Genomic DNA, 56,867 nt, shown 5'->3' on the forward strand with positions numbered 1-56,867 from the left:
AGCATACAGAGACCAGCAGTCATTTTCTATATTTTGACCTGATACCTGCCCCTCTTTGAATATGTCACATCTTAATTTAAATAATCTAAGAACTTCCTTATTTGCAATGTCAGACTTAAGAATCTTTTCAAAGAAAGCTTTTCGCTTCTCCCCGTTACTACCCTCTTTAATTACTGAGTGAATAATTGCCTCAAATGCCAGCCACATCAATATAAAGCGCTCGCTAGGAAAGGTTTGTGCAAATGATTTATCTAGAAGTATTGCCGCATCCTCTGGGATTTCTATTAGCTCTGCTTGTTCAATAGCTGGATTGTCAAACATATTCAACTCCTGATTATCAAACTGCGACGCATATCCTTCATCAGAAAAGGTTTCGGACGCTGATGTACTCTCAGAAAAATATCTGGTAATAATCAACTCTCGTGCAATTGGGACTCCAAATACCAAGCGAAGCGCGTTGGCAACAACAACTGTTTGTGCTTGACTGTTATGCCTAACATCTGAAGTGGTATAACAAAATGTAAGTTTTAAGTGATTACTTCCAGCAGGTATCGGAACTTTATGCATAGAAGAAACACACTGCCCTGATTGCTGATAGTGTGTAGACCATCTCATCCGGCATGTTTCTTCATTCTGAGGGATGATTAGTGAAACGTCGATGTGATTGAAATTATTTTTCAATAGGAAACTTCTAACTCTCGGCAAGTCAACTTGTTGTAGGGAAGAGCTCCATATGGTTTCTCTAAAGTATTTGAAACCATAAGGTCCGAACTCTTTAATTATTCTGTCTCTCAATTGGTCCATAGTGAAAAATCGTTAATTTTTAAACTCATCAGATAGCCAAGTATACCAATCCCGGCTCAGCGGGTTTTGTTTTATCCACCATTCTCCGTCATAATTACGGTTTATGCTGATAGCTCCACTCGCATTAAAAGCATCCCTCTCAATCTACGAAAGAACACAATGACAATTGCATTAGAAACCTTAACCCAACGCTTAAGTTACATTGTTGGTGAAAACATGGCGCATCAGCTTAAGAATGATGGCTTAGCTTTAGACGCAGACGTAGTTGCACTAGCAGTAAAAGATGTAATGGAAGACACCCCATCACGTTTAACTGATGCAGAAAAACGCAGTACAGTGGAACAAGTGCAAAAAGAGAGCCAAGAAAAACAAATGGCAGCACAGGCTGAGCAATCTGCAAAGAACCAAGCTGAAGGCGCGGCTTATTTGGCTGAAAACGCTAAAAAAGAAGGTGTAATCACTACCAATAGCGGCTTGCAGTATAAGTCACTAGTGGCTGGCGCTGGTGAAAAACCAAGCAAAAGTAACAAAGTAAGAGTGCATTACAGAGGCACATTGATTGATGGTACTGTGTTTGATAGCTCTTACGACCGTGGCGAGCCTATCGTTTTCCCGGTGACTGGCGTGATTGCTGGTTGGGTTGAAGGTTTGCAGTTAATGAACGTGGGCAGTAAGTTTGAATTAACCATTCCATCAAATTTAGCTTATGGCGCAAACGGCAGCGGCCCAGCGATTGGCCCAGATGCTACCTTGATTTTTGAAGTTGAGTTACTAGCGATTGAATAATCGCTAGTACAACTAGGGTGGATAACTTAGTTTATCTACCCTTTTTTAGCGCCATGCATAATTGCTTGGCATTAAAACTCATCACCGCTTCAATCTTTTACAGTCTCCTCATGCAATTACATCACCAAACCTTGGGCGATCAATCTTTAGGCAAAGCCCAACCACTCATTTTACTGCACGGTTTATTTGGCTCTGGCGATAACTGGGGCACGATTGCCAAGCATTTTTCGCAACACTACCAAGTGATTAGCGTGGATTTACGCAACCATGGCAGATCACCCCATAGTGATTCGCAAACCTATCCCGAGATGGCAGATGATCTGCTGGAGTTGTGTGACGCGCTCGGCTTAGACCGTATCCATTTAGTCGGGCATTCACTAGGCGGAAAAGTGGCGATGCAATTTGCTACACAATACCCTGATAAGCTAGAAAAGTTGATCGTGGTGGACATGGCAATACGGGCTTATCCTGATGCATATACGCATATGATTGATGCGATGATGGCTGTTGACCTCAGCACCATGCAAAGCCGCAGTGACGTAGACAAAGCATTGCTTAACAAGATTCCGCACCCGATGGTGCGCCAATTTTTACTGATGAATTTAATCAAGTCAGACGTCAATCACGCAGAAAGTGATTTAAATAAAACGGCCCTTAGGTGGCGCATTAACCTAGCCGCGCTCAGAGCCAACTACCCCCACCTGATACAAGCCGTGTGTGAACATACGCGCTATGAAAAACCTAGCCTATTTATCCGCGGTGAACGCAGTGATTACGTGCAGGATGCCGATATTAAGCACATCAACACCCATTTCACCAACGCACAATTTGCAAGCTTAGCAGCAAACCACTGGGTACACGCAGAGCAGCCACAGGCATTTATTGAAGTAGTAGCTAACTTTCTTGGCAGTGGGCAATAACATCATCTTAAGCCGCAGTTGTCCGATAAGCGTAACCAACACTGATGTCGTTTTAATAGCGCACTTATCAATACGCTTAGAAATATCAAGTTAAGTATCTGCCAGCACCTACAGAATACAAAAATATTGTCGTAAAAGATTAAATAGAGCGCAAGCGGCTTACATAATAAGCACTATTATGCAAAAATCAGTGCTGTAATATCAATACAAACACTCATCGTCTTATAAAACCAAAGAAATAACAAAAAATGAACCGCAACCACACTATTGCATTGATACTTTGCTGCTTATCGATTACGACACAAAGCCATGCGACGAACGGCATTAATTTAATTGGCTATGGGGCAGAATCAACGCTGATGGGTGGTGCGGATACCGCTGTAGCACGCGACACCAGTGCGTTAAACACCAATCCTGCAGGTTTGGCGCAAATCAAAGGCAAGATGTTTGATGCGTATGGCTCATTGCTACGCACTACTGACTTATCTCATCAAGACGCACGCAATGACCAACATGCTGATAATCGTTACGTCATGCTTGCCGGTGGCGGTTATGCACAACAATTGGAGAATTCACCCTGTACAGCGGGCATTGGGTTCTTCACGCAAGGCGGTGCAGGCGCAGTGTTTAAACATATCAACACGCCATTTGGTACTGATGACGAAATGAGCTCACTGTTTGGCATTGCAAAAATAACACCGGGTATTGGCTGCCAAGTGACAGATAACCTTTCAATCGGCGGCTCTATTAGTATGATTTACGCGAGTATTGAGCAAAAATTCTTTTACCATACGCCGCCTACCTCTAACTTTGCAGGCTTTAAAAATGAGGGCGCAGATACACTACGCTTTGGCTTTAAACTAGGCGCCCAATATAAGTTAAACGAGCAATGGACGCTAGGCGCAAGCTATACAGAAAAAACTGAATTACCGCTCACAGGCGGCACCGCTAAATTTAACTATGGCGCGGCTGGCGTGGTTAAATATGACAATCTCAGCATTAAGGGATTTGCGCTACCGCGTGAAGTAGCGATTGGCGCTGCCTTTAAGCCTAACCCAGATTTATTACTTTCAGCCAAAATCAATTGGCTTAACTGGGCAGATGCTATTAACGATGTAACCACCACATGGAGTGACACCACTAGCGCGTTTGCACCCGCCTCAGTCGTGAATGTCAGCCAGCAAGATTGGCGCAACCAAATAGTATATGCGCTAGGTGCTGCCTATACTTACGATGACAAAACCACTTTATATGCAGGTTACAACTATGGCAAAAATCCAGTGCCAAGAAATAACTCCAGTGCGTTGCTTGCCGCAATTTTAGAAGAGCACGTTACGCTGGGCTTTGCCCGTAAGCTAGATGAAACATGGAAAATCACGAGTGGTATCGAGTTTTTATTACCTAAAAAAGTGACTTACGACAGCGCAATATTTGGCAACAATACTGAAGTACGTAACGAGGGATTCTTTCTGCATTTAATGCTGAGCAAGCAGTGGTAAAGCTTTCTATGCGATAAAGATACATGCCTCGCTTTGCCCGAGGCAATTCACAAGTCGCATCCAAAAGCTCCACCCTGTTGCTACATTGTTATTAGGGCATCAACTTCATCATGAGACAGACGGCTTCTGTCTCATTAATGATTGCCCCATTTAACATGGCTTGGTCCTTATCCTGTTACCTAGTGCTGATCGGTATCAAGTATTTTTGTGTCAAAGCCAAACACATTACCTGCCCATATCCACATCACCAAAGCTAACACCCCAAAAGGCATGTAGCCCATATAGCCTAAAAGCGGCATTTCTGAAAAGATGTGAATCACATTTACGTAAGGGATATCGTATACCCAGTAGTTCGGATTGGTAATCGGCATTTGTGGATGTGCGCTTCCGTAGTTCCAGCATTCCCAAACAAAACCGTTCAGCATTGTTGCAAGCGCAACCAGCAGTGCAGAGGTCCAGTTGCCTTTCGCCATATCTGCAAATGGTGTCCAAATATTAAGCTTGATGAGTAAACCTGAAAATACCATCAATACACCAATCCACAGCACCCAGAATAGAGGATAAGGCCAAAACACCATCAGGAATAACAACGCATAGCCTGCATACAATAATACATTACCATTGATGGCAACTTTGGGGCCTTGGGAGTACCTGCTAACCAAGCTAGGACAAGTATTTAACAGCATATACCATTGAAAAATAGCAGGCCAAACAGTCGTGTACGCTAGCAAAAATATCACCACCACTGCCTCATGGGACAACGAAGGAATACTCTCTGTTTGCGGGTAATACCAATTACCTAACGCAAAATAATTGTAATACTCAAACATACGCCAACCAACTAAAGAAACCAAGGCGCTGATAACGAGTGTTTTGGGTTTTGATGATAACAAAGACTGGCCATTGTTATAGCGATAAACAACACCGTCTAGTGTAAAAATAAAGCTCCACCAAAGCGGCGTAAATGCATAATAAACTAGGCTGCCAAATACAGTCACTCGTGTCCACATCAGCCACCAGAAAAACAGCGTAGACGCCAAACCTAGCCAAAACCAAACAGGTAAAGGTAAGGGTTTATTAGGTGCCGCAGGCTCTACCTTTTTAAATCCAAATAGCGTAGGGGAAATATACAACGCCAGTACAACCAGTTCTACAAAGGCCAACGCACAAAATACAATCAAATTAAAACCTGGCGCTTCTGCTACAAATTGCGGAGGAAACACACCAAAACCAGGTGGCAAATGCGTATCGGGGTAAGCAAACCAACTCGCAATTAGGGGGACTAGCAAAGCTAGCATGATGGGGATTATTAGTTTTTTCTTCATTTGCAATCTCATTGTTAATAAAAAGTATCGCTACACTTATCTACAATCTGAATTTACAAATCTGCTTACAAATAATCTGGACGCGTTTATTTTGATACATCCATTCAACTGTCATTTTTTGAGCATATTGAGGTGAAATGTTGCATCGCGCCTCACTGCTGAACAGAATATTAAGCTCGCTTGCATGCGTATAAATTCAAACCAAGCAAACATTATCAGTCAACAAAGTTAGAAACAATCACCCATATAGAACAGATGGTTAAGCACAGAAACTAACCTAATCTTTAATACCCACTCTACCTCACCACAGCTTTTCTGCCATATTTTGCGATTTGATTCTATCAATCCACCACTTCAAACCAGCACCGGCATCGCCACTGCGCCAAGCCATGTAGATAGACTCTGGTTGGCGTGGCTCTTCCACTTGCTTTTCTACCAGCAATCCTTTTGCTATAGCATCACGCGCTAACGGTTCAGGTAAAAAACCAAAACCAAGCCCCGCTAACTGAAACTCATATTTTGTGCGCATATTAGCCACTGCTAAGGTTTCCTGACCAAACAGCAACCCCACGGTACGTGGCGGCATTTTCCGTACCGAGTCACTCACCGTGATAGCCCGATGCTGATACAGCTCAGCCTTACCTAAGGGTTTATTCAGGTGAGCTAATGCATGATTAGGCGCAACAGCAAACACAAAATTGATGGTATCAATCACCTCTGCATGATAGCCGCCACCCGATGGCCCTTCGCCTGCAGCACCTATCAGTAAATCAACGCGCCTATCCATCAGCGCCTCCCAACAGCCAGACAGCGCTTCTTGTGCAAACCGCAGCCTGGTCAGGTTCGCAACTTTATAAAACTCAGCAATATCTTCAACTAATGCCGTGGGGGAAAACACTGAATCCATGCCGATGGATAGCTCAGTTTCCCAGCCTGAGGCCACACGCCGCACCCTATGCTCAAGGTCCTCTGCTGCTTTCAGCAAATAGCGCCCTTCTTTTAATAACTCTTTACCCGCGCTGGTTAAACTGACTTTAGGGCCCTGACGCTCAAACACCTGCACGCCTAAGTCTTGCTCCAGCTTACTGACCGTGTACGAGATGGTGGACGGGACCTTGTGTAATTCGTTACCCGCAGCAGCAAACGATCCGCCACGGTCAATCGCATCAAGAATTAATAAAGAATCTAGGCTTATTCTGAACATTCGATTTTTTCGATGATAGGTTGATATTTTTTCCGTTTTTCATAGTGAAATTAACGGTTCATAATGCTTCTCACATTAACCGGCAATCATTTAGCAGAGAATGTGATGTTTTAAATTATCGCATATAGACAAATGATACCAAAGCATAAAGGAGACTGATGATGTTACAGGTTCTTAAAAATAGCCAACGCGGGGCAGCTGACCATGGCTGGTTGCAATCAAATCACTCGTTCTCATTTGGCCATTACTACAACCCAGAGCAAATGGGGTTTGGACCTTTGTTAGTCATTAATGAAGACCGCGTACAACCAGCCCGCGGCTTTGGCACACACAGCCATGAAGACATGGAAATTATTAGCTACGTATTAAGCGGTGCGCTAGAACACAAAGACAGCATGGGCAATGGTTCTGTGATTCGTTATGGCGACGTACAAAGAATGAGCGCAGGTACTGGCGTGAGCCACAGTGAGTTTAATCACTCAAGCACTGAGCGTGTGCATTTTTTGCAAATCTGGATTAACCCTAACGTAACCGGCATTACACCTAGCTATGAGGAAAAACATTTTGATGCAGCGTCAAAAGCAAACCAACTGCGCTTGATTGCCTCACAAGACGGAAAAGATGGCTCCGTACTGATTCACCAAGACGCCAGCATCTATGCCGCGATATTGAACGGGGAGACTACATTAACCCATCAACTAGCACCCAACAGAACAGGCTATGTGCATTTGATTAGAGGTCAAGTTGAGGTTAACGGTACCAAGCTGACCACAGGCGATGCCTTAAAAATTCAACAGGAATCATCGATTGAGTTCAGCAATGCCGCAGATGCCGAACTCCTGATGTTCGACCTACCTTACTAACTTTTTATTTATTTTTAATTACTTTATATTTTTTAGGAGCAATACCATGACACAAGAAACCATTTTAATCGTAGGCGCAGCAGGCAATAACGGCGTAGCGGCAATTGAAGCATTAGTGAACAAAAATGATCGCAATATCAAAGTAGTGGCTGGCGTAAGAAGCGCAAGCAAAGCCGCACAGCTTAAAGAAAAATTTCCAACGATCGAAACCGCTATTTTTGATTTAGACGAACCAGCCACTTTGAAAGCCGCGTTTGAGGGGGTGACAAAAGTTTATATCATTCCAGGTAACGTTGAGAACAGAGCACAGCATGCTAAAAATACGGTAGATGCAGCAGTAGCAGCAGGCACAGTGAATCAAATCGTATTGCTATCGGTAGTAGGCGCAGAGTGGGAAGCAATTTTGTTTGCTAAACAGTTCCGCGAGGCTGAGAAGTATTTAGAAGCATCAGGTTTACCATGGACGCATTTACGCACTATCTGGTTCCAAGATAACTTTTTTGGCTGGGCCGATGGCGTAAAAAGTGGCAAATTATACTTTGGTATCAGAGAAGGCAAACTTGCACCACTCAATGTGCAAGACATTGGCGAGGCGGCAGCCGTGATACTCACGACAGCAGGCCACACTAACAAAGCTTACAACCTGACTGGGCCAGAGCTGTTATCGGGCAGCGACATTGCAGCAGCATTCTCACGTGTGACTGGCCACAGCGTTGATTATGTATCACCAGATGAAGACACGACTTATGCATCATTAACTGGTTCAGGCTGGCCAGAATGGCAAGCGAGAGGTGTGCTTGAGCTGTTTGAGGTGTTTGCCTCAAACCAAGCAGCGGTAGTCACTACTGATGGTGAAACTTTATTAGGCCGCCCATTAACCCGATTTGAAGACTACATTACTGCCAACAAAGCCGCTTTTATTTAAATCGCATTACCGGCTAAACATACTCCCAAGCAAAGGCTTGGGAGCCTTAATCAAATACATACATAAAAGAGAATAATGATGATTTTAGAAAGAATCTACACTTGGAGAAACTCCATTTTCAGCGCAAATACTGAGCAAGAAGCTAATAAAACAGACTTACAGCAATCTGATTTAGATGCAAAATTCAGAGAAGAGCAATCATGGCTGGGGATAGGATGAAAACTCTAAGCTGGCTTGGCGGCAACCCCATCGCGAAGCCAGTTTACTACTAGTCAAAACGGTAAGAAGCCATCACCACATCAAACACAGTATCAGTAAAAATACGCTCTCCCACACTATCAGTTGCCGCACCCGCCACCACCATTAAAGGAATTAAGTGATCTTCGCGCGGATGTACCAAGCGCGCAAACGGTGCCTGCTCCCAATCCACTAATGCCTGATTACGCTGCTGCGGGCTGGAATTAGCAATCGCCTCATATAAATACTGCTCAAACTGCACTGAAGGCTCAAACGATGCTGGCCGGCCAAACCCACGCATATTATGATAAGTCAGCCCACTGCCAACAATCAGCACACCCTCTTCCCTCAATGGCGCAAGCGCCTCACCCAGCTTGATGTGCTCAAGTGGATCATAAGTAGTTTTCATAGAGAGCATCACCACAGGAATATCTGCATGGGGATACATCAGCATCAATGGCACAAAAACACCGTGGTCAAAACCGCGTTGCGCGTCTTCCAGCACATTAACGCCACTTAACGCCAATAACTCACCCACACGCTTAGCCAAAGCAGGGTTACCCGCTGCAGGATACTGCACATGATAAGTATGCTCCGGAAACCCGAAATAGTCATACACCATGGGCGGCTGCTGTGCGGTAGATACCGTAAACTGTGGCTCCTCCCAGTGGCCTGTGATTACCAAAATAGCTTTGGGCTTTGCCGGCAAGCTGGCGGGCAGCTTGGCTAGCTCAGCCTCTGTAGCTGCAAAGCGCTGACGCATATCTTCTATATACGGCCAAGGCCCGCCGCCGTGAGAAATAAAAACAACAGGGAGTTTAATGTTTTGCTTCATGAGCACTAAGCTACACCTAATTACTTAGGTTTTAAACCATTCGACAATAAATTTACAAATCATTTACAAGTTATTTACAATTAGCAAGATTTGAGTTTATACTAATGCCTATAAATTAAAGCCTTAGCATAAATAGCAGGCAAAAAAAGACCCCAACCAAGGGGATGAAATCGGGGTCCAAAAAATGCCTCATCGTCTAAGGCTTCCGCTCAGGGAGGATTGGAGCGGAAAGGTAACTTGCGTTACCTGTAAGCTCTGACTAAGCCTTTCTAAAATAAGTTCCACACACTTTTATTTTTATATCACTCTTATTTACAGCCAGCCAACCAGCGCACAAACAAAGGGCACCACTCGCAATCCGCTATGCGCTAAAACAACACCAACACATGCATCTAAGGCACACATAAGTTGTCGCCACATATGAAATATTCGTATTAAGTAGTCATGCTAAAATATCGGCTATGAATAGCCAACCGCACACCACCATGCAAGATCCTCTTTTAGCCGGCCTGAACAATAAACAGCTAGAAGCAGTCACCTTACCTCAACAGTCCGCACTGATTTTAGCTGGTGCCGGCAGTGGTAAAACTCGCGTACTCACTGCGCGCATTGCATGGCTGATACAAACAGAACAGGTCTCCCCTACCGGTTTGCTAGCCGTGACCTTTACCAATAAAGCGGCAAAAGAAATGCTCACCCGCATCACCGCATCATTGCCTATCAACACCCGCGGTATGTGGGTTGGTACTTTCCACGGCCTGTGCAATCGCTTATTGCGCGCACATCACCGTGAGGCTGGGTTGCCAGCCAGTTTCCAAATTCTGGATATTGCAGACCAGCTTTCCATGATTAAGCGCTTGATGAAGCTAATGAATGTGGATGATGAGAAGTTCCCACCCAAGCAAGTGCAAAACTACATTAACGGTTGCAAGGATGAGGGGCTGCGCGCACATGCGGTTGACGCCTACGACCCGCATTCACAAAAGCTACGCGAAATCTTTGAAGAGTATGATAAACAATGCCAGCGTGATGGCGTGGCGGACTTTGCCGAGCTGCTATTGCGCTGTTACGAGTTACTAGAGCGTGATGCCAATATCCGCCTGCATTACCAAAGCCGTTTCAGATACATACTGGTAGATGAGTTTCAGGATACCAACCGCCTGCAATACCAATGGCTAAAACTCTTGGCGGGCAAGGATAACTGCATGTTTGCCGTGGGCGACGACGACCAATCCATTTATGGGTTCCGTGGTGCCCGCGTCGGCAATATGCGTGACTTTGAAACCGACTTTAATGTACAAAGCGTAGTGAAACTGGAAGAAAACTACCGCTCGCACAGCAACATACTAGATGCCGCCAATGCCATTATTTCGCACAATAAAAACCGCTTAGGTAAAAACCTATGGACCAGCGCGGGCGCTGGTGAGCCAGTGCGTGTGTACCAAGCCTACAACGATAATGATGAAGCCCAATTTATTGTTGATGAAATTAAAATGCTGCATGCAGAAGGCACAGAGCTGGGCGAAATGGCTATGCTCTACCGCTCCAATGCACAATCACGCGTCTTAGAGCATGCATTATTCTCGGCCAACCTGCCGTATCGCGTATATGGCGGCCTGCGCTTCTTTGAGCGCGCCGAGATTAAACACGCACTCGCCTATATGCGCCTGATTGCCAACGCCAACGACGACACCGCATTATTACGCGTGATTAACTTCCCCGCGCGCGGCATCGGCGCACGCAGTTTAGAACAACTGCAAGAAGCAGCACGCACCCAGAACTGCAGCTTATGGCAAGCTGCAATTAACAAAGTAGGTAATGGCAAAGCTGGCGGCAAGGGCATAGATGGCTTTGTCGCATTAATCAGGCAAATGGTGGATGAGGCTTATGGCATCAGCTTGGCAGAGCTCGCTGAGCTTGCTACGACACTCTCCGGCCTAAAAGCGCACTATCAGAATGAAAAAGAAGGCGAAGACCGCATCGCCAACTTGGAGGAATTAGTCACCGCAGCGGTAGCGTTTACCAACCAAGATTTTGGTAACCACAGCAACGCGGATGGCGAAACCGAACAAGACTTACTCACACAATTCTTAAGCCATGCCAGCTTAGAAGCAGGGGAACACCAAGCCGACGTAGGGCGTGAAGCCCTGCAACTGATGACCGTACACGCCTCTAAAGGCTTGGAATTTAAAGTAGTGTTTATTAGCGGCCTAGAAGAAGGACTATGCCCACACGAGCAGAGCACTTACGAAGCCAATGGCCTAGAAGAAGAGCGTCGCTTAATGTACGTAGCGGTAACACGTGCCAGACAACGTCTATACCTCAGCCACGCGCAAAGCCGTATGCTACATGGGCAAGTACGCTACGGCATCCCGTCACGCTTTTTAGATGAAATCCCAGATGAACTGCTCAAACACTTAAATAGCAAACCGGTAGCTAAATCAGGCTACGGCAGAGATTACAACGAACTGCCCGCAATCATGAGCAAACAGCAAAGCAGCACGCAAAAAAGCGCCATGCCATGGAAAGTAGGCCAGCAAGTGGCGCACAATAAATTTGGCAATGGCGTGGTAGTGAGCTACGAAGGCAACGCTAACGATATGCGCGTGCAAGTGAATTTTGGACGGGAAGGCCTAAAATGGCTAGCGTTAGAGTTTGCAAAATTGACGGCTATCTAAGTCTGTTCAGCCTAGCGTGAATCTTAACGATTTTTGCTAGGCAGACTGCTCATTCAATTAATTTGTAATATTGAAGCTAGATTATTTAAAGGCTAATTTAGTTAACTTGATATTAGCTTACTTGGTCAGACTGGCTAGATTGACTGGCGTTATCTATGCCAAAAATATCAGCGTAGCTGGTGTATAAACTAGTCATCATCACTGGAATAATAGCGACAAACACCACAGAAAAAATCACGTGTACGCTCACCACCAACCACATAGCAGCCATTAAGACCGCCATAAACATCAAACCATAAAGCAGAAATGGCAGCATATTCTTTAAGCACGCAACAAAGCTTAGCTTCATTGCATCTACCGCTTTTAATTGGTTAAGCCCGGCCAACACTGGTGCAAACCAGTAACCCATCAATACCGGCATCAGTAAACACATAGCGATAAATAATGGCAAGATCACCGTGCTCGCTTGCTCAGGGCTTAAATCTTTGCCTTGCGCAATTAGCTCAACCGCGCTTCTATCCAGCATCAGTACCACTAACACCGCAATCACCAGCAAACTCATCATATAAAAACCACCCACCGCTACCAGCTGTGAAGTGTTTTGCTTGAAACCCTGAAACAGATGGTTAATTTCTAAATCCTGATTACGTGTCAGTGCCTGACAGCCCCACATCATGCCTGCTGCAAATACCGGCGCCAACAAAGTGCTAACCACAGAACCTAAAATTGGCACCATAGAAATAGGAATCATAATCGCCAAGTAAATCAGCAGCAAAATCACCCACATCACAGGGTTTGCTCTAAACAGGCTAATGCCGTTTACAATCCAAAGCCATGCATTTGCCGCCGGCACTTGTTTAACTGCTGGAGATTGCGTGTTTAGATCTTCTGCCATGATGCCTTCACCTCTAGTTTCAAATCAGCCTACTCTAATGACTATTTTATGCTAACGCACAACAGATTAATCCAGTTTGATTAATCCTAATTTTGATTAAGATTGTGCAGTTCTTAACTTCAGTATATTTTTAAAATGATTTGGATCCTTTGCATGCGTTAACTCACCCGCCTGCGGATAAATCTGGTCATACAAACGCGACAGCCAGAAACGCAATGCCGCAATACGTAACAAGCCATACCATGCCGCATGCTCTGCCTGCTCAAACGGACGCACCGCTTGGTAAGCCTGCAATAACGCTTCCACTTTAGCGGCATCTAACTGGCCGTCCGCCTGCACGCACCAGTCATTAGCGACTATCGCTAGGTCATACGCCAGTACATCATGGCATGCATAATAGAAGTCAATCAAACCACCAACTTTATCACCATCAAACAATACATTATCGCGGAACAAATCCGCATGGATAATACCTTTAGGTAAGGCTGAAGTATCCAGCCCAGCTTGGAACGACAGTGTTTCAGTGAGCAACTGTTGGTCATCTGCCGACAAATGCGCCATCACCTTTTGTGCAGTTTGATTACGCCAGTCTGCGCCACGCGGATTTTGATGCGCCTGCCCTGAATACTGTGAAATAAACGACTGCCCTGCCTGATGCATTTGCGCCAGCACTCGACCAACCTCAGCGCAATGCACGCTAGTAGGGGCTGTAATATCCTGACCATTCAAGCAGCTGATTAATACGGCAGGTTTGCCATTCAGCATGTGTAAATTCACACCAGCTTTGTTACTAATCGGGTCAGGACAAGGCACGCCGTGCGTGGATAAATGATGCATCAAATCAATGAAGTAAGGTAGCTCATCAATCGTATTGTGCTCAAATAGAGTCAGCACATATTTATTTTGTGTGGTGGTTACAAAATAATTGGTATTGGTAATGCCTGAGGAGATACCTTTTAACTCAACCAGCTCACCGATGGAGTAATCTTGAAGCCATGCTTGTAGTTGTTGGTTGTTAACTGAGGTAAAAACAGACATAGGTATAATTTAAAAAACTGGAAATAATTAAAGGCGAGGCATTATATCAAGCATGTAGATGAAAACACGGATTGCATCCACATGCCTGCTTTGGTCAATTTGGTGAATTAAAATCTAAAGATAGTCCACTTAGGAATAGACAGTGGCGGATTAGGGCCTACGTTTACCCACGCGCCGTCTTGGTCTTCCCTATGTAGGTAGTAAGGTACGCCATGCTTAGGGGTCACCTTCATCATGTACAGCTGGCCACCAACACGGTATTCCTCAATGGTTTCACCATTCTTTTTAACGATTGTAACTTCCGGCTCATCCGGCACATCTTCTGAGCTGATGCTAGGCGGTGGAATATCTTCCAACGGCTGTAGGTTGGATGGCAGCTCTCTCGCTTGCAATAGCGTGGGCGCTAGCATTGCTGCGAGTAATAAAGCACTTAGATTTTTGTAATTTTTACGCATCATCATTACCACCCTTTACGGCATCAACATCATCAACTAAATAAGTGCCCATTCTACCAAAAACCATCCGGTATAAGGCCATATGATTACAAATAAAGCTGGATGCGCTCTTCTTCTGCAGAAAGCTTGAAACCGCGTGTTTCGTAATGTTTAAAAATAGCCTGCACAATCTCTTCTGGGTCATCAATCATCTGGATTAAATCCAAATCACTGGTTGAAATCATGTCTTCGTTCACCAACGTGGTTTTCACCCAATCCACCAGCCCGCGCCAAAATGGCTCGCAGACTAAGATAATAGGGATTCTGAGCGTTTTACCGGTTTGTACTAAGGTAATCGCTTCCATCAGTTCATCCAAGGTGCCAAACCCACCAGGCATCACCACATAAGCGCTGGCATATTTTACAAACATGACTTTACGCATAAAAAAGTGTTTAAAGTTCTGGCTAATATCCTGATAGGGATTTGCATTTTGCTCATGCGGCAGCTCAATATTTAAGCCGATACTTGGCGACTTGCCTGCAAATGCGCCTTTATTAGCGGCCTCCATAATGCCGGGGCCGCCGCCAGATATCACAGCAAAACCAGCATCAGAAAGCCGCCTTGCAATATCCACTGTCAATTCATAATACGGGCTATCTGGCTTGGTGCGCGCACTACCAAAGATAGATACCGCAGGGGTGATTTCTTTGAGTCGCTCAGTCGCATCCACAAACTCAGACATAATCTTAAACGCATGCCAAGACTCAAGGCCGGTATGGTGCATCCCCTGTACGTCAGGGTCGGTAATTTTTGGAATTTTTTTAACTATGGTCATGACGATTAATCCTTGGTGAATGAAATACCAAAATTTACACAAGCTAAATTAAGCGCCTGCGCATAAACAATTTTTAAGCATGTCATATATGTTTTATTATGTAGGCGATTAAAGACCGTTGGCAACAACCTAATGCAATTATTTGCCTAAAGCTGGGCGATTTAATGCAATGCACGCTCGCAATTTTTGGATTTTTATATGAAAACTTTATTATTGGTGGATGGCTCATCTTATTTGTATCGCGCATTTCACGCCATGCCCGACCTGCGCAACTCAGCGAACGAGCCGGTAGGTGCCATCCAGGGCGTACTCAATATGCTGCGCCGCCTACATAAAGACTACCCTGCCGAATACAGCGCCTGCGTATTTGATGCCAAAGGCAAAACCTTCCGTGATGACATTTATCCGGAATACAAAGCTAACCGTGCCAGCATGCCTGATGATTTACGCGCGCAAATTGAGCCGTTATTTGAAACCATACGTGCAATGGGCTGGCCACTCATCATTGAAGACGGCGTAGAAGCGGACGACGTGATTGGCGCACTGGCCAAACAAGCAGAGCGCCAAGGTATTAAAACCATTATTTCCACGGGCGATAAAGACATTTCACAGCTGGTGAACGAGCACATTACTGTAGTCAACACCATGCGCGATGCTTTCCGCAAAACAGATGACGTGCTAGATGTAGCTGGTGTGGAAAACAAATTTGGCATCCCACCCAGTTTAATCATTGATTACCTGGTGCTGATTGGCGACACCTCAGACAACGTACCGGGCGTAGAAAAAGTCGGTCCCAAAACCGCAGTGAAATGGCTGAAAGAATACGGCACCTTGGACAACATTGTCGCCAATGCAGACAATATTAAAGGCGTGGTAGGCGAGAACTTACGCAAAGCCCTGCCCTGGCTGCCTACCGCACGCGAGCTGATTACCATCCGCTGTGATGTGGGCATCCGTGACCACTTTGATGAGCTAGTACAGCAAACGCCAGACAAAGCAAAACTAGCTGCATTATTTGACCACTTTGAATTTAGAAGCTGGAAACGTGAACTGGACAATATGCCAGACGCAACACCTCAGCCTAGCGCCGAGCCTAGCCCAGCCGGTATGTCAGGTGATTTATTCGGCGCACCAGCAGCCGTGTCGCAAACCAATACCGAGGCTAAAACAGAGCCAAAGGCAGAACCACAAGCTACTCGGCATCATTACACTCCTAACACCAGCCGCCAGTACGAAACCATACTCAGCGAGGCCGCGTTAGACGCGTGGCTCGCCAAGCTTAACCAAGCTGAGCTCATCTGCTTTGATACAGAAACTACCTCACTGGACCCGCTCACTGCCCAAATTGTCGGCATGTCGTTTAGCGTAGCTGCGGGCACTGGCGCCTACTTGCCACTCACGCATGATTACTTTGATGCCCCCACCCAGCTGCCGCTGGCAGAGGTTTTAGCCAAGTTTAAGCCTTTACTGGAAAACCCAGCCATTAAAAAAGTAGGGCAAAATTTAAAATACGACAAACACGTATTAGCTAACCACGGCATTGCGCTTAACGGCATTGCACACGACACGTTGCTGCAATCTTACGTGCTGGAAAGCCACCGCGGTCACGGCATGGATGAACTCAGTGCCCGTCATTTAGGTATTGAGCCCATCAGTTTTGAGCAAGTAGCCGGCAAAGGCGCCAAGCAAGTCGGCTTTAATCAGGTCACGATAGAAGTTGCCGCTGAATACGCCGCTGAGGATGCTGACATTACCCTGCAACTGCATGAGGCACTATCACCGCAGGTGCTGCAGGACGACAAACTCAACTTCATTTATAGCCAAGTGGAAATGCCCTCAATGGAATGCTTATTTACCATTGAACGCAACGGCGTGCTGATTGATGCTAACATGCTTAATCGCCAAAGCAACGAAATCGGCATGAAGCTGATGGAGTTGGAAACACAAGCCTTTGAGCTAGCAGGACAGCCATTTAACCTAGGCTCGCCTAAACAACTGCAGGAAATCTTATTTGGCAAACTCGGCATCAAACCGATTAAAAAGACCCCTTCTGGCGCCCCCTCCACTGATGAGGACGTACTGCAGGAACTTGCGCTAGATTACCCATTGCCGAAAGTGTTGCTGGAATACCGCGGTTTAGCCAAGTTAAAGTCCACCTATACCGATAAACTGCCTAAAATGATTAACGCGCACACCGGGCGCGTGCACACCAACTACAACCAAGCGGTGGCGATTACAGGCCGTTTAGCCAGCAGCGACCCTAATTTACAAAATATCCCGGTACGCACTGCGGAAGGCCGCCGCATCCGCGAAGCCTTTATCGCACCGCCAGGCAGCCATATCGTTTCTGCCGATTATTCACAAATTGAGCTGCGCATCATGGCGCACTTATCTAAAGACACAGGTATGCTACAAGCCTTTGCCAATAATGAAGACATCCACCGTGCCACAGCGGCCGAAATTTTTGGTGTAGAACGCAGCGCCGTAGACAACGAACAGCGCCGTTATGCCAAAGTGATTAACTTTGGCCTGATTTATGGCATGAGCGCATTTGGCTTGGCGCAAAACCTCAACATTGAGCGCAGTGCTGCCCAAAGTTATATAGAGCGCTACTTTGCGCGCTACCCAGGTGTGCGCCAGTATATGCAAGACACCCGTGAACTCGCCAAAGAAAAAGGCTATGTAGAAACTTACTTCGGCCGCAGGTTATGGGTACCAGAAATCAATAGCGCCAACGGCATGCGCAGAGCAGGTGCCGAACGTGCCGCCATCAACGCGCCGATGCAGGGCACCGCGGCAGATTTAATCAAACTCGCGATGATTGCGGTAGATAAATGGCTTAAAGATGAAAAACTAAGCACTAAACTTATCATGCAAGTACACGATGAATTGGTATTAGAAGTGCCAGATAGCGAGCTCGCATTGGTTAAACAGAAACTGCCGGAGCTCATGCAAAATGTAGCCAAACTGGATGTACCATTGCTGGCTGAGGTCGGCGTAGGCAACAACTGGGAAAGCGCTCATTAATCCTTAACTTTGACTCATAGTGGTTCACAGGCGTATTTAAACAATCATGCAAAAAGATAATCAGTCCATCGGCATCTATATCATCGGTGATGAAATCCTTTCCGGAAAACGTCAGGATGCACACCTGAGTTTTGTCATACAGGCGTTAAAATCACGCGGTTTGCAACTGGCATGGGCACATTATCTGGGAGATATTCCCGCACAGATTACCAGCCTGCTGCAAACCAGTATGCAGCATGGCGATATCGTATTCAGCTTTGGCGGCATTGGCGCCACGCCAGATGACTACACGCGCCAGTGTGCGGCGGATGCTGCCGGGGTAGCGCTTACCCGTCACCCGGGAGCTGTAGCCGAAATTGAAGCGCAATATGGAGAAAGCGCCTACCCGAAAAGAGTGTTGATGGCAGATTTGCCAGCAGGGGCAGCACTGATCCCCAACCCCGTGAATCGCGTGGCGGGCTTTGCCATCAAAGAGCATTACTTTGTGCCGGGCTTTCCACAAATGGCACACCCTATGGTGGAGTGGGTACTGGACACCCATTACCGCCACCTATTTCACCAGCAAGATTACACCGAGCTATCGATTCTGGTAATGGATGCCGGCGAAAGCCAGCTCATTGATTTAATGAATCATATCGTACAAAAATACCCAGAAATTAAGCTGTTCAGCCTGCCTAAGCTAGATAACCGCCGCACCACAGAGGTGGGGGTAAAAGGCCCCACGGCGGCGGCAAGCGCAGCATTGGAAGAAATCAAACTAGCCGTTACCGCCCTGCATTTCCCGTGGGCAGAACACTAAGGCTTACTGAGCACTAAGGCTGATTGATACCACCATGAAATGTAGAGACCATTGTGGCGCATGTTGCATCGCGCCTTCTATTAACAGCCCAATTCCTGGCATGCCCAATGGCAAGCCTGCTGGGATACGTTGCGTTCAGCTCAACGAGCAAAACATGTGCAAGATTTTTGGCCAGCCGGAACGACCCGCATTTTGTGGTGGCTTACAGCCTAGCGCAGAAATGTGTGGTGACACGCGTGAACAGGCGATTACATGGCTGACACACCTAGAGCAAATCACTGCTCCGGCGCTCCCCCAACAATAACACCGCAACAAAACTCACGGCGGCGGCAATGGAAACATAAGCCCCCACCCAAGTCAGCCCGCCAGTTGTCACCAGCACTTGTGAAATATAAGGCGCCATTGACGCACCTAAAATACCGCCAAGCTGATAGGCCAAACCCGCGCCGGTATAACGCACCGCCACTGGAAACTGCTCAGGCAGGTATGCCCCCATTGGCGCAAACGTTGCACCCATCAAAAACAGCGCTAAAGATAAAAATAGAGTTACCTGTACTACGGAGCCGCTTTCGAGCAAAGGGCTTAACGCAAAGCCTGCCAGCACTGCCAGTGCACTGCTAAATAACAGCACAGGCTTGCGCCCGCAGGTATCACTCAACTTTGCCGAGATAGGTGTAGCAAGGGTCATCAACAAAATAGCAATGCACAACATGCCTAAAAAGTCGCTGCGCGTAATGCCCAAATTAGCTGTGCCATAACTCAAGCAAAACACCGTGGCGGTATAAAATAAGTTATAGCACACTACCATTGCCAGTGCGCCTAGCAGCACCGGACGCAAATATTTGTTTAATAAAGGCTTAATTGGCATCGCATGGGTTTTATTCTGCTGTAACACGGCAGTAAAAGCGGGCGTTTCTGCCAATTTAAATCGCACATATAAACCCACCCCCACCAGCAGAGCACTGGCAATAAAAGGTAAGCGCCAGCCCCAAGCCTTAAACTGTGCGTCTGTTAACCATACCGACAAAGCAAGATAGCTCAGAGTAGCCATTAAGAAGCCAACCGATGGCCCCAATTGCGGAAACATGCCGAACCAAGCGCGCTTGCCTGCCGGCGCATGTTCGGTCGCCAGTAATGCCGCACCGCCCCATTCACCACCTAAACCCAAGCCCTGACCAAAACGTAATATACACAATGCAATTGGTGCCCAAATTCCAAGCACCTCATACCCAGGCAGCAGCCCAATCAGCAAAGTAGAAACTCCCATCAACAACAAGGAAGCCGCCAGCGTTGCTTTACGCCCGACTTTATCGCCAAAATGACCAAACACAATGGCGCCAACCGGTCTGGCAATAAAAGCAATGCCGAAAGTTAGAAATGCATTAAGGGACTGTGTAGCAGGGTCGCTGGTAGGAAAGAACACCTGCCCAATCACTAAAGCCGCCGCCATGGCGTAAATATAAAAATCGTAAAATTCAATCGCAGTACCAATAAAGCTGGCAAAGGCAATGTGCGTGGTTGATGGTTTCTGCATAATCAGACTCAATAACAAACTATTGCCAATTGTATGCTGAAAATTGTTTTCTCAAAGTCAGATTGCGTATAAAATAGGCAACTTTCGCGTTCGAGAAATACACTAGTGCAAATCGGCAATCACATCTTAAAAAACAACCTAGTTGTCGCACCCATGGCGGGCGTGACGGACAGGCCTTTCCGCCAACTTTGCAAGAAGATGGGTGCTGGCTTGGCTGTATCTGAGATGGTGACCTCGAACTCGCTACTGTACGGCAGTGAAAAAACAAAACGTCGTGCCAACCACGAAGGTGAAGTTAACCCGATTTCTGTACAAATTGCTGGTGCAGATCCGCAAATGATGGCCGAGGCCGCTAAGCACAATGTGGATAATGGCGCGCAAATCATCGACATCAACATGGGCTGCCCGGCTAAAAAAATCTGTAACGTAATGGCTGGCTCTGCATTACTGAAAGACGAGCCATTAGTCGCACAAATTCTGCGCGCAGTAGTTGCCGCAGTCGATGTTCCAGTTACCCTGAAAATACGTACAGGCTGGGATAAACAAAACCGCAATGCAATTCAAATTGCCAAAATGGCGGAAGACTTAGGCGTACAAGCACTGGCCATGCATGGCCGCACCCGCGCATGTGCTTATATGGGTGACGCAGAGTACGACACCATTGCCGCAGTGAAACAAGCAATTAAGATTCCGCTCATTGCTAACGGCGACATCACCACGCCAGAAAAAGCAAAGTTTGTATTAGATTACACCGGTGCCGATGCAGTGATGATAGGCCGTGCCGCACAAGGCCGCCCATGGATATTCCGCGAAATTGAGCATTACCTCACGACCGGCACGCATATGCTACCGCCTACTGTAGACGAAATCCATGCCGTGATGCTAGAGCATCTGCATGATTTATATGAGTTTTATGGCGACCTGACTGGCATGCGCATGGCGCGTAAGCACATTTCATGGTACACCAAAGGTTTAGCTGGTTCTGCACAGTTCCGCCACAGCATGAACACCTTGCAAACCATTGAATTACAACTACAAGCAATTAACGACTTTTTTGTTGAACTAAAAACAAAAAATGAGCGCTTGGTTTACATTGATAATGACGCTGATGATACCAATCCAGATGCGTCTTCAGCATTAGCAGCCTAGGAACTTCTATGTCAGAAAATTGTAAGCTCAGCCAAGCAGTGCAAGAGTCTTTAGATGATTACTTTATGCATCTAGAGGGTGAGCCGCCACATGCCGTTTACGATATGGTATTGGGCTGCGTAGAAAAACCACTGCTTAGCTACATCATGCATAAAGTGGGTGGCAATCAAAGCAAAGCGGCAGAGATACTAGACATCAATCGCAACACCCTGCGTAAAAAACTTCAGCAGTACAAGATCGAATAAAACAAACAAGCAAGCAACACGTATTGTTTTATCCAATCTTGCATTCTAGGCAATTCAGTTGGGCAGCAGTTTAACAAGCCAAACTTGATTGTCAGGAAACAACCGGCGGCAGAAATTTAACGTGTATTAGCAATTAGCGAATACAGCTTATCATTTGTATTATGGAATAATTTTATGGCAACTACTAAACGTGCGCTCATTAGCGTTTCTGATAAAACCGGCATTATTGATTTTGCAAAAGGCTTGCAAGCTTTAGGCATTGAAATTTTATCGACTGGCGGCACCGCTAAACTATTCCGTGACAACGACATTCCTGTCGTTGAAGTAAGTGATTACACTGGCTTCCCTGAAATGTTAGACGGCCGCGTAAAAACGCTGCATCCAAAAGTACATGGCGGTATTTTAGGTCGCCGTGATTTGCCAGAACACGTATCAGCCATGCAAGCGCAAGACATCCCTAACATTGACATGGTAGTGGTGAACTTATATCCGTTTGAAGCGACAGTAGCTAACCCAAACTGCACGCTAGAAGATGCGATTGAAAACATCGATATCGGCGGCCCGGCGATGGTACGCTCAGCGGCAAAAAACTGGAAAGACGTTGCCGTTGTAACGGATGCTAGCCAATATGCCGATGTACTGCGAGAGCTACAAAGCACAGGCGGCGCAACCAGCCAAGCCACAAAATTTGCATTATCAGTAGCCGCGTTCAACCGCATCAGCAACTACGATGGTGCAATCAGCGATTATCTTTCTAGCTTTAATGCTGACGGATCACGCAACCCTTACCCAGCACAGGTCAATAGCCGCTTTGTGAAACTGCAAGACTTACGCTATGGCGAAAACCCACACCAAAGCGCAGCATTCTACCGCGACACCAACCCAGCACCGGGCTCTTTGGTAACGGCAGTACAACTACAAGGTAAAGAATTAAGCTACAACAATATTGCCGATGCTGATGCTGCGTGGGAAGCAGTAAAGAGCTTTGATTCAACCGCCTGCGTAATTGTTAAGCACGCAAACCCATGTGGCGTAGCGCTAGGTAAAGATGCGTTAGAAGCGTATAGCAAAGCATTCCAAACTGACCCAACCTCAGCATTTGGCGGCATTATTGCTTTCAACACCACGCTAGATAAAGCGGCGGCTGAAGCAGTAAGCAAGCAATTTGTAGAAGTATTAATCGCCCCTGACTACACAGCCGAAGCATTGGCGATATTCAGTGCAAAAGCCAATGTACGCGTACTGAAGATTGCCTTGCCAGAAGGCGGCAATACAGCATGGGAACAAGGCCGTAATTCACACGACACTAAACGCATTGGTTCTGGCTTACTGATTCAAACTGCGGATAACCACGAAATCAGCGTGAATGATTTAAAAATCGTCAGCAAAAAACAACCAACACCAGAGCAATTGCAAGACATGCTATTTGCATGGCGCGTTGCAAAATACGTTAAATCTAACGCAATTGTATTCTGCGGTAACAGCATGACACTAGGCGTAGGCGCAGGCCAAATGAGCCGTGTGGACAGCACCAAAATTGCGGCGATTAAGGCACAAAATGCTGGCCTCACCTTGAAAAACTCAGTGGTAGCCTCTGATGCGTTCTTCCCGTTCCGTGATGGCATTGATGTACTGGCAGAAGCTGGTGCGGCCTGCGTAATTCATCCGGGTGGCAGCATGCGCGATGAAGAAGTGATTGCCGCTGCCGACGAGCATGGTTTGGTGATGGTCGTGACGGGTATTCGCCACTTTAGGCACTAAACAATTATTAAAATAATAAGTTTGTTCTTCTTTTTGCCACAGCCTGTTTCACAACTGGTTGTGGCGAAAGATTTTTAAGGGTTTCAAATACATGAAAATTTTAGTCATCGGTGGTGGTGGTCGTGAACATGCCCTCGCCTGGAAAGTTACTCACAACAAAGAGGTAAGCCGTGTTTATGTAGCGCCAGGCAATGCAGGCACCGCATTAAACCCGGACATGGTCAATGTACCAATTACTGCAGTTGATGATTTAGTTAAATTCGCGCAAGACGAACAAATTTACCTCACCATTGTTGGCCCAGAAGCCCCCCTCTCTCAAGGCGTTGTTGATGCATTCCGCGCCGCTGGTTTAAAGATTTTTGGCCCGACCAAAGCCGCTGCACAATTAGAATCCTCTAAAGACTACGCCAAAGCTTTTATGATGCGTCACAGCATCCCCACAGCAGCCTACGGCACATTTACTGACGCCAAGCTTGCGCATGACTACGTGAAGCAACAAGGTGCCCCTATCGTGATTAAGGCTGATGGACTAGCCGCGGGCAAGGGTGTGGTCGTTGCCATGAATGAAGACGAAGCCCATGCCGCGATTGACGCCATGCTAGAAGACAACAAGCTAGGCGCCGCAGGTGCACGTGTGGTGATTGAAGAGTTCTTAGAAGGCGAAGAAGCCAGCTTTATGGTGATGGTAGATGGTAAGAATATTTTAGCGCTTGCTACCAGCCAAGACCACAAACGCCTGCTAGACGCAGACCAAGGACCTAACACTGGCGGTATGGGTGCTTACTCACCCGCACCGGTAGTCACCCCAGCCATCCATGCCAAAGTAATGCGTGAGATTATCAAGCCTACCGTGGAAGGCATGGCGAAAGACGGCATTCCGTACACAGGTTTCTTATACGCAGGTTTAATGATCAGCCCCAATGGCGATGTGAAGACTTTAGAGTTTAACTGCCGCATGGGCGACCCAGAAACCCAGCCTATCATGATGCGCTTAAAGAGCGATTTAGTTGGTTTAATGGAGCATGCAGTGAACGGCACCTTAGACCGTGCTGAAGCTGAGTGGGACAGACGTGTAGCGCTAGGCGTGGTCATGGCATCTGCTAACTACCCAGAAACACCAAGGTTAGGCGATGAAATTACCGGCCTGACCAATCAATTGGCAGATACGCATATATTCCACGCCGGCACTGCACAAAAAGATGGCAAAGTGGTGACTAGCGGCGGTCGCGTACTATGTGTGACTGCCCTAGGCGAGACCGTAAAGTATGCACAACAACAAGCCTATCAAGCCATGAAAGAAATTAAGTTTGATGGCGCACAATTCCGCACCGATATCGGCTATCGTGCCATCAAGAGTTAGGGTCTAAGCTTACATCATGAACACTCAAGACGTTTTTAGCTACTTACAAAACCTGCAAGCCAAGATTGTAGAAGCCATTGAATTAGTGGATGGTAAAAACTTTCTGCAAGATAGCTGGCAACGTCCTGAAGGCGGTGGCGGCACCTCTTGCCTGCTTGAAGAAGGCAACGTATTTGAGCGTGCTGGTGTAGGTTTTTCTCACGTATTAGGCACCAAACTACCACCGGCCGCCAGTGTGGCACATCCCGAGGCAGCAGGCCGCCCTTGGGAAGCAATGGGGGTCTCTTTGGTTTTTCACCCACGCAATCCCTATGTGCCTACCGTACATATGAACGTACGCTTTTTTGTAGCCAAAGCACAAAATGCCAGTGAGCAGGATATCTGGTGGTTTGGCGGCGGGATGGATTTAACTCCTTACTATGGCTTTAGTGAAGACGCTGAGCATTTTCACCGTACCAACAAAACCGTATTAGATGCGTTTGATACCAGCTATTACCCTAAATTCAAAAAAGAATGTGACGACTACTTCTTCTTAAAACACCGTCAGGAACCTCGTGGTATCGGCGGCATTTTTTATGATGACTTTAGCGAGCTTGGTTTTGAGCGTAGCTTTGATTTCCATCGCGCAGTAGGCGATGCGTTTTTACAAGCCTACTTGCCGATCGTGCAGCGCCGTAAAGACACACCTTACGGCGAACGCGAACGTGATTTCCAGGCTTATCGCCGCGGACGCTACGTAGAGTTCAACCTCATTTATGACCGTGGCACAATTTTCGGCCTGCAATCAAACGGCCGCACTGAATCCATTCTGCTTTCCATGCCGCCGATTGTAAAATGGCGCTATGACTGGAAACCAGAAAGCGGCAGCCCAGAAGCTAAACTCTACACTGACTTTCTTATTGCGAAAGACTGGCTCTCCCTTAACCAGTAGGCATTTATGAACATCTCAACCCCAGTCAATATCTCTACTCAGGCACGCACGCTAGCGAAAGATTTACTTAACTTTATTGACCTTAGCCCTAGCCCTTGGCACGCGGTTGAGCAGATTGAACAGCAGCTCCTAAGTACAGGGTTTACCAAACTGGACGAAACCCAAGCTTGGCAACTAAGCACTGGTAAGCGCTATTTTGTCGTGCGTGGTGGTGCATCCATCATTGCTTTCACGCTCGGTAGCAAGCCACTGCCCGATACCGGCTTTCGCATGGTGGGCGCGCATACAGACTCCCCTAGCCTAAGACTCAAACCTAAAGCCGCTTATGAAACTGACGGCCTATTGCGTATAGGCGTAGAAGTCTACGGCGGGCCAATTCTAGCAACGTTTACCGACCGTGATTTAAGCATTGCCGGGCGTGTCACCGTACGCACCGAAACTGGCCACGCCATCAAACTACTCAAGTTTGATGATGCACTGATGCGCCTACCCAACTTGGCGATTCATATGAACCGCGAAGTCAATGAAAAAGGCCTGAAACTCAACAAACAAACTGAGCTGCCACTATTGTTTGGTGAAAGTGCCGCAGGCGTTGAAGCTGAACAGCAGTTTTTAGCATACATTGCTGCAGCCCTTAACATTGCACCACAAGACATACTGACGTTTGAATTTAATGTGTTTGATACGCAAAAAGGCAGTTTCTGGGGCGCAAGCCAAGAGTTCATCACCAATAGCCAGCTGGATAACCTTGCCTCCTGCCACGCAGCGGTTACCGCCCTGCTTAATGCTAGCAATCAAGAATCCAGCAACATTTGTGCGCTATTTGATCATGAAGAAGTTGGCAGTGAAAGCGCTACTGGCGCAAGCGGCAGCTTCTTATCTGATGTGATCAACCGCATCACCGCCAACATAGGCTTGAGCGAAGAAGAGCGCTTACGTGCTTTGGCACAAAGCTTTTTTGTCAGCGCAGATATGGCACATGCATATCACCCTAATCATGCGGGCGCTTATGAGCCTTGCCACCATGTCATGGTCAACCAAGGCCCGGTGATTAAAACCAACGCCAATCAGCGCTATGCAACGAATGCAGACACTGCCGCGCGCTTCATCTCGCTATGCGAACGTGCAAAAGTGCCATTTCAACAGTACTCGCACCGCACTGACCTAGGCTGCGGCAGTACCATTGGGCCGATTCTTGCTTCTGGTTTAGGGGTTGCCAGTGTGGATGTTGGTTCGCCGATGTGGGCCATGCACAGCATTAGGGAAAGCGCCGGCGTCCTTGATCACCATTACATGATTGAGGCGCTGAGTACGTTGTTTAATAGCTAGTTAATCGCTAGCGATGATTGACCATCACTTGTTTAATGTTTAGCATCCATTAACAGTGCGCGACCGATTCATCGTCATCGGTTATGCATAAAGTAATACACTAAAAGGATACCCGTTATGCTCAAGCAGCTACTAAGAACTAAAATAATCAGCGCTCACGCAGATAGCGAGCTTAAAAAATGTTTATCAGCATTTGATTTAGCGCTCTTAGGTATCGGCTGCGCCATCGGCACAGGTATCTTTGTATTAACTGGCATCGCGGCTGCCACGCAGTCTGGTCCCGCCGTTGTACTCTCGTTTATCATTGCCGGCGTTGCATCAGGGTTTGCCGCACTCGCCTACGCCGAACTAGCTGCCTCAGTTGGCGGATCAGGTAGCGCTTATGGCTATAGCTATGTGGCATTTGGCGAATTTATCGCATGGATTATGGGCTGGATTCTACTGCTAGAATACGGCGTTGGTGCCGCGGCCGTTGCCAATGGCTGGGCTGGCTACTTTATCAACACCCTCACCAACTTCAATGTGCATCTGCCTGAGGCTATAACCAAGGCACCAGTCATGGGCGGAATTATCAACCTGCCTGCTTTTGCTATTATCTGGATACTCACCATTCTGTTAATGATAGGCGTAAAAGAAAGCGCTCGCTTTAACAACATTATCGTGATTATCAAGTTATCAACCATTGCCATCTTTATTGCGTTAGCTTCTGCCCATCTCAATACCGAGAACTGGCAGCCATTTATGCCGTTCGGTTGGTTTAGCACCTTGGAAGACGGTAGAAACATAGGCGTATTAGCTGGTGCTTCCCTCGTGTTTTTCGCTTACTTTGGCTTTGATGCAGTGTCTACCGCCGCTGAGGAAGCAAAAAACCCGCAACGCGATTTACCTATCGGCCTACTCAGCTCACTCGTATTCTGCACTATCGTGTATATCGTGGTATCAGGCTTACTCACAGGTATCGTACCTTACACAGAACTAAACGTAGCATCTCCAGTTGCCTATGCGTTAACTAGAATTGGTCATACCTGGTCATCTACTTTAGTAGCGACCGGCGTACTTGCAGGCCTAATTACTGTGCTATTAGTACTACTTTACGGCTTAACACGCATCCTATTCTCTATGAGCCGTGACGGACTCATTTCTCCTATATTTTCCAAGGTAAATCCGGATCGCAAAACACCCACTAGAATCATTCTTATGTGCGGTTTTGTCGTGTCGCTAGTGGCAGGGTTTATTCCACTAGGTCAGCTCGCAGAAACAGTGAACATAGGCACGCTGGCAAGCTTTGTCATGGTATGCGTGGGTGTGGTGGTACTGCGTATTCGCCAACCTAATTTGCACCGCCCATTCAAAAACCCATGGAACCCACTGATTCCGGTGTTGGGCATCATCTCCTGCGGCGCATTAATGTCATTCCTGCCAGCAAGCACTTGGATTAGATTTGGCACCTGGATATTAGTAGGTATCGTGTTTTACTTTGTTTACTCTATGCATCACAGTAAATTGAACTTACTGCATAAACATAAAGTGTAGCCTTCAACGTAAAATACTTACTCACAGGTAATAAAAAAAGCCAGCTTTTTGAGCTGGCTTTTTTTATGTGACAAGCGATTAAATTTTATTCAAAAGCTCGAGCAAGTAATTAGAGTGACAACACCCATTCAACGATTGTTTTGATGTCAGCTTCTTTAACTTGTGCACCCATTGGTGGCATTGGCATTGGGCCCCAAACACCGCTACCGCCTTTTTTAACTTTTTCAACTAGCTTTGCTTCTGCAGTTTTGTCACCCTTGTATTTAGCCGCAACATCTTTGTAAGCTGGGCCTAATACTTTTTTATCTACTGAGTGACATGCTAGACAGCCACTTTTTTGTGCTAAAGCTTCAGCAGCTTTTGCATCTACCGCAGCACCTGCTTGCGCAGTAAGCAACATAGAACCAGCAGTAGCGATTGTTAATAATAAAGCTTTCATGCTATCTCCTTGAATTAACGCTTAATAATAGTAGTTATAAATTTTACAACTCGCATATCATACTCATAATTTGACTTATGACAAGTGAGTTAAATCAAATCTATCTCAACCAATTAAAATATATATAATCTTAAGCAATTAAAATAAATTTGCAGTACCTAGGGTACACTCAACGTACCGACAATCAGGCAGGTTGACAGCGCCGTAAAATAAAAAAACAAAGCGAATTACAATGCTTCCACGCTATATTCAACCGACATAGTATGCGTTCTATTTGGGCTAATGACCACAGAGTTTTCTAATGCATTGGCGGTTTCTACACAAACGGTTTTACGCCACTCGTCCGCATCACCCATATCTCCCATTGCATGTGCTTTCTCTGCACCTGGGCTCCATACAACGGTAGTATCACTGCCTGATTTACCCACGCGAATCAAACGGTTATAAACAGGATCGTGAATTAAACAGTCTGAATTGTGGTCTAGATAAACACGGTCAAACTCGCCATCAAACTTCAAGACATTATGTTCAACATAGCGCCTGTACTGACGTAATTTATCCGCATACAGGCAATCTTGCAGGCCTGTAACTCGAATATTGCCTACATCACTCACGTTCAGATAAGTGTGGAATGCTTCACCAATTAAGAATGGATGGTCGGATTTATTGGTGGTAGCAAGATCAATTTTCAAACGCTTACCAATAGTCACCATCATGGTGAGCACATACGAGTAAGAAAGCTGTCTTTTCGCTTCTGGTGTTTCTATCATTTGCAACACGATGCGCGTTGCACCTGTTTCTGTTGAATCTACATCCACTAATTGCCATGGAATCACCCGGGCAAAGCCATGCGGGCATAATGTGCTATCGGTTGGATGCGCACCAAACCAAGGCCAGCAAATAGGCACACCACCGCGTATCGAGCGACCCTTTACATAGCGCGCATGGTCAGAAAGCCACAGCACAGGCTGTTTTTCTGTTTTAGGCTGCCATTGCATGACATGGCCGCCTTGCAACGCGATTTTGGCTGTCGCTAATGGATTGTCTATCTCTAAATATTGCAGACCCGCTTCATCTTCAGTGACAGTCACATGAGGGTGCAGCGTTGAACAGCCCTGCCCGTCTCTCTTTCTAAAGATATGGTCTTCTAGTGAATCTAATGTCATACATTACCTTATCAATTGCTCACTTTAGGTGTTATTTACAAAGTGATTGTAATCTGAATAAATTATTTCTCAATTTGAGAAACATCACGCACTGCACCACGTGCAGCACTGGTACTCATTGCCGCATAGGCACGCAATGCTGGTGAAACCGCTCTTTCACGGTTAACCGGCTTCCAGGCGTCTTTGCCTTTATCTTCCATTTTTGCGCGACGGTGCGCCATTTCTTCATCACTAATCACTAAATGAATGGTACGGTTTGGAATATCAATTTCAATCGTGTCGTTTTCTTGCACTAGGCCGATGGCGCCGCCTTCAGCTGCTTCTGGTGAGGCATGACCGATACTCAAGCCAGACGTGCCGCCAGAAAAACGCCCATCAGTCAGCAACGCACATGCCTTGCCTAAACCTTTAGACTTTAAGTATGAAGTTGGGTACAGCATTTCCTGCATGCCAGGACCACCGCGAGGGCCTTCGTAGCGAATCACCACTACATCGCCCGCTACAATTTTATCGGCAAGAATTGCTTCTACTGAAGCGTCTTGGCTCTCAAAAATACGTGCACGGCCAGTAAATTTCAAAATACTGTCATCCACACCCGCAGTTTTTACAATACAGCCATCTAGTGCAATGTTGCCGTACAACACTGCCAAACCGCCATCTTGTGAGTAAGCATGGGCTTTATCACGGATACAGCCTTCGCTTCTGTCGTCATCTAGCGTTGGGTAAAGCATACTTTGAGAAAACGCGATGGTGGTTGAAATGCCACCAGGCGCTGCACGGAAAAACTTCTTCACATCTTCGTTTTGCGTGACTTTAATGTCCCACTCATTCAGCGCATCACCCAAGCTTGGGCTATGGACCATTGGCGTATCACGGTGAATCACACCCGCACGATCAAGCTCACCTAAAATACCCATCACGCCACCCGCACGGTGCACGTCTTCCATATGGTATTTCGCGGTTGCTGGTGCCACTTTACTTACACACGGCACTTTGCGTGAAATGCGGTCAATATCACTCATGGTGAAATCCAAACCAGCTTCATGTGCTGCTGCCAGTAAATGCAATACTGTATTGGTAGAACCACCCATTGCCACATCTAAACTCATTGCGTTCTCAAACGCCTTCATGTTGGCGATGCTACGTGGTAATACGGTGTAGTCATCTTTCTCGTAGTGACGTTTTGCAAGGTCTACAATCAAACGGCCTGCTTTAAGGAACAACTCTTTACGTGCCGCATGTGTGGCTAAGGTTGAGCCATTGCCTGGCAAGCTTAGGCCTAATGCTTCAGTTAAGCAGTTCATTGAGTTAGCGGTAAACATACCAGAACAAGAACCACAAGTTGGGCAAGCTGAACGCTCAATTGCATCAGCTTCTGCATCACTTACGTTACTATCTGCTGCAGCTACCATCGCATCCACAAGGTCTAGCTTATGCGTATTGCCGCCCCAGTTCACTTTACCGGCTTCCATTGGGCCGCCAGATACAAATACCACCGGGATATTTAAACGCAAGGCTGCCATTAGCATGCCCGGTGTGATTTTGTCGCAGTTTGAAATACATACCAGCGCGTCTGCACAGTGCGCATTCACCATGTATTCAACGCTGTCTGCAATTAAATCACGGCTAGGCAAGCTGTAAAGCATGCCGCCATGCCCCATCGCGATACCATCATCAACCGCAATGGTATTAAACTCTTTGGCCACGCCGCCTGCTTTTTCAATTTCGCGCGCAACTAATTGACCCATGTCTTTCAAATGCACGTGACCCGGCACAAACTGGGTAAACGAGTTAGCAACGGCAATAATTGGTTTATCAAAGTCGCCGTCTTTCATGCCAGTCGCACGCCATAGTGCGCGCGCGCCCGCCATGTTGCGACCGTGAGTAGTGGTATGTGAACGATAAACTGGCATGATAAAAATCCGTAAATAAAGTGAATAAACAATAAAGTATGATTTTAGACTAGCTAGCGCAAACTAGCCAAAGAAAACTGTAAGAAACGTATGATTTGATTATGCAAAAGTACCAAAACCAACTTAAGCACGTTATAAAGTATCTAAGGGACTACTTACACCATGTCCGCCTTTATTCAACACATGGGTATAAATCATCGTTGTACTCACATCAGAATGCCCCAGCAGCTCTTGCACTGTACGGATATCATAACCACCCTCAAGCAAATGTGTTGCAAAACTATGGCGAAAAGTATGGGGCGTTGCCAACTTCGTCATCCCAGTCAGATTGACTGCTTTTTTAACCGCACGTTGCACTGTTTTTTCATCTACATGATGACGCCTCACTTTGTTAGACTGCGGATCTATGGACAATTTAACAGACGGAAACACGTATTGCCACGCCCAAGCACTACCCGCGTTGGGGTACTTTCTATCCAACGCCATCGGCATGAATACTTCACCATAACCTGCGTTCGAATCTTCGTTATGCAACGCCTGCACTTTTAATAAATGCTGCTTTAAAGGTTCAATCAAACTAACAGGTAACATCGTCACTCTATCTTTAAAGCCCTTACCCTCACGCACTAAAATCTCACGCCGCGCCAAATCAACATCCTTAACGCGTAAACGCAAACACTCCATCACCCGCAAACCACTACCATAAAGCAAACTCGCAATTAACCACATCGTGCCATCCAATCTATTCAGCACCGCCTGCACCTCATCTCTTGTCAGCACAACGGGCAAACGCTTTGGCACTTTTGCCTGCGTAACATTATCTAACCACGGCAATTCAATCCCTAACACTTCTTTGTATAAAAATAACAAAGCGCTTTTTGCCTGATTCTGTGTGCTTGCAGAAACATTACGTGAAACCGCTAAAAAGCTAAGAAACGCCTCCACTTCAACCGCACCCATCTCCTTAGGATGACGCTTGCCATGATGAAAAATATAGCGTTTAATCCAATCTAGATATGCCTGCTCTGTACGACGGCTGTAATGTTTCACCCGAATACGCGCTGCCACTTGATCTAACAGTTTTGGCTCGGCATTTACCGCTGGTGTGTTTTCCATACAAACTCACTAAAAAAATGGTGCTATAAAAACGAATTAACAATTGATTTTATTATGTATTTAAAATATTACTACAGATTAGACACCTGCCTCACTAAATTTTTAGAGACGGATTTGGGGTCTACTTTACGTTAGGGGCATAATGTTTCGAGCACCTTTCTTATTTTTTCTGCTCTGCTTTACTAGCCTAGCGTGTTTTGCTAATGAGTCTATTTGCACCAAGCTTGCAGGCGAAGCTGAGTCTTCAGGTATTATTTATTATCCATCAGCCGAAGCTAAGGTAATTGGAAGCGGAAAAGTTGGTTTTTATAGCTCCCCAAATGCCGAGTGTAAAATTAAAGGTGTGTTTGTTGTTAAGGGTAATTATTTAACCGTATACAAATCATACAAAGGCTGGGTTAATGTAATGTATGTGGCAAAGGATGGAGAAGATTTCATTGGTTGGCTACCAGAAAGCAAAGTTAAAATTGTGGGGCAATATGGCCGTAACCCCTAACCCATTATTCAAGCGGGACGCCTAACGGCGCCCCTTAATTAAAACGTTAGGGGCATAATGTTTCGAGCACCTTTCTTATTTTTTCTGCTCTGCTTTACTAGCCTAGCGTGTTTTGCTAATGAGTCTATTTGCACCAAGCTTGCAGGCGAAGCTGAGTCTTCAGGTATTATTTATTATCCATCAGCCGAAGCTAAGGTAATTGGAAGCGGAAAAGTTGGTTTTTATAGCTCCCCAAATGCCGAGTGTAAAATTAAAGGTGTGTTTGTTGTTAAGGGTAATTATTTAACCGTATACAAATCATACAAAGGCTGGGTTAATGTAATGTATGTGGCAAAGGATGGAGAAGATTTCATTGGTTGGCTACCAGAAAGCAAAGTTAAAATTGTGGGGCAATATGGCCGCAACCCCTAACCCATTATTCAAGCGGGACGCCTAACGGCGCCCCTTAATTAAAACGTTGGGGCACATAACCTAAGGAGAAAAAATGCGTTATATGTTTGTCTGTCTGGTGTTAATCCTCGCACCATTTATGGCGTCAGCTGAGAACATTGTGGCTCGTTCTTACACATTACAGAAACACGGAACATTAGAGTTAAAAGTACCAGAATCATGGGGCGACTCTATCACGCAACCACCCAGTGAACTGCCTCCTACAATTAAGTTATCACCTAAAAATGGGGCTCAGTTTACGATACTCGCCACTCCAATTTGGCTTGCTCAGGCAGACATAAAATCACCTACTCCAGATGAGCTGCGCGCTACTGTAAGGCAAGCTGCTGATATTGCGCTTCTGCAATCCATGGAAGACTCGATCGAAATAAAAGAACTCAAAGGACCTACCAACACTGGTTACTATTTTACGGCAACGGATCAAGCACCGCAGCCTGGGGAATTTAAACACCTTAATCAAGGAATAATTGCTGTTAAGGATCTACTAGTATCTTTCACGATACTTACCAATGACGGTCAAGAGGCAATCGTGAAAGAGGCACTTTCTTTATTGTCATCAGCAGAGCGCCACTAATCATGTGCCCAACCTATCCATCAAGCGGGGCGCCTAACGGCGCCCCTTAATTCAAACGGTTAGCAAGCAAAACCATCCATGTATGTCCCAAAGCATTTTGAAGAGTCAAGAGTTGATGTTCTTCACGACTTAATTATTGCTCATCCGTTCTCGACGTTGGTCACCATGTCTTCTATAGGTATTAACGCAAATCACATTCCTTTGCACTTAATCCAAGAGGCTGGGCAATATGGAACATTGCAGGGGCATGTTGCACGAGCAAACCCAGTATGGAGTGACTTAGTAAACGATGTTGAGGCATTGGTTATATTCCAAGGTCCAAGCAGTTATATAACTCCATCGTGGTATCCAACAAAACAAGAACACGGCAAAGTAGTGCCTACATGGAATTATGTAACCGTCCATGCTTACGGCACACTCCGAGTGATTGATGACCCAACTTGGGTTAAAAACCAGCTTGAATCACTGACGACTCAACAGGAAGCCTCATTTGACAAACCTTGGGCAATTTCTGATGCTCCAGTTGAGTTTACCGATAAAATGATTGGCGCTATTGTTGGTATCGAAATATTGATTACTAAACTTATAGGCAAATGGAAAGTTAGCCAGAATCAACCTGCATTAAACCAAGCAGGGATAGTTCAAGGCTTGGAGTCGCTTGGCAGGTCAGAAGCAGCAGAACTTGCCACTGTAGTTAAAATGGCGCAGCAAAATGCCCGCTAACCCATCATTCAAGCGGGGCTACTAAAGCGTGCACCTTATGTCAAACGCTAGGTCGCGTAGATATGACTAGAATGACTACCAAGTCAGCTAAGAGAGAAAAAACCAGGGTAGTGGCCACCCCAAACCCCTATGTAATGGTTGTTTTCACGGCAGTCATTGCAGGTATCTTTTCAATTATCGGCAGTTACTACACAGCTGATTTTCAAACAAGGGAGGTTATTGCACAGAAGCAGTTTGAGAATCGTATGTTGGCCTACACTGCATTCCTTGAAAATACAGATCATACTAAGGCGCCTGCTATTAGCCAAATACTCACCATCGGCTCCATGGCGGACCATTTAGCCACAGATGGAGAAATTCAGGAGTTTGAAGATCGAACTGCGCATTTTTTGAAGAATTACAGCTCGCAAGATATCTTTTGGCAACTCAATGCCGATCTGAATAGTCTTCGGTTACAAGGCACTCCAAGAGTCGCAGAAATATGCGACGATATCTTGAAGTCTCTCCTTCTTAGAGATGATGAAATTATCTGGAGTAAGTACCCTGCTAAACTCGTGGCCGCTCTTAACAGTTGGAATAGTGCTCAAGATAAAGGACAAGCCTATGGCTGGACCGAACGGGTATCGTCAGATGAACGGCTAATGATTGTGATAATCTCGAAACTCAACCAAGCACTTATTGACCAACTTAGAAAAGAAATACATGGTGAGTCGACTTAACTTTCTGCTCCACGAGCAGTTAGCCTTTGAACTACAACTTTAGGCAAAAGGAGTCACAATTGGATTTACAGGATACAACAATAAAATTAGCTCATCCAGGCAAGAGATTTCAAGGTCAGTTTATTGATGCAATACTTGCTTACATTCTGGCAATTATTCCCTTTTATTTGCTACACACAACTATTGGGAAAGAGGCTTCTATTTTTATCGCAGTAACAATAGCTGTGACTTATTTCCTCCTTTCCGATGCACTACCGAATGGTCAAAGTATTGGGAAAATTCTGTTAAAAATAAAAGTGGTACATAAGAAAACAATGGCACCATGTTCCTTAGTTCAGTCATTTCTTCGAAACATTACTTTTCCATTGGGTATTTTTGATTGGTTCTTTATCTTTTTTGGATCACATCGTAGGCTAGGTGATTTTATGGCATCTACAGTGGTAATAAAAATTTGATGCATCTCTTGCATAACCCATCACCCCCTGAGTTATACAATAATCCACATAAGCTGTTAAACTCAAAACGATAGGTCTTCTACAATAACTTCTCAGTTACATAACAACTAAGCTACATCATAAAAAAGGAAAGCAGCATGGCAAAAAAAGTAATCATTCAGCATCCGGTTAATGGCCTCACTCGAAATGGCTACTATGGATATAGTTGGACATATCTTTTTTTTGGTTGGTTAGTGCCTTTATTTAGGGGTGAACTAGGCGTCGCCGCTCTGCATATGCTATTTACACTGTTCACTTTTGGTTTATGGCAACTGATTGTTTCCTTTTTATATAACAAACAGTACATGACGAGAATGTTAGAAAAAGGCTATGTGTTAAAAGACTCAGAGCAAACAATGGCTGAAGCCAGAGCATGCCTTAATATTGCACCAGTATAATTTTTTATCGCCAACAGACCCACTAACCGAATATTGTTATTCGCTTAGTGGGTTGCATAAATCTAGATCAGCGTAACTAAGTCATTGTGAACTCACAAAACTTAGGTAAAATCTCACTTCTATTCAATTGATGTTAGCGCTCATGTTTGTTCACCCCCAGTTTGACCCTATTGCGATTCACCTTGGTACTTTTGGCATCCATTGGTATGGCTTAATGTATTTGCTTGGATTCCTGGCATTTTTAGCTTTAGGCAAATACCAAATCAACCATAGAAGATGGCATGGTTGGACCATGCATATGCTTGATGACGCACTGTTTTTTGGTGCATTAGGTGTCATTATTGGCGGGCGTTTAGGTTATGTACTGTTTTATCAGTTAAGCTATTTTAGCAGCCACCCCACTGAGATTTTTGCAGTGTGGCAAGGCGGCATGAGCTTTCATGGCGGCTTCTTAGGCGTGCTTGTGGCCATGTGGCTTTTTGGCAGAAAGTATCCGCAAAACTGGCTAAAAATCATGGATTTTGTTGCGCCACTAGTCCCAATTGGTTTGGGCGCTGGACGCATGGGTAATTTCATCAATGCAGAGTTGTGGGGCAGAGTCACCAACGCGCCATTTGGCATGATTTTCCCTAAAGTGGACACTGCATTACGCCACCCATCACAGTTATATGAGTTTGCACTTGAAGGGGTATTGCTGTTCTTAATCCTTTGGATATATGCCGCAAAACCACGTGCAACCGGCACTATTTCGGCCTTATTCTTAATCGGTTACGGTAGCTTCAGATTTATTGTGGAATACACACGTGAGCCCGATGATTACTTAGGTTTACTCTCTATGGGTTTAAGTATGGGGCAATGGCTAAGCCTGCCGATGATTTTAATTGGCGTGGTGATGTTTGCCTTGTGTAATAAAAAACGTGGCTTTTAGTGCGGGCCGCACATTAACAACTTGATTCAACTACCCTAGCTGCATGGTGTACCTACGTATGTTTCGAGGTACACCTGCTGGACAGCATCTTCCTATCCCACTTCCAAAACTTCAGTTAACAATTGTTAACTTGGCGTAACTAATCATTAAGCTTATTATCTGACGGGTTATTGATCTGTTTATGTAAGGAGCCCTATGATTAAGAAACTTCTAAAACGTGTGTTTTTTAGAAAACATCAAGCGGCTAACTCAGGTCAGCTAGATCCAGCGTTTATCAGTACTCACAATAGCCATTCAAAGTCTGACTTTGAAGTGAGCGAGTTGAGCTATGATGAATATGTGGAATATGCCGGCCCTGAGCGCAGAGTGGTGATAGCAGAGGTAAATGAGGAGCGCAGGCGAGTTCAGTGAGCACTCACTTAATCTAGCCTATAGGCTCAAAGGCCTTTAAAACTGTTTTACTCGGTGATTCGCCTTATGCCTAGTGACTGCACCAGACCTTAACTTTGCGTGCTTAGTTGTTTGCCCATAGGTGCGAGCGCGCCATAACTTGAATGAACTATGCTTTAAATGAGTACGCATCAATTTAATCACCCCATCCTGCTTGAGGCCGAACTGATAGGCGATGGCCTCAAACGGGGTGCGATCTTCCCAAGCCATTTCTATCACGCGGGATACTTGCGCTTCATCTAACGGCTGCAGGCCAACCGTGTTTAGCAGCATCGGTTAATACCCTTCCATTTACTATCTTGCCATAATTTAAAAAACTCTTTGCGCGAGAGTGCTGGTGGTGCATCTACTGTGGCTTGGTGAAACTCGGCATGATGCTTCAAGTATTGCTCATAAGCATCGTCACCTGACACATGCCGCACATAGCACCATAATTTCTTTAACATTCTTAACATACCAATCCCCTGCTAATCTCGCACCCAGTTTTCTACTAAGCGGCTTGGTTCGTGCGGCACTTCTGATAGCTTCAATACCGGTTTACCACCTAAATAACGCAGGCATAACCGCACCATATCCAGTATCACCACCCACAGCACCACTACAAAAAACATGGTGAGGTAGGCATCTAAATGCTGATTAAATATCAATTGCGGTGCAACAGCCACTTTATCAGTTGGTAACGTTCCTGCCGACAATTTTGCAGCCATATCATTCGCCGCAGCAAAAAACCCCACCCGCACATCGGCACTGAAAATCTTTTCATAAGCAGCGGAGGTGGTAATAGTCACCAACCAAATCAGCGGCATTCCTGTTACCCATGCATATTTCAATTTGCCAGACTTCACTAGAATGCCCGTTGCTACACATAAGGCAATGGCAGCTAACATTTGGTTCGCAATACCAAACAGCGGCCATAAAATATTAACGCCGCCATTCGGGTCTATCACGCCTATATACAAAAAGTAACCCCAGCCGGCTACCACAATACTGCTAGTCAGTATTACCGAAGGCGTGTATGAGGTTTCACCCAGTTTTTTGTTAAAGTTACCCAATAAGTCTTGCAACATAAAACGGCCAACCCGTGTGCCTGCATCCAGCGTGGTCAGTATGAATATCGCCTCAAACATAATGGCAAAGTGGTACCAAAGGGCCAGTAACTCTTTACCAAAAGCACTGCCAAAAATACTTGCCATACCTACCGCTAAACTTGGTGCGCCGCCAGTACGCGAGAACAAGGTTGATTCACCCATATCACTGGCAAGTTGCTGCATTTGCTCTACAGTCACCGCAAAGCCCCAACTGTTAATTTTAGCAATGGCATCTACCGCCTCTTTACCCACCACCCCCGCTGGACTATTGATGGCAAAGAACACGCCAGGCTCCAGCACGGTTGCTGCAATCATCGCCATAATGGCGACAAAACTTTCTAACAACATACCGCCGTAACCAATCATGCGGATATCGCGTTCATTACCTAACAATTTTGGCGTGGTGCCAGATGCGATTAAGGCATGAAAACCTGAAATGGCTCCGCAAGCGATGGTAATAAAAACAAAAGGGAACAGTTTGCCGCCAAAAATTGGCCCTGTACCATCCACAAACTGCGTCACTGCGGGCATATGCATATCTGGACGCAAAATCACGATGGCAATCGCCAGCAACATAATGGTGCCTAGTTTCATGAAAGTGGAGAGATAATCACGCGGCGCCAAGAGTAGCCAGACTGGCAATACTGCTGCTGCAAAACCATACAAAATAATGCCGTAAGCCAATGGCAAGCCATCATGGTCAAATAGCGAACGCAATGTTTCGTGATGATCCACCCAGCCACCCAACCCGACTGAGAGCAATAATAGAACCACGCCAATAATAGAAGCTTCTAATACGCGACCAGGACGAATATTTCGCATATAAACCCCGACAAGCATGGCAATCGGAATAGTGGCAGCCACGGTTGAAGTTGCCCAAGGACTGTGTTTCATAGCGTTGACTACCACTAGCCCCAACACTGCAATTAAGATAATCATGATGAGAAATGTGCCAATGAGGGCGGCGCTACCGCCGACCACACCGATTTCATCTCGCGCCATTTGCCCCAGGCTGCGTCCGTTACGGCGCGTAGAGAAAAACAGCGTGACCATATCCTGCACTGCACCGCCCAATACTGCGCCAATTAAAATCCATAACGTGCCTGGCAGATAGCCAAACTGCGCAGCAAGTGTCGGGCCAATCAAAGGCCCAGGACCAGCAATTGCTGCAAAATGGTGGCCAAACACCACCCACTTATTAGTTGGTACAAAATCTCGGCCGTTATCCAACCGCTCTGCCGGCGTGGCGCGGGTTTCGTCTATCACCAACACTTTGGCGGCAATCCATGCTGCATAAAAACGATAGGCAATCGCGTAAACACACACAGCAGCAGTGATCAGCCACAATGCATTAATGCTTTCACCGCGGTTTAACGCTATGCCAGCAACAGCAAATGCGCCCAGCAATGCAACGGCGACCCAAAGCATGGTTTTAATATTTTTGTTCATGTAATTTAAGCGTTTTGAGTTAAATAAAAGTGGTTGGCAATAGTATAAATCACACAAGCACATCCCCACTACCGGAATTTTTTGGAACTAATTGTTTTAAATGGGTTTTATCAACAAAAATTGTAGATAAAAGCACTTTAGCAACTCAGCATGTTGCAATAAACGCTATCCCTGTTTTGTTTATCTGCTTATGCGTAAAAAATTAAAACAACCACCAACCCATCCACATCACCGAAACCTGCAACACGAGGCCCAAGGTTACCTGCTGAAAAAATGCTTTTCCACCTGTTACTAAAGCAGTAATTGCTTTAGAGATCGCATTGGTTGAAATCGCTACCAAGATTGCCACTGCGGCATTGGCAGGCGTAATTTTAATCGTGGAAGCTAAAGAAGCGACTGAAATTGTGGAAGCATGCACATCTGCCAAGCCAGCCAGACCCGAAGCAACCACCAAGCCGGCTTGACCAAACCACGCTTTCAGCGCTGCCGAGGCCACCAGCACCAGCGCAATGACGAAAGCCAAAGTCAGCGCTGTTTTTACACTAAATGATCGGCTGGGCTTGCCTAGCTCGGGCGTGTGGTGATGAAAAGAGTTTAAAGTCACCACCAAGCCATAAGCTCCGATGGATAAGCCCGCAAATAACAAAGGTATTGTTAATGTATGTAAGGTTAATGGGTGAATCGCCGTTAACAACATCACCAGTTGCAACACGGTAGATAAACTGGATAGTGTTGCGCCGGCCACCGCGGTGCCCATCAGCTCTGGCGTTTTTTTCACGCGTGCACCCATCGCACCAATCGTGGCAATGCTGGAGATAAATCCAGAGACTAACCCCACCAGCGGCAGGCCGGTGCGGCTACCGAGCAAACGTAACGCTAAATGCCCAAGTGCCCCAATAAACATTACCAGTATCACAATCAACCATAAGTTACGTGGATTAATCGCATCAAAGGGGCCAATCAACTCATTAGGTACCAGCGGCAACACAATCAAGGTGGCTGCCGCCAAAATCAAGAAGTCAATCATCTCGTCTTTGGTCACTACTCCACGTACAAAACCGTGTATCGGCTGCTTTGCAGCAAGTAATATCGCTGCGGCCACGGCTAAGCTAGCTGCCATAGAAGCACTCGTCATGGCTAAACCACCCAAAATCACAGTAAAAACAAGGCTGATTTCCGTGGTTAATCCTGGGTCGTCATCTTTTCTCGAGAAATAAGCGGTTGCCACAAAAATGGTGACACAAATAATTGAAACGACAAGTAACCAGAAGTTAATCGAAGTACTAACTGCACCAAGTAGAGACGCGATGGTAAAGGTACGCACACCAGCAATCGTGCTATCGCCACCACTCCCCTTACTGCGCTCACGCTCGGCGCCAATCAGCAAACCGATGCCCAAAGCTACCGCTAAATTTAACCAATGCGCAGCATTAATCAACATACACCCTTCCCATTTACTAATTTTTAGCCTTTATTTACAGCAAACCACGCTCGGCAAATGACAGCGTTTGATTGCCTGCCACAATGAAATGATCTAACACGCGGACATCTACTAATGCTAAAGCCTGCTTCAACTGCTGCGTTAACAGCTCATCTGCTGCGCTTTGCTGCACGGCACCTGACGGATGATTATGCGCCAAAATAACACTGGCAGCATTATGATGAATCGCACGTTTGACCACTTCTCTAGGATAAACGCTGGTTTGAGTTAGCGTGCCACTAAATAGCTCCTCTGCTGCATGCAGGCGATTTTGTGCATCTAAAAATAGCACCATAAAAACCTCACGTGTCAGCGCGCCTAATTTAAGCACTAAATAATCGCGCACCTGTTTTGGTGATTGAAACACATCGCGCTGTTGCAATTGCTCATTCAATGCACGGCGGCTCATTTCAAAAATTGCTTGCAGTTGCACATACTTACTGCTGCCAATGCCATGCACTTGGCTCAAGGCATGCTCGCTTGCTGCAAAAATGCCATTTAAGCTACCAAACTGGCTCAGCAAATCACGTGCTAAATCGACCGCGCTCTTACCAACAACGCCTACACGTAAGAAAATTGCCAATAACTCCGCATCAGATAATGCCTCTGCACCTAGCTCTATTAACTTCTCTCTTGGGCGCTCACTTGCAGGCCAATCGGTAATTGCCACTCCCCACCCCTTTCAATGTTTTAACACCGCAGTTACAGCCACATAGCCATCAACCCCTATGCCTTAAACCTACCCTAATTGCAATTAGCATAATGGTTAGTACATGGCAAATACCGCTTATTTAAGCCAGCCAATTTCGTGCGCAGTTTTCTCACCAATCAGTGTGTGCCTCAAACTTTTAGGAATATAAGCTTCGGCTGTATTTTGCGGTACACGCCCACCCATCAGCTCAGCAAAATTCTGCGGGTATAGCGGCATCTTATTTGGTTCGGCATAACCATCAGGATAAATGGGCAGATTATTATGCAAATCGTATTTATCTGTGGCATTTAAAGTGTGCAATAACTCATGGGCAGTGACTACTAAGTTCTTTTTGGCATATGCCGTGCTTGCAAACAAATTGACTCGCCCGATTCGCCCTTTATTGAGCGCGGTAGAGTGCCCTAACATTGAGCTAGTGTTAGGGTCGTGATAAAGCAAATACAATCGGATATCAGACTTAATATTGACCTTCGGGCTATTTTTCCAGGCAAACCATCTGAACTTTAAGCTCCATAACATGGTATTAAATATGCTGCCATTTCTAGGTGGTTCAGGCGGAATCTCATCCACGACTGTTCCAAGCTGCACCTCTATCGGACGCCGTAAACCTAATTTGTAAGACGCAGCCTCTTCTGCAAAATACTCAACCATCGGTTCAAAATCTTCACGGCTCAAGCCTCGCAAGTAAGCACTAACTTCCTCGCTACCATCAGCATTAATTGGATAAACAGCAACATAAAGATTATGTTTCCAAGCCAAATCTGCTTTATCCAGCCACAGCTCCTGCAGTACTGTTGCTAAAATCAGCAACAGAATAATGATTCTGAATTTACGCCACATTGTGTATAAGCCGAATGAGTATTATTGATTTTTGTTACATCCACTATAAAACATTTTCTTTAATTTAGATGAAGCATAAAGAATATTTTATACAAAACAATGTTCGTATTAGAATGAATGACTTACATGAATGACCAGCATTATGCAAAATAAAAAATCTATCGTATTGGGAATTACCGGTGGAATCGCCGCTTATAAAGCTGCCGAGCTCGTACGCTTATTGGTAAAGAGTAATATTGAAGTACAGGTTGTGATGACACAAGCTGCCTGCCAATTTATTACACCAGTCACCATGCGGGCGCTTTCTGGTAAGCCGGTATTTACCGACATGTGGGATGCATCTATTCCTAACGGCATGCCCCACATTGAATTAAGCCGCGCCGCTGACGCCATTGTGATTGCTCCAGCGAGTGCGGACTTTATGGCTAAACTGGTGCATGGCCGTGCCGATGATTTACTTTCCACCCTCTGCCTGGCAAGAGATTGTGACCTACTGGTTGCACCAGCCATGAACAAACAAATGTGGGAGAATCCAGCCACCCAGCGCAATATCACACAACTGATGCAAGACGGTATCAGTATTCTTGGGCCAGGCAGTGGAGAACAAGCATGTGGTGAAATTGGCTTAGGTCGCATGCTAGAAGCAGAAGATTTAATGGGTTTAATAGAAGCACACTTCCAACCCAAACTGCTCAAAGGTAAAAAAATACTAATTACGGCAGGCGCCACCTTAGAAATGATAGACCCGGTGCGTGCCATCACAAACCTAAGTTCAGGCAAAATGGGCTACGCTATCGCACAAGCCGCCCATGAGATGGGTGCAGATGTTACGCTGGTAAGTGGCGCAACCGCACTCACCCCGCCAAATGGGGTGCGCAACATTACCGCTACATCGGCATCCAGCATGTACCAAAGCGTGATGCAAAACATCGCCAGCCAAGACATTTTCATTGGCGTTGCCGCCGTTGCGGATTACAGCCCATCTCAAACACAGCAACAGAAAATCAAAAAAAGTGAACAGTCACTATCGTTAGAGCTGCTACGTAACAAGGACATTATTGCAGAGATAGCAAGCCTGCCCAATCCGCCATTCTGTGTAGGCTTTGCTGCAGAAACTGAAAACTTACTAGAATATGCAGAAGCAAAACGGCTCAAGAAAAAACTACCCCTTATTGTTGCTAACCTCACTAGCGATGCCATGGGCAGCGACAATAATAAGGTATTCTTATTAGATAAAGCTGGCACTCACCCACTTGAGCCAGCGGCTAAAATTCAAGTGGCTAGATCGTTATTAGCGCATGTGGCAACCATGCTCTAAATTGCGCCATTATTAAATCCCACTAAAGATTAATCAGCCTTAACCCACCGCAATGTTTGATTTACATCAAACATTGCCAAAAGCATTAAGTAACTCATGAAAATCTTGATTCGGTGAAGTGATTTAGATACTAAAATCGCAGCAACTCATTACTAACAAATCAAAAAATCTCTAAGGCAACATATGTCATACACCACCACATTTCAATACAGTGTGCTCACACTCGCAGTGCTCAGCACCTTTGGCATCGCGCAACAAGCGCAAGCAGAAACAGCTGAAAAAATCGTCACAGCGCCAGTAGTTGTTACCGCAACACGCGTAGAGCAAAATAGCTTCGACCTACCAGTAGCGATTGATGTAGTAGAAAGCAAAGACATCCAGAATGGTCAACTGCAAATGACGCTTTCCGAAAGCTTAATTCGCGTTCCTGGCATCACCGCACAAAACAGAACACAATCTGCACAAGACCCACAAATTTCCAGCCGCGGGTTTGGCTCCCGCTCAAGTTTTGGGGTACGCGGCGTACGCGTTTATGTAGATGGCATTCCACTCACCATGCCAGATGGTCAAGGCCAGCCAGGCGTAGTAGATTTATCAGCAGTCAAAAGCATAGAAGTCATGCGCGGCCCGTTTTCTGCGTTGTACGGCAACTCCTCTGGCGGCGTGATTCAAATGCTGACTAAAGATGCCCCCAAAACACCTGAAGTGGGTGCAACTGTCATGTTTGGCAGCTATGACACTAAGCGCCAAATTTTGGATGCTGCAGGCACAGCAGAAAACATTGAATACCTAGTCAATGTTTCGAACTTTGAAACCAACGGCTATCGCGACCATAGCGCTAGTAATAAGCAGCAGGCTACTGCAAAATTCAAAATCAACATTAGTGAAGATACTAAAATTAATGCACTCCTAAATTGGTTTGAGCAAGAAGCAGAAGACCCTTTAGGATTACCTAGAGTAGCGACTGCCAATGACCCATCTGCTTTTACGAACCCTAAAGCAGCACCAAATAGTGCTTACAATGCAAATACAAAGGTAAGCCGAAATCACACTCAAGTAGGTTTCAATATTGAGCATGCATTAAACTCAAATAATAAAATCAATTTGATGACATACGCAGGCAATCGTGAAAATCTGCAATATCTATCAACTAATGTGTCCAGCAACGCAGGCAGGGCAAGCTCAATCTCACGCGACTTCTGGGGCACGGATTTAAGATGGGATAACAAAGGCAGCCTATTTAATCTTCCATATAGCCTTTCTATGGGGCTCACTTATGGCAAGATGAATGACGTAAGGTTAGATATCAATACGGACAAAGGTATTAAAAGACCAATTATTGCAAACAATGCCAACTCAGCACTAAACCGTGATGAAGATAATATCTCGACCAATTTTGACCAATATATCCAAGGTAAAATCTCATTAAGTGACAATCTGGATATTCATGCCGGCGCCAGACACACCAAAGTAGAACTAGAAGTAAAAGATCACTTCTTATCTGGCACGGCAAATAATGGTAATAACAGTGGCTCTGTTGAGTACCAAAAAACCACGCCAGTAATTGGCGCTATCTGGAAGGTAACACCAACAATAAACTTATATGCCAATTATGGTAAAGGTTTTGAAACACCAACCTTTATTGAAGCAGCATACAACTCAGTTAATAACGGTGCACCTAACTTAACACTTAAGCCAAGCGAAAGCACTAACTACGAGTTGGGATTAAAGTCAGTGATTGCAGATAATCACCAACTAAACTTTAATGTATTTAAAATAGACACTAAGAACGAAATTGTTACTAAAGAGACAAACAGCTTTAATAGAAGCGTTTTTGGCAATGCAGACAAAACCAAGCGTACAGGCGCAGAACTATCTATTGACTCTCAATACGATAACAATATATCAACGTACCTTTCCTACTCACTCTTAAATGCAAAGTTTGACTCAGACTTCACCTACATACCATCTTCAGGTACACCAACCACGATTCTATCTGGCAATAAAATCCCAGGTACTTATCGTAGTCAAATTTATGGTGAACTTGCATGGAGATACGCACCACTAGGCTTCAAAACTGCGCTGGAAGCAAGGCACAATAGCAAAGTCTACGTGAACGATATCAACACCGACTCCGCACACGCTTATACAATATTCAATATACGAGCTGGATTTGAGCAAAATCTAGCGAATTGGCGGTTAAGTGAATACGTACGTGTGGAAAATCTAAGTGACAAGAACTACATAGGTTCAGTTCGTGTCAACGATAGCAACCTACGCTTCTTTGAACCAGCGGCAGGTAGAAACTATTTACTAGGCCTAAGCGCGCAATACAAATTCTAAAAGCGCTTCCAGTAACCAAAGCCGGCATACATATTAATAGCCGGCTTTTTTATTCACCATATTTAGTGTTTAATACAAACCTGAGCCAACCACGATAAAAATACAAACATTATGTCCATACTCATTGATCTAAAAATCCTAGACGACCGTTTACGCAGCCAGTTTCCCTCTTATGCAACACCAGGCTCTGCAGGTCTGGATTTACGTGCCTGTATTGAAACGCCAATCACCCTGCAGCCAGGGGAAACCACGCTGATTCCTACAGGCATGGCGATTCATATCGACAATACTTATTATGCTGCCCTAATTTTACCGCGCTCAGGGCTAGGCCATAAGCATGGCATTGTGCTGGGAAACTTGGTGGGGTTAATTGATTCAGACTATCAAGGACAACTAATGGTATCCTGCTGGAATCGCGGCAATACAGCGTTTGAGTTAAATCCGTTGGAGCGAATCGCACAATTGGTCATCGTACCTGTCATGCAGGCTGAGTTCCATGTAGTTGATGATTTTGATACCTCAGAACGTGGCGAAGGCGGCTTTGGTAGCACTGGAAAACACTAACAAAAAATAATATGTGAATTTACTGAAAAGAAACACATATTTAGCTTGAAACAAATAAAGAATGTGTACTATAATCACGCTCTTTCTCAAAAATAGAGTTCTTGGAGATAACCATGGCACGTGTATGTCAGGTAACAGGCAAAAAGCCAATGGTGGGTAACAATGTTTCTCACGCACAAAACAAAACAAAACGTCGTTTTTTACCTAATTTGCAAAACCGCAAATTCTGGGTTGAGAGCGAAAACCGCTGGGTAAGCATGCGTATTACTAACGCTGCGCTACGCACTATCGACAAAAACGGTATTGATGCTGTTTTAGCTGATATGCGTGCTGCTGGCGAAAAGATTTAAGCTGCTAACTTAACTTAGCAAATAAAGGAAAGTAAAATGCGCGAAAAAATCAAATTAGAGTCAAGTGCTGGTACAGGTCATTTCTATACCACTACAAAAAACAAACGTACAATGCCAGGCAAATTAGAAATCAAAAAATTTGACCCAGTTGTACGCAAGCACGTAATGTACAAAGAAACAAAATTGAAATAATTCGTTATTTCAGCAATAAAAAAGCTCACTATATGTGAGCTTTTTTATTGCCTAATGTTTATTGCCTTTTATTGCTTAAAATCAACTGACTGACTGCGTATAGAGATCGCAACTAAACTCCAAACCCAACGCTAAGCACCCAATAAGCGCACTTCTCGCTGCGGGTAAGGGATAGAGATATCATGCGCCTTAAACAAGCGCCAAATCGCCATAAAAAGATCAGATTGCAAGCTAGAAGTACCCTCTTCAGCATCATGAATCCATACCGTTAAGCGAACATCTATACCGCTCTCAGCAAAGCCCGTGACAACCGAGCCAGGCGCAGGCGTGACCAGCACCCTAGGGTGATCCTCTGCCGCCTTAATCAGTAACTGCAACACCAACTCTAAATCACTCTCATAGCCAACTTGTACCGCCACCTGCACTCTGGTATTTCTATCCATGCCCGAATGGTTAATCACTGGATTGATAATCAAAGTTTCGTTAGGAATGATCACCTCAGTACCATCCAACTTCTTCAATACCAGATAGCGTGTACGTAAATCTTTAATAATTCCGTAATGCACATCAATCGTCACAATATCGCCAATGCTAATAGATTTATCCATCAGCAAAATAAAGCCACTCACATAATTACTGGCGATACGCTGCAAACCAAAACCCAGCCCCACGCCCAATGCACCACCAAATACGGAAATTAAAGTTAAATCTAAGCCAACAGCCGAAAGCCCGATCAGCACGGCAATAAACAGCAAGCAAATGCGCACCACTTTAGCCAACATCACACGGGTATTGGCATTGAGCTGCGCTACCTGCATCAGTTTATTTTCAATAACGCGACTTAGCCACATTGCTACAAAAACTGTAATCAATATGGTGAGCAAACCTTGCAGTAAAAGTAATAAATTAACGGGGTTTTTGCCTATCTTGAATTTGACAGCTTCTAACGTTTCCAACATCTCAGGCAAAATACCACTTAAATGCAATGCCAATACCAGCCAAATCATCGTTGCAAGCGTATGCTCTATCGTTTTAAGCACGCCACCTGGCGCGATAATATAACGCATGGCATATACCACTAAGCGCACCGCAGCCATCGCCAAAAGCAAATTACTGGCAAGGTGAAGCATGGTCGTATGTTGCCAGTGCCCCAATACCCATTTTGAGAATAAAACGATACTAAGGGTGGATAACGGAAACAGTAGGCGATTAAATGTGCCAATGCCTATTTTCCAGCTCTCAGGCGCGTGACTCATCACGTAGGCACGTATGGCGCCATTGATCATCCAGGCAATGGCACAAGCCATCACAATCACACCAATTTGCCAGCCTGCGACAGGCGTTCCAATATCAGCTAATATTTCTTGCCATATGAAATCAATGCGATTACTCATGTTTGCTAAACCTAGAAATTAAATCAAAAATATAGTGGCCAACCCTAAAAAGATAAAGAAACCGCCACTGTCAGTCATCGCTGTAATCAGCACACTAGAGCCCACCGCAGGGTCGCGGCCTATCTTATTCATCATTAATGGAATCACAACTCCCATTAATGCAGCTAAGAGCAGATTAAGTGTCATTGCAGACATCATGACCAGACCCAATGGATAACTGCCATAAAGCGCATACGCCACTGCGCCAATCACACCACCCCAGAGCAAGCCATTAAGCAAGGCAACGCCCAGCTCTTTGGTAATCAGGGACTTCATGTTATGTGAGGCAACCTGCCCCAATGCCAAACCACGGACTATCATGGTAGTGGTTTGATTACCAGAATTACCACCCACACCTGCCACAATCGGCATCAGCGCAGCCAGCGCTACTATTTTCTCAATAGAGCCCTCAAATAAACCAATTACGCGTGACGCTATCAATGCAGTAATTAAATTAATCGCTAGCCAAGCCCACCTGTTCTGTACAGACTTCCACACTGATGCAAAGAAGTCCTCCTCTTCGCGTAAACCAGCCATAGAAAGCATATCGCTCTCTGCCTCTTCGCGAATCAAATCCATCACAGCATCAACAGTCACACGCCCAACCAACTTGCCACTTTCATCCACCACCGGCGCGGTCACCAAATCGTAACGTTCAAATGCCTTTGCTGCGTCATCTGCAATATCTTCCGGATGAAATATCACCGCATCTTCAGACATCACGTCAGCCACTTTTGCATCCAAATCACTCACCACCAACCGCTTTAATGGCAACACCCCATGTAGCACATCATCACGATCCACCACAAACAGCTTATCAGTGTGATCAGGCAGGCCACCCAACCGACGCATATAGCGTAAAGCAACCTCCAAGGTAATATCTTCGCGGATCGTGACAATATCAAAGTCCATGATAGAGCCAACAGCATCATCAGAATAAGACAATGCAGATTGCAAACGTGCTCTATTTTGCGCATCCAGACTATCTAGCAGGTCCTGCAAGACGTCTTTAGGCAAGTCCGGGGCCAGGTCAGCCAACTCGTCGGTATCAAGCCGCTCAGCTGCCGCCAGCAGCTCATCAGAGTCCATGTCTGCAATCAGCGTCTGCCGTACCGCGTCAGACACTTCGAGCAGGATTTCACCGTCACGGTCGGCTTTCACCAACTCCCAAACATCTAAACGCTGCTCTAGTGGTAAAGCTTCAAGAATATATGCAACGTCAGCCGGGTGTAAAAGTTCTAGTTTCTTTTGGAGTTCGTTAAGGTTTTGTTTATGGACTAAAGACTCAATCAGCTCGTGATTAGACATCTCTTGGTTATGCACCATATTTTCAATTAAGCGATGCTTTTCAAGGAGAGAAATAACCTGTTGCAGGCTTTCGCTCAAACTCTCTTTGGTTTCCTGAATGTCTGCCATAATGACCCAATACTATTTTAATTTAGTTACTACGCCATTATGATTTATTTTTAATTAAAAATAGAATCATTCAGCAAAAAATCTGCGTGAGTCCATACTGCGCAATGCTGTAATCTACATATACACAGGAACAACACCTACCATGTTAGCGCTCACGCTTTACACTACATCTCACTGCCATCTATGCGAAGAAGCTGAAGCAATACTCAGCAGCATAGCAAATGATCATGACATTACTTGGCGTACGATTGAAATTGCAGATAATAATCAGCTACTAGAAACTTATGGCACAACAATTCCAGTAATCCAGATAACTGGCACAAGCTCTGAGATTAAATGGCCATTTGGTGCAGAAGAGATATTAGCGTTAGTTAAAACAGACACAATGCCAAAATAGAAGTTTCACAACGTCAATCGCGTACGCTTAAAACTAAAAAACCAGCAATGTAGCTGGTTTTTTAGTTTTTATAACAACTGAAACGACCTACTCAGTCACTACTGCTTCCGTTGATGGATCTGGACGATCAACCAACTCAACAAGTGCCATAGGTGCATTATCACCATTACGGAAACCACATTTAAGGATACGTAAGTAACCACCATTACGTGTGTTATAACGTGGACCTAACTCAGCAAACAATTTACCTACGATGTCACGATCGCGTAAACGATCGAAAGCAAGGCGGCGGTTTGCCAAAGTTGCAGTTTTACTAAGCGTAATTAACGGCTCTGCAAACTTACGCAACTCTTTTGCCTTAGGCAAAGTAGTTTTGATGATTTCATGACGCAACAAAGATGTTGTCATGTTACGGAACATTGCAGCACGATGACTGCTTGTACGATTTAATTTACGATTGCTATTACCGTGACGCATAGTAATTCCTTAAGTTTTCTATATCTTCAATATCAGCTTGTATTAAGCTTTTTCCAAACCAACCGGTGGCCAGTTTTCTAATTTCATACCCAATGTCAGGCCACGAGTAGCCAAAACATCTTTAATTTCATTCAATGATTTACGGCCAAGATTAGGAGCTTTTAACAACTCGTTCTCTGTACGTTGAATCAAATCACCGATGTAAAATATATTTTCTGCTTTTAGGCAGTTAGCTGAACGTACAGTTAACTCTAAATCATCAACTGGGCGCAATAACACAGGATCAACTTGTGGAGCTGATTTAACTTCAACTTCACTAGGTGCACCTTCTAAATCAGCAAACACAGATAACTGACCCATTAAGATACGAGCAGCATCGCGAATTGCTTGTTCTGGCTCAATAACGCCATTCGTTTCCACATCCATTACCAACTTATCTAAGTCAGTACGTTGTTCAACACGTGCACTATCAACATAGTAACTTACTTTGTTGATCGGGCTAAATGATGCATCAACCATAATGAAACCTAAAACACGGTCATCATCATTAGATTTTTGACGCACTGGTACAGGTTGATAACCGCGACCGATTTCAACTTTAACTTCCAGGTTCAATTTGCCACCTTTAGTTAAGTGAGCAATCACGTGATCAGGGTTAACGATTTCAGCATCGTGACCTGTTTCAAAATCAGCTGCAGTAACAACACCTTCAACAGATTTATTCAATTTCAGAATAGTTTCTGATTTTGAGTTTAATTTCAGAGCTACACCTTTAAGGTTTAGCAAGATATCAACAACATCTTCTTGAACGCCATCTAAAGTAGAGTACTCATGCACTACACCATCAATTTTGACTTCAGTAATAGCGAAGCCTGGAATTGATGAAAGCAAAACGCGACGTAATGCATTACCAAGCGTGTAACCAAAACCACGCTCCATTGGCTCTAAAGTAACACGTGCGCGTAATGGAGATAACACCTCAACATCAACAACGCGAGGCTTTAAATACTCGGTAGGACTGTTTTGCATAGTTATACCTTTAATTTTTTAATATGCTCGTTATTGCTATGAACAACGAGTGATTAATTAGTTAACCCCAGGGCTAACTAATTAATCTAATCAGAACTTAATTACTTAGAGTAAAGCTCAACTACCAATGATTCATTGATGGTTGGTGGCAGCTCATCGCGTTGTGGCTTAGCTTTAAAAGTACCTTTCAAAGCTTTCACATCAACTTCTAACCACTCTGGGAAACCACGTTGCTCAGCAGCTTCTAGTGCACCTTTGATACGCAATTGCGTTTTTGATGCTTCAGCTACACTGATAACGTCGCCAGCTTTAACTTGGTATGAAGGAATGTTAACGCGCTTGCCATTTACTAAAATACTGTTATGACGAACGATTTGACGTGCTTCAGTACGTGAACCACCTAGACCCATTCTGTAAGTAACGTTATCTAAACGGCACTCTAACAGTTGTAACAAGTTCTCACCTGTAATGCCTTTTTGGCGGTCAGCTTCAGCGTAGTAGCTACGGAATTGAGCTTCTAGCACGCCATAAATACGACGAACTTTTTGTTTCTCACGTAACTGAACACCGTAGTCAGATAAACGTTGGTTACGACGTTGACCGTGTTGACCTGGTGGGAAGTTACGTTTTTCAATTGCACATTTATCAGTAAAGCATTTTTCAGCTTTTAAAAACAACTTCTCGCCTTCGCGACGGCACTGACGGCATTTAGGATCTAAATTTCTAGCCAAGATAGTTCTCCAGTAATCTTTTTCGCTTAGATGCGACGTTTTTTAGGTGGACGGCAACCGTTATGCGGAACTGGCGTCACATCAGTAATGCTGGTAATTTTAAAACCAGCTGCATTAAGTGCGCGCACAGCAGATTCACGACCTGGACCTGGGCCTTTAATACGCACCTCTAAATTCTTTACACCGTTCTCTTGCGCCGATTTACCAGCAACTTCAGCTGCAACCTGTGCTGCAAAAGGGGTACTTTTACGTGAACCTTTAAAACCTTGACCACCAGAAGTAGCCCATGACAAAGCATTGCCTTGACGGTCTGTAATGGTGATGATGGTATTGTTAAAAGACGCATGCACGTGGGCAATACCCTCTGCAATATTCTTTTTAACTTTTTTTCTTACGCGTACATTAGCTTTTGCCATGTTGCATTTTCCTTACCAATAAATCTAACTTAAATTGTAAACTTCTAATCGTTTAGTCTACTAAAGCGCTTAACTAACAAAGCGCTTTATAGCCGAGGATTACTTAGACTGCTTAATTGCCTTAACTGGGCCCTTACGAGTACGCGCATTTGTTTTAGTGCGCTGACCACGAACCGGCAATCCACGACGATGGCGAACGCCTCTATAGCATCCTAAATCCATCAAACGTTTAATGTTCATTGAAACTTCGCGACGTAAGTCACCTTCAACTTTAAACTTCGCAACTTCATCACGTAACTTTTCAACATCTGCATCGTTCAGATCTTTAATTTTTGCAGTTGCTAAAACACCAGCAGCAACGCAAATCTTTTGTGCAGTGTTACGTCCAATACCGTAAATTGCTGTTAAAGCAATTTCAGTGTGTTTGTTATTCGGGATATTTACCCCTGCAATACGCGCCATACTTTACTCCAAATTAGGCCCTACTGATTCACTTGCTTCAAAAAAGCCGATGATTTTAACAGGAAAACCATTTTTTATCAAATAGCTAATCTTCTGATCAATCAAATTATTGACCAACTTAAATTAATATGCAGCCTAAGCCTTTATTAATTTGGGTTAAATGAAGTTAATCAATTAACCTTGACGTTGTTTATGACGTGGATCTGTGCAGATAATGCGCACAACGCCACGACGACGAACAACTTTACAATTACGGCATAAAGCCTTTACTGATGCACGAACTCTCATATTTCACTCCAATACAACTAAACTGTATGCTTACAACGTTTATGATTTATTTTGCGCGGAACGTAATGCGCGCGCGAGATAAATCATAAGGCGTCATCTCAACGGTGACTTTATCACCAGGTAAAATACGAATATAGTGCATACGCATTTTTCCTGAAATATAGCCTAAAACAACATGACCATTTTCTAACTTAACTCTGAAAGTAGCATTGGGGAGATTTTCTAAAATCTCACCTTGCATTTCAATTCTATCTTCCTTAGCCATCTTGCAATTACTTAACGCTAGGTGCGTTACCTTTAAAATTAGCTTTTCTAAGCAATCCCTCGTATTGATGAGACATCAAATGAGACTGCACCTGTGTCATAAAGTCCATAGTAACAACGACAATAATCAACAAAGAAGTACCGCCAAAGTAGAAAGGCGTATTAAATTTCAAAATCAAAAACTCAGGTAACAAACATACCAATGTAATATAAGCAGCGCCAACCAAAGTCAAACGACCCATAATACGATCAATATATTTCGCTGTCTGATCACCAGGTCTAATTCCTGGAACAAAAGCACCACTCTTCTTCAAGTTGTCAGCTGTATCCTTAGGATTAAACTGCAATGCTGTATAAAAGAAGCAGAAGAAGAAAATTGCAGCAGCAAATAACAGGATATAAATAGGCTGCCCTGGTGATAATGCAGCAGCTACGTCCTTCAGCCAGAAAGTGCTCTCGCTACTACCAAACCAACCCGCCAAAGTAGCTGGGAATAGAATGATACTAGAAGCAAAAATTGGAGGAATTACACCAGCCATATTCAACTTCATTGGTAGGTGTGTAGTTTGTCCACCATACACTTTATTACCTACCTGGCGCTTAGCGTAGTTAACTGTAATCTTTCTTTGGCCACGCTCAACGAACACTACTAAAGCAGTGACTAACACTGTTGCCACTAGCAAGAAGAATGCTAGTGGAATACTAAACGCACCAGTATTCACCATTTCAGCAGTAGAACCAATTGCGTGTGGCAAACCAGCAACGATACCGGCAAAAATAATGATAGAGATACCATTACCAATAC

61 protein-coding genes (2 of these 61 running past the window's edge) are annotated in these 56,867 nt (G+C 45.1%); 32 read left to right on the forward strand and 29 right to left on the reverse strand.

What is annotated here, in order from left to right:
- On the reverse strand, positions 1 to 567 hold the 5' portion of the coding sequence (locus tag C3Y98_RS07720) for a hypothetical protein (RefSeq protein ID WP_167759922.1). It extends 99 nt beyond the left edge of the window; the window shows 567 of its 666 coding nt (coding positions 1-567); the start codon lies at positions 565 to 567; the stop codon falls past the left edge of the window.
- 396 nt (positions 568 to 963) lie between these two features.
- Here C3Y98_RS07720 and bamJ point away from each other — a divergent pair, with 396 nt between their 5' ends.
- From bamJ to C3Y98_RS07735, 3 genes are all read left to right on the forward strand, one after another.
- A complete protein-coding gene (bamJ, locus tag C3Y98_RS07725; RefSeq protein ID WP_135277894.1) occupies positions 964 to 1,590 on the forward strand; it encodes a BamJ family beta-barrel-assembly machinery protein in 627 nt (208 codons plus the stop codon).
- A gap of 110 nt (positions 1,591 to 1,700) precedes the next feature.
- Positions 1,701 to 2,510, forward strand: a complete 810-nt coding sequence (locus C3Y98_RS07730; RefSeq protein WP_135277896.1) for an alpha/beta fold hydrolase — start codon at positions 1,701 to 1,703, stop codon at positions 2,508 to 2,510.
- A 248-nt stretch (positions 2,511 to 2,758) separates the two neighbouring features.
- Positions 2,759 to 4,009 carry an OmpP1/FadL family transporter gene (locus C3Y98_RS07735; protein WP_135277898.1) on the forward strand — a complete coding sequence of 417 codons (1,251 nt, stop codon included), beginning with the start codon at positions 2,759 to 2,761 and terminating at the stop codon, positions 4,007 to 4,009.
- A 179-nt stretch (positions 4,010 to 4,188) separates the two neighbouring features.
- Here C3Y98_RS07735 and C3Y98_RS07740 read toward each other — a convergent pair whose 3' ends face one another.
- Both C3Y98_RS07740 and C3Y98_RS07745 read right to left on the reverse strand, forming a co-directional pair.
- Positions 4,189 to 5,334, reverse strand: a complete 1,146-nt coding sequence (locus C3Y98_RS07740) for a mechanosensitive ion channel protein MscS (protein ID WP_135277899.1) — start codon at positions 5,332 to 5,334, stop codon at positions 4,189 to 4,191.
- A 301-nt stretch (positions 5,335 to 5,635) separates the two neighbouring features.
- Positions 5,636 to 6,538, reverse strand: coding sequence for a LysR family transcriptional regulator (locus C3Y98_RS07745; RefSeq protein ID WP_135277901.1), 903 nt, complete (start codon positions 6,536 to 6,538; stop codon positions 5,636 to 5,638).
- 161 nt (positions 6,539 to 6,699) lie between these two features.
- Here C3Y98_RS07745 and C3Y98_RS07750 point away from each other — a divergent pair, with 161 nt between their 5' ends.
- The 3 genes from C3Y98_RS07750 (at position 6,700) to C3Y98_RS12775 (ending at position 8,545) form a co-directional block, all read left to right on the forward strand.
- Positions 6,700 to 7,401 (forward strand): pirin family protein, encoded by a 702-nt coding sequence (locus C3Y98_RS07750; protein ID WP_135278011.1) that lies wholly within the window; start codon positions 6,700 to 6,702, stop codon positions 7,399 to 7,401.
- Positions 7,402 to 7,447: 46 nt separating this feature from the next.
- Positions 7,448 to 8,326, forward strand: a complete 879-nt coding sequence (locus C3Y98_RS07755) for an SDR family oxidoreductase (RefSeq protein WP_135277903.1) — start codon at positions 7,448 to 7,450, stop codon at positions 8,324 to 8,326.
- A 75-nt stretch (positions 8,327 to 8,401) separates the two neighbouring features.
- Positions 8,402 to 8,545, forward strand: coding sequence for a hypothetical protein (locus C3Y98_RS12775; RefSeq protein WP_167759923.1), 144 nt, complete (start codon positions 8,402 to 8,404; stop codon positions 8,543 to 8,545).
- Positions 8,546 to 8,594: 49 nt separating this feature from the next.
- On the opposite strand, the gene C3Y98_RS07760 is transcribed toward C3Y98_RS12775, so the two are convergent.
- Entirely contained in the window at positions 8,595 to 9,398 is an 804-nt protein-coding gene (locus C3Y98_RS07760; RefSeq protein ID WP_135277905.1) for a DODA-type extradiol aromatic ring-opening family dioxygenase, read from the reverse strand.
- 461 nt (positions 9,399 to 9,859) lie between these two features.
- Between C3Y98_RS07760 and C3Y98_RS07765 the strand changes: the two genes are divergently transcribed.
- Positions 9,860 to 12,076 (forward strand): UvrD-helicase domain-containing protein, encoded by a 2,217-nt coding sequence (locus C3Y98_RS07765; protein WP_135277907.1) that lies wholly within the window; start codon positions 9,860 to 9,862, stop codon positions 12,074 to 12,076.
- A 112-nt stretch (positions 12,077 to 12,188) separates the two neighbouring features.
- Here C3Y98_RS07765 and C3Y98_RS07770 read toward each other — a convergent pair whose 3' ends face one another.
- The 4 genes from C3Y98_RS07770 to C3Y98_RS07785 all read right to left on the reverse strand — a co-directional run bounded on the left by C3Y98_RS07770 (position 12,189) and on the right by C3Y98_RS07785 (position 15,279).
- Positions 12,189 to 12,971: a BPSS1780 family membrane protein gene (locus tag C3Y98_RS07770; protein ID WP_135277909.1), complete on the reverse strand. Its 783-nt coding sequence runs from the start codon at positions 12,969 to 12,971 to the stop codon at positions 12,189 to 12,191.
- 96 nt (positions 12,972 to 13,067) lie between these two features.
- A complete protein-coding gene (thrB, locus tag C3Y98_RS07775) occupies positions 13,068 to 14,009 on the reverse strand; it encodes a homoserine kinase (RefSeq protein WP_135277911.1) in 942 nt (313 codons plus the stop codon).
- 107 nt (positions 14,010 to 14,116) lie between these two features.
- On the reverse strand, positions 14,117 to 14,470 hold the full coding sequence (locus tag C3Y98_RS07780; RefSeq protein WP_135277913.1) for a DUF2782 domain-containing protein: 354 nt from the start codon (positions 14,468 to 14,470) through the stop codon (positions 14,117 to 14,119).
- 80 nt (positions 14,471 to 14,550) lie between these two features.
- A complete protein-coding gene (locus C3Y98_RS07785) occupies positions 14,551 to 15,279 on the reverse strand; it encodes an LOG family protein (RefSeq protein ID WP_015831358.1) in 729 nt (242 codons plus the stop codon).
- A 198-nt stretch (positions 15,280 to 15,477) separates the two neighbouring features.
- Here C3Y98_RS07785 and polA point away from each other — a divergent pair, with 198 nt between their 5' ends.
- From polA to C3Y98_RS07800, 3 genes are read left to right on the forward strand one after another with little or no spacing between them, the layout of a single operon-like run.
- Positions 15,478 to 18,306, forward strand: coding sequence for a DNA polymerase I (gene polA / locus C3Y98_RS07790; protein ID WP_135277915.1), 2,829 nt, complete (start codon positions 15,478 to 15,480; stop codon positions 18,304 to 18,306).
- A gap of 46 nt (positions 18,307 to 18,352) precedes the next feature.
- Positions 18,353 to 19,105 (forward strand): competence/damage-inducible protein A, encoded by a 753-nt coding sequence (locus C3Y98_RS07795; protein WP_135277917.1) that lies wholly within the window; start codon positions 18,353 to 18,355, stop codon positions 19,103 to 19,105.
- Positions 19,106 to 19,139: 34 nt separating this feature from the next.
- Positions 19,140 to 19,409, forward strand: a complete 270-nt coding sequence (locus C3Y98_RS07800) for a YkgJ family cysteine cluster protein (protein WP_135277919.1) — start codon at positions 19,140 to 19,142, stop codon at positions 19,407 to 19,409.
- On the opposite strand, the gene C3Y98_RS07805 is transcribed toward C3Y98_RS07800, so the two are convergent.
- Positions 19,371 to 20,639 (reverse strand): MFS transporter, encoded by a 1,269-nt coding sequence (locus C3Y98_RS07805; RefSeq protein ID WP_135277921.1) that lies wholly within the window; start codon positions 20,637 to 20,639, stop codon positions 19,371 to 19,373. The two genes, C3Y98_RS07800 and C3Y98_RS07805, sit on opposite strands and share 39 nt — an antisense overlap.
- Before the next feature lie 105 nt (positions 20,640 to 20,744).
- Here C3Y98_RS07805 and dusB point away from each other — a divergent pair, with 105 nt between their 5' ends.
- The 7 genes from dusB (at position 20,745) to C3Y98_RS07840 (ending at position 28,947) form a co-directional block, all read left to right on the forward strand.
- Complete coding sequence (gene dusB / locus C3Y98_RS07810) at positions 20,745 to 21,788, forward strand: tRNA dihydrouridine synthase DusB (protein WP_135277922.1); 1,044 nt, start codon at positions 20,745 to 20,747, stop codon at positions 21,786 to 21,788.
- A gap of 8 nt (positions 21,789 to 21,796) precedes the next feature.
- Complete coding sequence (locus tag C3Y98_RS07815; RefSeq protein WP_135277924.1) at positions 21,797 to 22,033, forward strand: helix-turn-helix domain-containing protein; 237 nt, start codon at positions 21,797 to 21,799, stop codon at positions 22,031 to 22,033.
- A gap of 174 nt (positions 22,034 to 22,207) precedes the next feature.
- A complete protein-coding gene (gene purH, locus C3Y98_RS07820) occupies positions 22,208 to 23,794 on the forward strand; it encodes a bifunctional phosphoribosylaminoimidazolecarboxamide formyltransferase/IMP cyclohydrolase (protein ID WP_135277925.1) in 1,587 nt (528 codons plus the stop codon).
- 91 nt (positions 23,795 to 23,885) lie between these two features.
- Positions 23,886 to 25,154, forward strand: coding sequence for a phosphoribosylamine--glycine ligase (purD, locus tag C3Y98_RS07825; protein ID WP_135277927.1), 1,269 nt, complete (start codon positions 23,886 to 23,888; stop codon positions 25,152 to 25,154).
- Between the two features lie 16 nt (positions 25,155 to 25,170).
- Positions 25,171 to 26,085 carry an oxygen-dependent coproporphyrinogen oxidase gene (hemF, locus tag C3Y98_RS07830; protein WP_135277929.1) on the forward strand — a complete coding sequence of 305 codons (915 nt, stop codon included), beginning with the start codon at positions 25,171 to 25,173 and terminating at the stop codon, positions 26,083 to 26,085.
- 6 nt (positions 26,086 to 26,091) lie between these two features.
- Positions 26,092 to 27,414 carry a M18 family aminopeptidase gene (locus tag C3Y98_RS07835; RefSeq protein WP_135277931.1) on the forward strand — a complete coding sequence of 441 codons (1,323 nt, stop codon included), beginning with the start codon at positions 26,092 to 26,094 and terminating at the stop codon, positions 27,412 to 27,414.
- 117 nt (positions 27,415 to 27,531) lie between these two features.
- Positions 27,532 to 28,947 (forward strand): APC family permease, encoded by a 1,416-nt coding sequence (locus C3Y98_RS07840; protein WP_135277933.1) that lies wholly within the window; start codon positions 27,532 to 27,534, stop codon positions 28,945 to 28,947.
- A 109-nt stretch (positions 28,948 to 29,056) separates the two neighbouring features.
- Here the strand turns inward: C3Y98_RS07840 and C3Y98_RS07845 are convergent, their stop codons facing one another.
- From C3Y98_RS07845 to C3Y98_RS07860, 4 genes are all read right to left on the reverse strand, one after another.
- On the reverse strand, positions 29,057 to 29,386 hold the full coding sequence (locus tag C3Y98_RS07845) for a c-type cytochrome (RefSeq protein ID WP_135277935.1): 330 nt from the start codon (positions 29,384 to 29,386) through the stop codon (positions 29,057 to 29,059).
- Between the two features lie 227 nt (positions 29,387 to 29,613).
- The gene (locus C3Y98_RS07850) at positions 29,614 to 30,552 is read right to left on the reverse strand and encodes a D-hexose-6-phosphate mutarotase (protein WP_135277937.1); all 939 of its coding nucleotides are present in this window, start codon (positions 30,550 to 30,552) and stop codon (positions 29,614 to 29,616) included.
- Between the two features lie 62 nt (positions 30,553 to 30,614).
- Complete coding sequence (gene ilvD, locus C3Y98_RS07855; RefSeq protein WP_135277939.1) at positions 30,615 to 32,465, reverse strand: dihydroxy-acid dehydratase; 1,851 nt, start codon at positions 32,463 to 32,465, stop codon at positions 30,615 to 30,617.
- A gap of 132 nt (positions 32,466 to 32,597) precedes the next feature.
- A complete protein-coding gene (locus tag C3Y98_RS07860; protein WP_135277941.1) occupies positions 32,598 to 33,581 on the reverse strand; it encodes an integron integrase in 984 nt (327 codons plus the stop codon).
- 142 nt (positions 33,582 to 33,723) lie between these two features.
- Between C3Y98_RS07860 and C3Y98_RS07865 the strand changes: the two genes are divergently transcribed.
- From C3Y98_RS07865 to C3Y98_RS07905, 9 genes are all read left to right on the forward strand, one after another.
- Complete coding sequence (locus tag C3Y98_RS07865; RefSeq protein ID WP_135277943.1) at positions 33,724 to 34,077, forward strand: hypothetical protein; 354 nt, start codon at positions 33,724 to 33,726, stop codon at positions 34,075 to 34,077.
- Positions 34,078 to 34,134: 57 nt separating this feature from the next.
- Positions 34,135 to 34,488: a hypothetical protein gene (locus tag C3Y98_RS07870; protein WP_135277943.1), complete on the forward strand. Its 354-nt coding sequence runs from the start codon at positions 34,135 to 34,137 to the stop codon at positions 34,486 to 34,488.
- A 73-nt stretch (positions 34,489 to 34,561) separates the two neighbouring features.
- Positions 34,562 to 35,101: a hypothetical protein gene (locus C3Y98_RS07875; RefSeq protein WP_135277945.1), complete on the forward strand. Its 540-nt coding sequence runs from the start codon at positions 34,562 to 34,564 to the stop codon at positions 35,099 to 35,101.
- A gap of 78 nt (positions 35,102 to 35,179) precedes the next feature.
- Positions 35,180 to 35,824, forward strand: coding sequence for an FMN-binding negative transcriptional regulator (locus tag C3Y98_RS07880; RefSeq protein ID WP_135277947.1), 645 nt, complete (start codon positions 35,180 to 35,182; stop codon positions 35,822 to 35,824).
- 62 nt (positions 35,825 to 35,886) lie between these two features.
- On the forward strand, positions 35,887 to 36,543 hold the full coding sequence (locus C3Y98_RS07885) for a hypothetical protein (protein WP_167759924.1): 657 nt from the start codon (positions 35,887 to 35,889) through the stop codon (positions 36,541 to 36,543).
- Positions 36,544 to 36,602: 59 nt separating this feature from the next.
- On the forward strand, positions 36,603 to 36,998 hold the full coding sequence (locus C3Y98_RS07890; RefSeq protein WP_135277951.1) for an RDD family protein: 396 nt from the start codon (positions 36,603 to 36,605) through the stop codon (positions 36,996 to 36,998).
- A 137-nt stretch (positions 36,999 to 37,135) separates the two neighbouring features.
- Positions 37,136 to 37,435, forward strand: a complete 300-nt coding sequence (locus C3Y98_RS07895) for a hypothetical protein (RefSeq protein ID WP_135277953.1) — start codon at positions 37,136 to 37,138, stop codon at positions 37,433 to 37,435.
- A 142-nt stretch (positions 37,436 to 37,577) separates the two neighbouring features.
- A complete protein-coding gene (gene lgt / locus C3Y98_RS07900; protein WP_135277955.1) occupies positions 37,578 to 38,363 on the forward strand; it encodes a prolipoprotein diacylglyceryl transferase in 786 nt (261 codons plus the stop codon).
- A 195-nt stretch (positions 38,364 to 38,558) separates the two neighbouring features.
- Complete coding sequence (locus C3Y98_RS07905) at positions 38,559 to 38,774, forward strand: hypothetical protein (protein WP_135277957.1); 216 nt, start codon at positions 38,559 to 38,561, stop codon at positions 38,772 to 38,774.
- Between the two features lie 36 nt (positions 38,775 to 38,810).
- Here the strand turns inward: C3Y98_RS07905 and C3Y98_RS07910 are convergent, their stop codons facing one another.
- From C3Y98_RS07910 to C3Y98_RS07935, 6 genes are all read right to left on the reverse strand, one after another.
- Positions 38,811 to 39,086 (reverse strand): TIGR03643 family protein, encoded by a 276-nt coding sequence (locus C3Y98_RS07910; protein WP_135277959.1) that lies wholly within the window; start codon positions 39,084 to 39,086, stop codon positions 38,811 to 38,813.
- Complete coding sequence (locus C3Y98_RS07915; RefSeq protein ID WP_135277961.1) at positions 39,077 to 39,268, reverse strand: YbdD/YjiX family protein; 192 nt, start codon at positions 39,266 to 39,268, stop codon at positions 39,077 to 39,079. Before C3Y98_RS07915 ends, C3Y98_RS07910 begins: the two co-directional genes overlap by 10 nt.
- A 12-nt stretch (positions 39,269 to 39,280) precedes the next feature.
- Entirely contained in the window at positions 39,281 to 41,350 is a 2,070-nt protein-coding gene (locus tag C3Y98_RS07920; protein ID WP_135277963.1) for a carbon starvation CstA family protein, read from the reverse strand.
- A gap of 202 nt (positions 41,351 to 41,552) precedes the next feature.
- Positions 41,553 to 42,791: an MgtC/SapB family protein gene (locus C3Y98_RS07925; protein WP_135277965.1), complete on the reverse strand. Its 1,239-nt coding sequence runs from the start codon at positions 42,789 to 42,791 to the stop codon at positions 41,553 to 41,555.
- Positions 42,792 to 42,825: 34 nt separating this feature from the next.
- Entirely contained in the window at positions 42,826 to 43,500 is a 675-nt protein-coding gene (gene radC, locus C3Y98_RS07930) for a RadC family protein (RefSeq protein ID WP_135277967.1), read from the reverse strand.
- 117 nt (positions 43,501 to 43,617) lie between these two features.
- Complete coding sequence (locus C3Y98_RS07935) at positions 43,618 to 44,382, reverse strand: hypothetical protein (protein ID WP_135277969.1); 765 nt, start codon at positions 44,380 to 44,382, stop codon at positions 43,618 to 43,620.
- Between the two features lie 142 nt (positions 44,383 to 44,524).
- Between C3Y98_RS07935 and coaBC the strand changes: the two genes are divergently transcribed.
- From coaBC to rpmG, 5 genes are all read left to right on the forward strand, one after another.
- Positions 44,525 to 45,700, forward strand: coding sequence for a bifunctional phosphopantothenoylcysteine decarboxylase/phosphopantothenate--cysteine ligase CoaBC (coaBC, locus tag C3Y98_RS07940; RefSeq protein ID WP_245234344.1), 1,176 nt, complete (start codon positions 44,525 to 44,527; stop codon positions 45,698 to 45,700).
- Positions 45,701 to 45,883: 183 nt separating this feature from the next.
- On the forward strand, positions 45,884 to 48,043 hold the full coding sequence (locus C3Y98_RS07945) for a TonB-dependent receptor family protein (protein WP_135277973.1): 2,160 nt from the start codon (positions 45,884 to 45,886) through the stop codon (positions 48,041 to 48,043).
- Positions 48,044 to 48,154: 111 nt separating this feature from the next.
- Positions 48,155 to 48,607 (forward strand): dUTP diphosphatase, encoded by a 453-nt coding sequence (dut, locus tag C3Y98_RS07950; RefSeq protein WP_135277975.1) that lies wholly within the window; start codon positions 48,155 to 48,157, stop codon positions 48,605 to 48,607.
- Between the two features lie 113 nt (positions 48,608 to 48,720).
- On the forward strand, positions 48,721 to 48,957 hold the full coding sequence (gene rpmB / locus C3Y98_RS07955) for a 50S ribosomal protein L28 (RefSeq protein WP_015831325.1): 237 nt from the start codon (positions 48,721 to 48,723) through the stop codon (positions 48,955 to 48,957).
- Between the two features lie 36 nt (positions 48,958 to 48,993).
- The gene (gene rpmG, locus C3Y98_RS07960) at positions 48,994 to 49,149 is read left to right on the forward strand and encodes a 50S ribosomal protein L33 (RefSeq protein WP_015831324.1); all 156 of its coding nucleotides are present in this window, start codon (positions 48,994 to 48,996) and stop codon (positions 49,147 to 49,149) included.
- Positions 49,150 to 49,280: 131 nt separating this feature from the next.
- Here rpmG and C3Y98_RS07965 read toward each other — a convergent pair whose 3' ends face one another.
- Positions 49,281 to 50,543: a mechanosensitive ion channel family protein gene (locus C3Y98_RS07965; RefSeq protein WP_135277976.1), complete on the reverse strand. Its 1,263-nt coding sequence runs from the start codon at positions 50,541 to 50,543 to the stop codon at positions 49,281 to 49,283.
- Positions 50,544 to 50,561: 18 nt separating this feature from the next.
- On the reverse strand, positions 50,562 to 51,998 hold the full coding sequence (mgtE, locus tag C3Y98_RS07970; RefSeq protein ID WP_135277978.1) for a magnesium transporter: 1,437 nt from the start codon (positions 51,996 to 51,998) through the stop codon (positions 50,562 to 50,564).
- A 142-nt stretch (positions 51,999 to 52,140) separates the two neighbouring features.
- Between mgtE and C3Y98_RS07975 the strand changes: the two genes are divergently transcribed.
- Complete coding sequence (locus tag C3Y98_RS07975; protein WP_135277980.1) at positions 52,141 to 52,395, forward strand: glutaredoxin family protein; 255 nt, start codon at positions 52,141 to 52,143, stop codon at positions 52,393 to 52,395.
- Positions 52,396 to 52,482: 87 nt separating this feature from the next.
- Here the strand turns inward: C3Y98_RS07975 and rplQ are convergent, their stop codons facing one another.
- The 8 genes from rplQ to secY all read right to left on the reverse strand — a co-directional run.
- Positions 52,483 to 52,872, reverse strand: a complete 390-nt coding sequence (gene rplQ, locus C3Y98_RS07980; protein ID WP_015831320.1) for a 50S ribosomal protein L17 — start codon at positions 52,870 to 52,872, stop codon at positions 52,483 to 52,485.
- Positions 52,873 to 52,914: 42 nt separating this feature from the next.
- The gene (locus C3Y98_RS07985; protein WP_135277981.1) at positions 52,915 to 53,901 is read right to left on the reverse strand and encodes a DNA-directed RNA polymerase subunit alpha; all 987 of its coding nucleotides are present in this window, start codon (positions 53,899 to 53,901) and stop codon (positions 52,915 to 52,917) included.
- 101 nt (positions 53,902 to 54,002) lie between these two features.
- Positions 54,003 to 54,632, reverse strand: coding sequence for a 30S ribosomal protein S4 (gene rpsD / locus C3Y98_RS07990; RefSeq protein WP_135277983.1), 630 nt, complete (start codon positions 54,630 to 54,632; stop codon positions 54,003 to 54,005).
- A gap of 26 nt (positions 54,633 to 54,658) precedes the next feature.
- Positions 54,659 to 55,048: a 30S ribosomal protein S11 gene (rpsK, locus tag C3Y98_RS07995; RefSeq protein ID WP_013147062.1), complete on the reverse strand. Its 390-nt coding sequence runs from the start codon at positions 55,046 to 55,048 to the stop codon at positions 54,659 to 54,661.
- A gap of 99 nt (positions 55,049 to 55,147) precedes the next feature.
- Positions 55,148 to 55,510 (reverse strand): 30S ribosomal protein S13, encoded by a 363-nt coding sequence (gene rpsM, locus C3Y98_RS08000; protein WP_135277985.1) that lies wholly within the window; start codon positions 55,508 to 55,510, stop codon positions 55,148 to 55,150.
- A 174-nt stretch (positions 55,511 to 55,684) separates the two neighbouring features.
- Entirely contained in the window at positions 55,685 to 55,798 is a 114-nt protein-coding gene (gene rpmJ / locus C3Y98_RS08005) for a 50S ribosomal protein L36 (protein ID WP_013147060.1), read from the reverse strand.
- 46 nt (positions 55,799 to 55,844) lie between these two features.
- Positions 55,845 to 56,063: a translation initiation factor IF-1 gene (gene infA / locus C3Y98_RS08010; RefSeq protein ID WP_015831316.1), complete on the reverse strand. Its 219-nt coding sequence runs from the start codon at positions 56,061 to 56,063 to the stop codon at positions 55,845 to 55,847.
- 7 nt (positions 56,064 to 56,070) lie between these two features.
- Positions 56,071 to 56,867, reverse strand: the 3' portion of a protein-coding gene (gene secY, locus C3Y98_RS08015) for a preprotein translocase subunit SecY (RefSeq protein ID WP_414684502.1). The gene runs 490 nt beyond the window's last position; 797 of the gene's 1,287 nt are visible here — the last part of the coding sequence; the start codon falls outside the window, past its right edge — the gene reads right to left on this strand; its stop codon occupies positions 56,071 to 56,073.

Source organism: Methylotenera oryzisoli, assembly GCF_004661485.1.
GTDB classification, from domain to species: Bacteria; Pseudomonadota; Gammaproteobacteria; order Burkholderiales; family Methylophilaceae; genus Methylotenera; species Methylotenera oryzisoli.

Excerpts from the sequence above, each read along its gene's own strand:
- rpsM (WP_135277985.1), bottom strand. The coding sequence starts at position 55,510 with ATGGCGCGTATTGCAGGGGTAAATATCCCGAATAACAAACACACTGAA.
- C3Y98_RS07835 (WP_135277931.1), top strand. The coding sequence starts at position 26,092 with ATGAACATCTCAACCCCAGTCAATATCTCTACTCAGGCACGCACGCTA.
- C3Y98_RS07730 (WP_135277896.1), top strand. The coding sequence starts at position 1,701 with ATGCAATTACATCACCAAACCTTGGGCGATCAATCTTTAGGCAAAGCC.
- lgt (WP_135277955.1), top strand. The coding sequence starts at position 37,578 with ATGTTTGTTCACCCCCAGTTTGACCCTATTGCGATTCACCTTGGTACT.
- C3Y98_RS07815 (WP_135277924.1), top strand. The coding sequence starts at position 21,797 with ATGTCAGAAAATTGTAAGCTCAGCCAAGCAGTGCAAGAGTCTTTAGAT.
- C3Y98_RS07800 (WP_135277919.1), top strand. The coding sequence starts at position 19,140 with ATGAAATGTAGAGACCATTGTGGCGCATGTTGCATCGCGCCTTCTATT.
- hemF (WP_135277929.1), top strand. The coding sequence starts at position 25,171 with ATGAACACTCAAGACGTTTTTAGCTACTTACAAAACCTGCAAGCCAAG.
- coaBC (WP_245234344.1), top strand. The coding sequence starts at position 44,525 with ATGCAAAATAAAAAATCTATCGTATTGGGAATTACCGGTGGAATCGCC.
- polA (WP_135277915.1), top strand. The coding sequence starts at position 15,478 with ATGAAAACTTTATTATTGGTGGATGGCTCATCTTATTTGTATCGCGCA.
- C3Y98_RS07925 (WP_135277965.1), bottom strand. The coding sequence starts at position 42,791 with ATGTTGATTAATGCTGCGCATTGGTTAAATTTAGCGGTAGCTTTGGGC.
- C3Y98_RS07875 (WP_135277945.1), top strand. The coding sequence starts at position 34,562 with ATGCGTTATATGTTTGTCTGTCTGGTGTTAATCCTCGCACCATTTATG.
- infA (WP_015831316.1), bottom strand. The coding sequence starts at position 56,063 with ATGGCTAAGGAAGATAGAATTGAAATGCAAGGTGAGATTTTAGAAAAT.
- purH (WP_135277925.1), top strand. The coding sequence starts at position 22,208 with ATGGCAACTACTAAACGTGCGCTCATTAGCGTTTCTGATAAAACCGGC.
- C3Y98_RS07750 (WP_135278011.1), top strand. The coding sequence starts at position 6,700 with ATGTTACAGGTTCTTAAAAATAGCCAACGCGGGGCAGCTGACCATGGC.
- C3Y98_RS07870 (WP_135277943.1), top strand. The coding sequence starts at position 34,135 with ATGTTTCGAGCACCTTTCTTATTTTTTCTGCTCTGCTTTACTAGCCTA.
- C3Y98_RS07895 (WP_135277953.1), top strand. The coding sequence starts at position 37,136 with ATGGCAAAAAAAGTAATCATTCAGCATCCGGTTAATGGCCTCACTCGA.
- C3Y98_RS07840 (WP_135277933.1), top strand. The coding sequence starts at position 27,532 with ATGCTCAAGCAGCTACTAAGAACTAAAATAATCAGCGCTCACGCAGAT.
- C3Y98_RS07765 (WP_135277907.1), top strand. The coding sequence starts at position 9,860 with ATGAATAGCCAACCGCACACCACCATGCAAGATCCTCTTTTAGCCGGC.
- C3Y98_RS07880 (WP_135277947.1), top strand. The coding sequence starts at position 35,180 with ATGTATGTCCCAAAGCATTTTGAAGAGTCAAGAGTTGATGTTCTTCAC.
- dut (WP_135277975.1), top strand. The coding sequence starts at position 48,155 with ATGTCCATACTCATTGATCTAAAAATCCTAGACGACCGTTTACGCAGC.
- thrB (WP_135277911.1), bottom strand. The coding sequence starts at position 14,009 with ATGTCTGTTTTTACCTCAGTTAACAACCAACAACTACAAGCATGGCTT.
- C3Y98_RS07915 (WP_135277961.1), bottom strand. The coding sequence starts at position 39,268 with ATGTTAAGAATGTTAAAGAAATTATGGTGCTATGTGCGGCATGTGTCA.
- C3Y98_RS07735 (WP_135277898.1), top strand. The coding sequence starts at position 2,759 with ATGAACCGCAACCACACTATTGCATTGATACTTTGCTGCTTATCGATT.
- C3Y98_RS07850 (WP_135277937.1), bottom strand. The coding sequence starts at position 30,552 with ATGACATTAGATTCACTAGAAGACCATATCTTTAGAAAGAGAGACGGG.
- C3Y98_RS07945 (WP_135277973.1), top strand. The coding sequence starts at position 45,884 with ATGTCATACACCACCACATTTCAATACAGTGTGCTCACACTCGCAGTG.
- bamJ (WP_135277894.1), top strand. The coding sequence starts at position 964 with ATGACAATTGCATTAGAAACCTTAACCCAACGCTTAAGTTACATTGTT.
- rplQ (WP_015831320.1), bottom strand. The coding sequence starts at position 52,872 with ATGCGTCACGGTAATAGCAATCGTAAATTAAATCGTACAAGCAGTCAT.
- C3Y98_RS07845 (WP_135277935.1), bottom strand. The coding sequence starts at position 29,386 with ATGAAAGCTTTATTATTAACAATCGCTACTGCTGGTTCTATGTTGCTT.
- C3Y98_RS07740 (WP_135277899.1), bottom strand. The coding sequence starts at position 5,334 with ATGAAGAAAAAACTAATAATCCCCATCATGCTAGCTTTGCTAGTCCCC.
- rpmJ (WP_013147060.1), bottom strand. The coding sequence starts at position 55,798 with ATGAGAGTTCGTGCATCAGTAAAGGCTTTATGCCGTAATTGTAAAGTT.
- C3Y98_RS07805 (WP_135277921.1), bottom strand. The coding sequence starts at position 20,639 with ATGCAGAAACCATCAACCACGCACATTGCCTTTGCCAGCTTTATTGGT.
- C3Y98_RS07780 (WP_135277913.1), bottom strand. The coding sequence starts at position 14,470 with ATGATGATGCGTAAAAATTACAAAAATCTAAGTGCTTTATTACTCGCA.
- C3Y98_RS07860 (WP_135277941.1), bottom strand. The coding sequence starts at position 33,581 with ATGGAAAACACACCAGCGGTAAATGCCGAGCCAAAACTGTTAGATCAA.
- rpmG (WP_015831324.1), top strand. The coding sequence starts at position 48,994 with ATGCGCGAAAAAATCAAATTAGAGTCAAGTGCTGGTACAGGTCATTTC.
- C3Y98_RS07920 (WP_135277963.1), bottom strand. The coding sequence starts at position 41,350 with ATGAACAAAAATATTAAAACCATGCTTTGGGTCGCCGTTGCATTGCTG.
- mgtE (WP_135277978.1), bottom strand. The coding sequence starts at position 51,998 with ATGGCAGACATTCAGGAAACCAAAGAGAGTTTGAGCGAAAGCCTGCAA.
- C3Y98_RS07865 (WP_135277943.1), top strand. The coding sequence starts at position 33,724 with ATGTTTCGAGCACCTTTCTTATTTTTTCTGCTCTGCTTTACTAGCCTA.
- C3Y98_RS12775 (WP_167759923.1), top strand. The coding sequence starts at position 8,402 with ATGATGATTTTAGAAAGAATCTACACTTGGAGAAACTCCATTTTCAGC.
- rpsK (WP_013147062.1), bottom strand. The coding sequence starts at position 55,048 with ATGGCAAAAGCTAATGTACGCGTAAGAAAAAAAGTTAAAAAGAATATT.
- C3Y98_RS07975 (WP_135277980.1), top strand. The coding sequence starts at position 52,141 with ATGTTAGCGCTCACGCTTTACACTACATCTCACTGCCATCTATGCGAA.
- ilvD (WP_135277939.1), bottom strand. The coding sequence starts at position 32,465 with ATGCCAGTTTATCGTTCACATACCACTACTCACGGTCGCAACATGGCG.
- C3Y98_RS07785 (WP_015831358.1), bottom strand. The coding sequence starts at position 15,279 with ATGACCATAGTTAAAAAAATTCCAAAAATTACCGACCCTGACGTACAG.
- C3Y98_RS07985 (WP_135277981.1), bottom strand. The coding sequence starts at position 53,901 with ATGCAAAACAGTCCTACCGAGTATTTAAAGCCTCGCGTTGTTGATGTT.
- C3Y98_RS07755 (WP_135277903.1), top strand. The coding sequence starts at position 7,448 with ATGACACAAGAAACCATTTTAATCGTAGGCGCAGCAGGCAATAACGGC.
- C3Y98_RS07905 (WP_135277957.1), top strand. The coding sequence starts at position 38,559 with ATGATTAAGAAACTTCTAAAACGTGTGTTTTTTAGAAAACATCAAGCG.
- C3Y98_RS07760 (WP_135277905.1), bottom strand. The coding sequence starts at position 9,398 with ATGAAGCAAAACATTAAACTCCCTGTTGTTTTTATTTCTCACGGCGGC.
- C3Y98_RS07795 (WP_135277917.1), top strand. The coding sequence starts at position 18,353 with ATGCAAAAAGATAATCAGTCCATCGGCATCTATATCATCGGTGATGAA.
- C3Y98_RS07885 (WP_167759924.1), top strand. The coding sequence starts at position 35,887 with ATGACTAGAATGACTACCAAGTCAGCTAAGAGAGAAAAAACCAGGGTA.
- C3Y98_RS07910 (WP_135277959.1), bottom strand. The coding sequence starts at position 39,086 with ATGCTGCTAAACACGGTTGGCCTGCAGCCGTTAGATGAAGCGCAAGTA.
- purD (WP_135277927.1), top strand. The coding sequence starts at position 23,886 with ATGAAAATTTTAGTCATCGGTGGTGGTGGTCGTGAACATGCCCTCGCC.
- rpmB (WP_015831325.1), top strand. The coding sequence starts at position 48,721 with ATGGCACGTGTATGTCAGGTAACAGGCAAAAAGCCAATGGTGGGTAAC.
- C3Y98_RS07745 (WP_135277901.1), bottom strand. The coding sequence starts at position 6,538 with ATGTTCAGAATAAGCCTAGATTCTTTATTAATTCTTGATGCGATTGAC.
- C3Y98_RS07935 (WP_135277969.1), bottom strand. The coding sequence starts at position 44,382 with ATGTGGCGTAAATTCAGAATCATTATTCTGTTGCTGATTTTAGCAACA.
- C3Y98_RS07965 (WP_135277976.1), bottom strand. The coding sequence starts at position 50,543 with ATGAGTAATCGCATTGATTTCATATGGCAAGAAATATTAGCTGATATT.
- C3Y98_RS07770 (WP_135277909.1), bottom strand. The coding sequence starts at position 12,971 with ATGGCAGAAGATCTAAACACGCAATCTCCAGCAGTTAAACAAGTGCCG.